Source organism: Prevotella sp. CAG:255, from assembly GCF_000431195.1.
Taxonomy (GTDB): Bacteria; Bacteroidota; Bacteroidia; order Bacteroidales; family Bacteroidaceae; genus Prevotella; species Prevotella rara.
This window is the reverse complement of record NZ_HF986840.1, coordinates 1-57671: the sequence shown is the minus strand read 5'-3', so window position 1 is coordinate 57671 and position 57671 is coordinate 1. Positions and strand designations below refer to the sequence as shown.

The following is a 57671-nucleotide window of genomic DNA, read 5'->3' as shown; positions in this document are numbered from 1 at the left end:
ACGATAGGCAACATAAGGGCTACCGTGCCCGTGTTGCTGACGAATGCCCCAATAACGGATGTAACTGTCATAACAAGAAGAAACAGGCGCAGTTCGCTGTCGCCGGCCAGCTTCATTATGCGTCCGCTTATCATCTTTGCAAGTCCGGTCTGAAATATAGCTCCGCCAACAACAAACAGGCCTACCATCATTATCACCACCGAATTTGAAAAGCCTGAAAGAGCCTCTTCGGGCGTCAGTATGCCCAACGACATAAGCAGTATAAGAGCACACAGGGCAACAATGTCTGAACGTATTTTTCCTATTGCAAAAAAGAAAGCGGAAACAGCAAGTATTATTAATGTCGTTATCATATAAACAAGAATAGTTTTCTGAATCAGTCTATCAAAAAAACATAACATACACCTACGGCCACAAACCTGCCAGCACGACAGACATACAGCTCAGGCAACCATGTTATATGGTTATATGCAAAGATAACCATTTTAAAAGAAAGACTGCTGACGGGCTTCTCTTTTTTACTATCCTTTAACGAAACAAATAAAACCTGCACTCCGTGCTACATAACATTTAACTTTTAAAAATAGGTGCACAGGATTGCATTTTAACCGAAAAGCAGTATTTTTGTAACAAAGTTAATCAATACAGTAAAGATGAATCTATTTGCCAAACGAATATCCGACCTTCTGAACATCAACATAAAATATGTTGACAACACCCTGGAGCTGCTCGACTCGGGATGCACCATCCCCTTCATAAGCCGTTACAGGAAAGAACGTACAGGAGGGCTTGACGAAGTTCAGATAACACAGATTTGTGAACTGAACGAGCGCATGAAGGAAACCGCCAAACGTAAGGAAACCATAATAAAGACAATAAGCGAACAGGGTAAACTTACCCCCGAACTGGAAAAGCGTATTAACGAATGTTGGGAGCCGGAAGTGCTTGAGGACATCTACATGCCCTACAAACCGAAACGGCGCACAAGAGCTCAGGTGGCAAGGGAGAACGGCCTCGAACCGCTGGCAACAATAATAATGCTGCAACGCGACAACGCCCCCGAGACAACAGCACGGAGATTTATAAACGAGAACGTCAAAAGCGAGGAAGACGCCATAAAGGGAGCTTTGGACATTATAGCCGAAAATGTCAGTGAGGACGAACGCTCACGTAGCCAGCTGCGCAATGCCTTCAGACGCGGGGCAATAATAACCTCGAAAGTAATAAAGAGCAAGGCCGACACTGACGAGGCTGCAAAATACTCCGACTACTTTGATTTCTCCGAACCGCTGAAAAGATGCTCGTCACACAGATTGCTGGCAATGAGGCGGGGCGAAAAGGACGGCATACTGCGCGTAAGCATTTCTGCCGACGACGAAGAATGCGTTGAAAAGTTAAAACGTCTTTTTGTAAGAGGCTACGGCAGGTGCTCAACACTCGTAGGCGAAGCTGTGACCGATTCGTTCAAGCGTCTGCTTAAGCCTTCAATAGAAACGGAGTTTGCCACCCTGAGTAAGGAGAATGCCGACGGTGATGCCATAGCCGTATTTGCAGAGAATCTGCGCCAGCTTCTGCTTGCCGCGCCTTTAGGACAGAAGCGCGTGATGGGCATCGACCCAGGCTTCCGTACAGGATGCAAGGTGGTATGCCTCGACGAGCAGGGCAACCTGCTTCATCACGAAGCCATATTCCCCCACCCTCCGCGCAATGAACAGATAGAAGCATCAACACAGATAAAGGAGATGGTGAAAAAGTATGGCGTAGAGGCCATAGCAATAGGCAACGGCACGGCTAGCCGTGAGACCGACAGGTTCGTAAAAACTCTCGGACTTGCAGACAGCATACAGGTCTTCACAGTAAGCGAAGACGGAGCTTCAGTTTATTCTGCCTCAAAGACTGCGCGCGAGGAGTTTCCCGACAAGGACGTAACCGTGCGCGGTGCCGTAAGCATAGGCAGGCGACTTATGGATCCTCTGGCTGAACTTGTAAAGATTGACCCTAAAAGCATCGGCGTAGGACAATATCAGCACGACGTTGACCAGGCCAAGCTGAAAAAGAGCCTTGACCTTACCGTTGAAAGCTGTGTCAACTCGGTTGGTGTAAACCTTAACACCGCCAGCAAACATCTGCTCACCTATGTGAGCGGCCTTGGACCGACGCTTGCACAGAATATAATAGACTACCGCACGGCCAACGGAGCATTCAGCAGCCGTTCTCAACTGCTGAAGGTGCCACGGCTCGGCCCGTCGGCATTTGAACAGAGTGCAGGTTTCCTGAGGATACCGGACGCAAAAAATCCGCTTGACAATACAGCCGTACACCCTGAAAGCTATAAGATTGTAGAGAAAATGGCAAAAGACTGCGGATGCAGCGTGGCAGAACTGATTAAAGATAAAGACAAGCGAAAGAGCATCAGGCTTGACAGATATGTAAGCGAAAAAGTAGGCATGCCAACGTTAACGGATATTATGACCGAACTTGAAAAGCCGGGACGCGATCCGCGCGAACAGCTCGAAGAGTTTGAATTTGATCCTAACGTGAGCACTCCCGACGATCTTGTTGAAGGCATGGTTCTGCCGGGCATTGTAACCAACATTACCAACTTCGGAGCTTTTGTCGACATTGGAGTTCATCAGGACGGACTGGTGCACATATCACAGCTTGCCGACAGATATGTAAGCGACCCCACACAGGTTGTCAAATTACATCAGCACGTAATGGTGAAGGTTATAGAGGTAGACCGCAGACGCAACAGAATATCGCTTTCGATGAAAGCATGCAAATAATGTATTAATGTCGGTTGAAATATATGTCACTTTATTTCAACCGACAAAATATTTATAATCGTTCTGTTTTATACCTTTTATCAAAATAGCTCAAAGCAGCACCAATAGCAGTACAATATTCAGAATATTCAGGGATAATGAGTTTTACACGATATAGTTTCTCAATAGGAGGAAACACCCTACGGCATTGAGGCAGCAAAGTTAGATTGCCAATCATAACATACTCGCGAATATCACTGCCTATCGAAGCCAACACCGCAGACTGCCCAACAGACTGCAAGACAGCCCAAATCAGCCCGATGGCAATATCTTCACGAGAAGCATCACTTTTTGCATTACCAAACAATGAAGCTACTGCAGACATCGGTAATCCAGGCAACGGTTTGGCACTTATGTCACCAATAGTTAAATTTATCTTTGACACGTCACCATTCATCGCAATCTCTGACACAGTACGTATGTCATCTGTCTTCAGCATAAGACGCGCCAAACCCTGCAAAGTTCCGCCTCCAATCCCTATTCCGCCAATGTGCTCTATCTTATCGCCGTCACATTTTACAAGAGATGTTCCGGTGCCCATGCTCACAACAATTATCTTGTCCCTTCCTGACTCATGTCGGGCACCAAGTCCGTCAGCTATAAACTCGTTAGCTTTATCGGTAGGCAAGCCATAAACAGGTTCGTTTATATATGCGCTGCCAACACCTGTAAGCATAACATGCTCCACATCAGAAAGTTGTATCTTATTGTCATACAGATACTTTCCGAATGCGCCATATAAAGAAGTAACAGGGTCTGTTGCCTTGACACGTATAGGCGAAACAACATGGCCGTCACGTATTCCAACTATTTTTGTCGTACTGATTCCGACATCAATACCGATAACTATTCCCATAATATTTAAACTTTTTACAAAGACAATGATTAGCAAGAAAAAAGCCTAAGCAGAGCTCACTCTATAATATAAAGAAAAACCGCAACCTCTCATCAAAGAGATTGCGGTTAATATATAAGATTCGGTTACATCTTATTTTACTTTCTCAACGATAGCCTTGAAAGCCTCAGGATTGTTTACAGCGAGGTCAGCAAGAACCTTACGGTTAATCTCGATACCAGCCTTGTGCAAAGCACCCATAAGTGTTGAGTAGCTCATATTCTCAAGACGAGCTGCAGCATTGATACGCTGTATCCACAAAGAACGGAAGTTACGTTTCTTGTTACGGCGATCACGGTAAGCATAGGTCAAACCTTTCTCCCATGTATTCTTGGCAACTGTCCAGACATTTTTTCTAGCTCCGTAGTATCCACGAGTGAGCTTTAAAATTCTTTTTCTTTTTGCTCTTGAAGCAACGTGATTTACTGATCTTGGCATAATTTTTTTCCTCTAATTTTTGTTCGACATTGATTAACGGAGACACAGCAAGTCGCGTACCTGCTTCATGTTGCTCTGGTCTACGATTGTCTGGTGTACCAGATTACGTTTCTGCTTCTTTGTTTTCTTAGTCAGGATGTGACTGTGGTAAGCATGATGTCTCTTAATCTTACCTGTACCGGTGAAACGGAATCTCTTCTTTGCACCGGAATTTGTCTTCATTTTTGGCATTTTTTCTTAAATTTAAATTAGTTGTTATTTATTAGCTGTGGCAACGTATATACCAGGACGTTACGCACATATTTATTATTTCTCGTTAATTAGTCGTTTCCTTCACTGAGCTTTTTCAGTGCATCAGCTCCGTTCTTGGCGTTATCAAACAGGCCACCGGCTGCAGAAACATTCTTCTCTGCAACGCTGTCAGCAGCTTTTGCTTCAGCCTCACGACGCTCACGGTCCATCTTCTGCTGGCTCTTCTTGGCAATACCAGCCTTTTTCGGACTTAGATAAAGGAACATCTTCTTGCCCTCAAGTGCCGGCATCTGCTCAACTTTACCATATTCTTCCAAATCGTTAGCGAAACGCAACAACAGCACCTCACCTTGCTCTTTAAACAAAATTGAGCGGCCGCGGAAGAATACAAAAGCACGAACCTTATTGCCTTCTTCAAGGAACTCTTTCGCATGCTTCAACTTAAAGTTGTAGTCATGCTCATCGGTCTGAGGTCCGAATCTTATTTCTTTAACCTCTTGCTTAACCTGCTTTGCCTTAAGTTCCTTAGCACGTTTTTTCTGCTGATAGAGGAATTTACTATAGTCGATGAGACGACATACGGGTGGCTGTGCATTAGGAGATATTTCCACAAGGTCAACACCTTCCTCACGCGCCATCTCCAACGCCTGACGTGTTGGTACTACTGTTGATCCGTTATCACCTACGATACGGACTTCCTTTACGCGAATTTGTTCATTCACGCGATAATGATTGTTCTTGTCGTTCTTCATTCAACTATTTCATTCAACTATTTTATGAAAATCGGGTGCAAATTTACTATTTTTCAATCAATCAACAAAAATATTTCTTACCTTTTTTATCTTTATCGTCAAAATCCTTATGAAGGACATGTCTTGTACACCTAAATTATTGACTTACATATACATTTTTGATTTCCAGAATGTACGCATCATGATATCCGCCATGCGAACCGCCGTACCATTTGCTTATTTCAGGATTGAGAAAACACTCAGGCTTGATGTTGTCTTTATAAAGCTTTTCACACTCAAGCGTAAGACGTGCCTGCTTAAACGTAACGCTGCCGCATTCTGTGTCAACCGGCATGAGTCCTGTTGCCTTGACTTTATCACATTCACGGCCGGACTTTGAACCGCAAAGATTGTATATGCTGCGCATATCTGGATCTTTTCCTAGAAAGGACAACGTCACAACGGCATTGTCTTCAATAAAATCATGAGTAAAACGTTCGGGCCTAACAAATATCACGGCTACAGGTTTATTCCATAACCACCCTACACAGCCCCATGAAGCTGTCATGACATTAAAATGGTCTCTGTTGCCTGATGCTATAAGCATCCATTCTTTGCCTATTGCCTCTATAAAATTGTCGTTCAGAGTTTTTATATCTACCTTCTTCATCTTCTGTCATTTATAAATAATAGTTGCAAAGATAATGCAAGATTACAGCAAAGCAAAACTAAGAGCCGAGTTTTTGTATTGCCGGCAAAGATATTGTCATATTTGAAAAGATTTCTTTTTGAACTATGCATAAAAAATTTGAAACCGCCCTGCTTACTGAGGACAGTTTCAAATAAAAACTTAAACATTCAAACTGTTATGGTATTAACACTTTTGACGCAACATCGTTTATGCAAACCACATACATACCAGACTGAAGAGCAACCGACATACTGCCGGAGTCTGATGCAGCAGAATATACTTTCTGCCCGGCCAATGTATAAACAGAAACAGCCGAGCCACCATTCATATTATCTATGTTCAACATTCCAGGCACAACTCTAATCAGCGGCATATGTCCCTCTGAAACAGAAGCAATTGATGTTGTTGTGGTCATGAAGTCTTTCCATTGTTCTGCCTCTTTATACTTATCGATACTTTCTTCTGGAACAAGCAACTTGCACTTGTCTACCGGTGTGAGATTAAAGACATAAGAACCGAGACTTGGCGGCTCAACGGCATAAACGCTGAACTGCTGCAAACCTGATAACCCGGAGAAGCACTCTGTACCTATATGTGAAACGCGACTGCCTAAAGACACACTGAGCAATCCGCTGCAATCCTGAAACACGTAATCGTCTATATATTCAACACTTTCCGGCAACGTGATATCCTCTAAAGATTTACATGAATAAAAAGCACTCCAGTCTATACGGGTAAGCTTGTCATTCCAAGCTATATCCTTAAGTGCCGTACACTCAAAGAATGCTCCATTTCCAATAGTCTCAAGGTTTGCGCCCAAAGTCAGTTTCTCTAAAGCCGTACAGCCCTGGAACATCTTTACGCCTATCTCTTTATAAGAATCAGGAATAGTAACTTCTGTCAGTGAAGTACATCCCTGAAATGCACCCGAAGCAAAAGAAACAACATGGTTGGGAAGCACAAGAACAGACAGTTTTGCACAATCTAAAAACGCCTGGATTTTTACTGTCTGCAAAGCATTCAGGCCAGACATATCCAAGCTGGTTAATCCGCACCCGCTAAATGCCCCTTTACCGATGGTCTCTAAAAAAGTATTGAAACGGATGTCACTAAGCTGAGAACATTCTACAAAAGCATTCGTGCCAATCTCCTTCAATGATACAGGAAACGATATTTCCGTAAGTGACGAACACAACTTAAAAGCCTCCTCGCCTATTGTCTCTACCTTGTCACCAAAGGTAACAGACGACAGACTATAGCAGCTGTTAAACGCTCCGTCAGGCACAGATGTAACCTCTGCCGGAATAATAATTTTATCTATTGCAGCACAGTTATAAAAGACAGAATTGCCCATACTCTTCAGCGAGGTTGGCAAAACCACATTCTTCAGTTCTGTGCAGCTTGAAAAGCCGGCACGTCCTATAGCTTCAAGACCAGCAGGCATCACAACTTTTTCAAGAGAAGTACAATCTAGGAATGCGCCGGCGCCTATAGTCTTTACATTCTCTCCAATCACAATGCTCTTAACGTTCGTATTACCGTCAAAAGCATAGTCTGCAATTTCATTAACACCTTTCAGATTTGCATCAGAATTCATGTCGATGTCTGTCTCATCACCCTTCCAGCTCTCAAGCACAGTCTTGTCATCAGACAGTTTGTAAGATGTTTCGGGGTATCCTTGTGCAAAAACTGAAGATGCAGCACAAAGAAATATTGCCGCAAATGCACATCTACGCAATTTAAATCTCCTGATTCTTTTCTGCTCTAAAAAATAAGTAAATTTTTCCATACACTTTTTTATCTTTAGTTAAACAATTGACTGCAGAGCTTTATCGTAACCATTTTTCGAATTAACCCATATACTAATACCAGACTTGTTTTAAGAGGCATCAACAAAATTCCATTTTATAACAGCCATAAAAATACGGCTACATGACACACATCCGACAAATGTATCAAAAAAGGAAATAAGTTTCCAAATATATGACATTTTCTATATGAAACAAGATAATGTCACCATAAAAGACAATAAATTAACAATTATTTTGTAATTAAGTGGAGAAACGACGCTTCCTGTCAGCAATAAATGTCTTATGGAGACATCTATCTACAACGTTCGCAACCTTTATATAATATAAGGTATGATAAGCTATCTCCCGCCCCATCATTTTATAGACCAGCCAACGATAAAGATCAAAATCCATACATTAAAATAACATGTTATCGCTATCGTTTATATAGGATGCAGCCCAACATTGTAAATTCAAAAAATGTTTTTTTGTTTTGCATTGCTCTCTCCTTTCATTATCTTTGCATAGTCAAAAAACAAGATAAACAAAGAAATTATGAAAGTAACTGGATTTTTAGACCACTGCAACATCAACGTAACGGACATCGAACGCAGCATTAAATTCTACGAAGAGGCTGTAGGACTGCACGTCAATTCACGTATGGAAGCGAAAGACGGCTCGTTTATTATAGTAAAACTTACAGACGACAAAGGCCTGTACGAACTTGAACTCACTTGGCTTAAAGACCATCCGCAGCCATACGAGCTGGGAGACAACGAGAGCCACATCTGTTTCAGAGTTGCAGAAGACTATAATGAGGTGTTTGAGTTCCACAAGTCAAAAGGATGGGTTTGTTATGAAAACCATGACATGCATCTCTACTTCATCAACGACCCTGACGGATATTGGATTGAAATTCTACCGGTAAAGAATAAAAGCGACAAATAACATTTGCGACAGAATAACACAAAAATCTGCCAATGATATTTGCATAGTCTGCCTATACAAAAAAGTATTTTGCACATACTTTCACCAAAAACGCAGCCTTACGCAATGACACATGATATTACTATGTCATACAAAATAAAAGAGGTAAAAGACGGCATATTGTCTTTTACCTCTTTTATATTATAGCATTCGCCAGAAATTACATTTCAGTTGCCTTCAGCTGTTCTGCAACCTCATCATTAATTTTCTTTGCGAAATCTTCCTTAGTCATTGTACCCTGGTCACCCTGTCCCTGCTTTCTTACAGCAACAGTGCCGTCAGCCTGCTCTTTCTCGCCTACAACAAGCATATAAGGAATACGCTTCATCTCGTTGTCGCGTATCTTACGTCCGATTTTCTCGTTGCGGTCATCAACAATTGTGCGCACTCCAACTGAATCGAAATACTTAGAAAGCTGAGCTGCATAGTCGTTGAACTTCTCGCTGATAGGCAGAATTGCCACCTGATCAGGTGTCAGCCACAACGGGAAATGACCTGATGTATGCTCAATAAGCACAGCTGTGAAACGCTCGAGTGAACCAAACGGAGCACGGTGAATCATCACAGGTGTCTTCTTCGTGTTGTCATCGTCTGTATATTCAAGCTTGAATCGCTCCGGCAGGTTATAGTCAACCTGGATTGTTCCGAGCTGCCAACGACGGCCGATGGCGTCCTTAACCATAAAGTCGAGCTTAGGACCATAGAATGCAGCCTCGCCATACTCTATCTTGGCGTTCAGGCCTTTCTCCTTACATGCATCGATAATAGCCTGCTCTGATTCAGCCCAAACCTCGTCCGAGCCTATGTATTTCTCGTGGTCGTTAGGATCACGCAGAGAAATCTGAGCCTCAAAGTCAGTAAAGTTGAATATTGAGAACACCGTGTTAATGATATCCATTACTCGCAAGAACTCGTTCTTTACCTGGTCAGGACGGCAGAAGATGTGGGCATCATCCTGAGTGAACGAGCGTACACGTGTAAGTCCGTGGAGCTCACCGCTCTTTTCATAGCGGTAAACAGTGCCGAACTCAGCAATACGCAAAGGCAGGTCACGATATGAACGCGGCTTCCATGCAAACACCTCGCAGTGGTGAGGGCAGTTCATCGGCTTCAGCATGTATTCCTCATCGTCCTCAGGAGTATGTATCGGCTGGAAAGAGTCCTTGCCGTAATGAGCATAGTGACCTGAAGTTACATAAAGATTCTTGCTTCCGATATGCGGAGTTATAACCTCCTGATAGCCGTAGCGCTTCTGTATACGGCGCAGCATATCCTGAAGGCGCAGGCGCAGCTCTGTTCCTGCAGGCAGCCAGATAGGCATACCCTTGCCCACACGCTCAGAGAACATAAACAGCTCCATCTCCTTACCTATCTTGCGGTGGTCACGTTTCTTGGCCTCCTCAAGCATAACGAGATACTCGTCGAGCATCTTTTTCTTCGGGAAAGAGATTCCGTATATACGCGTCATCTGCTCGCGCTTTGCGTCACCGCGCCAGAATGCTCCTGCAACGCTTGTTATCTTTATCGCCTTAATAGCGCCAGTGCTTACGATGTGCGGACCTTTACAAAGGTCAGTGAACTTACCCTGAGTGTAAGTTGTAATCTCACCGTCGGCAAGATCCTGCTCTATATGCTCGCACTTATAGTCCTGACCGTCGGCCTTAAACTCCTTCAAGGCGTCTGCCTTAGATATTTCTTTTCTTACAACCGGCTCGTCTTTTGAGGCCAGTTCCTTCATTTTCTTTTCTATCTTCTCGAAGTCGCCTTCCTTTATGACATCGCCTTCCTTCGGCATAACGTCATAGAAGAAACCGTTTTCTATAGCAGGACCGAAGCCAAACTGTATGCCCGGATACAACTCCTGAAGAGCCTCTGCCAGCAAATGGGCTGATGTATGCCAAAATGCATGCTTGCCTTCCTCGTCCTCCCATTTGTAAAGCTCTATCTTTGCATCCTCGTTAATAGGGCGATTAAGTTCCACTGTCTCACCGTTTACGCCGCAAGCCAACACGTTGCGCGCCAAAGCCGGCGATATGCTTTCTGCAATCTGAAGCCCCGTTACACCCTGTTCATACTCACGAACAGAACCGTCGGGAAATGTGATTTTTATCATAACAGCTTTTGTTTAAATCTATTTTGGGCACAAATTTAACCATTTATTTCTTGACATGATACATTTTATAGTAAAATTTTGCAAACCAGTGTATTTTTATCACGCATTTATAAATAAAATGTAGATGCATTAATGGTCATGCAATTTTCTTACAGACAAAAGCATAGACATTAATAATATATATATATTCACGCAGAAATGCATATACGGGCAATCTCCGTTATGCCTTGAAATAAAGCGGACGATATAATAATTTTCATAAAAAAGTATTCTTCGATTAAACCAAAAGCTGTTTTATCAGTCTTATTATTGTAAACGGATTAAGACTGCTGCTCTAAACGGCGTAAGGTACCAACCGCACAGAGTCAGTTGTATTCCAATAAATCAGAATAATAAACTTAAAAGTAGAAACTTATGAAAAAAATTATTATGTCTCTGGCCATAGCATTCATGGCAATAATGCCTACAATGGCACAGAACAACAAAGTTGAGAAGAAACAGCTTACACCGGAAGAGAGATTTGAGCGCAAGGCTAATGCTCTGTCTGACAAGATGATGCTTGACGACGCCGCAAAGGCAAAGTTCGTACCGATGTATACAGAATACCTAAAGGAGCTTAAAGATGTATGCCCCAATAAAGAGGTTGCCAAGAAGCCTTGCTCAGAACTTACGGAAAAAGAAATTAGCGAACGTATAGAAAAGCGCTTTGATGCAAAGCAGAAACGCCTTGACGTTGAAAAGAAATATTATAAGAAATTTAAGACAGTGCTGAACGCACGCCAGTTGCAGCAGGTGTTCTGTAAAAACGGAAAAGGCAAACGTGCCTGCGCAAAATTCTCACCCCGTATGAACTGTAAAAACAACAAAGCATTCAAGCGCGGCCCACAAAATATGCGTCAGTGCAAAGGCGTATGCCCGGGCAATCAGGCAAACTGCGCCGGCAAGGAATGTAATAACAAAGAATGTCCCAATAATAAATAACATTGTTGTATAATTCCCCTCATATTTTTATGTCTTAATAATTTATAAGGCTTAAAATATGAGGGATTTCTGTTTCCATAAGTCACATCTGCCTATGCCATAAGATTATGCTGCATCTAAGATGTCTTGCATCATCAGATGCTTCTGTATTATTCCGGCGTATCTAAGCCACAGGCACTCTTACAAATTTGCGTTTAAGCCTTATTGCCTACACTGTCTTTTGATTTATATTCATTATTACAGAAAAAAAGACAAAAAAGAAGGAAAACCAGACTACCGACTGATAATTTTTTATACCTTTGCAGTATAACATAATCGCAGACAACACCTTATGGACTATTCTATATACAGTTTTTCATTATGCATAGCCCTGCCGTTGATGATATTCTTCGGCTTTTATTTTTTATTGGCGCACACGCCCGACAAGGCTATCTTCAGCAATTATATACGTTCACGGCGCATCATGGGCATAGCCATGCTGCTGCTCGCCGCCAACTATTCGGTACATTTCTTTTACGGCATAAGGTTTAAGAATGTCAATGCCGCCATACTGATGAACCTCTCAACCTATTTTCTGTGCTACTGGCTCTTCAGTTCGGCACTCACAACTCTGCTCGACCGCTTCTACATCACACGCCGCCGACTGCTCACCCACATCTGTCTCTGGCTGCTGTTCTCCGTGCTTTCGGCCATTGTTCTGCTTATGCTGTCCGAGGGCATAGCCCAAAAGACCGGACTGCTTATCATGGCCACATGGCTCGTGATCTACGGCTTGACTCTTGCCCGAAGGCTCGTCCTGGCATACCGCAGGGCGGTAAAGATTTTCGACGACACTCATTCCGACAACATCGGGGCCTACATACGCTGGCTCTCCGTCTTCACCTATTGGGCCGTCGTGTTTGGCGTTGGCTGCGGCCTGCTCACGTTCCTGCCCGACAAATACATCTATGTGTGGATACTTTCGTCGATACCTTTCTACATTTACCTGTTCCACTGTTACCATAACTACATGCTCTTCTATGAGAAGGTTGAGAATGTCATGGAGAGCGAGATTGCTTCTGAAGACGACATCCTGTGCGATGCCGACGCCGGTGAAATCTGCAGCGACGACTTGCCTACATGCCATACCGATATTGCAGATAATATAAAGAAATGGATTGAAAATGAAGGCTATCTCATACAGGGACTTACGATAAAGGAACTTGCCGAAACCCTACACACCAACCGCACCTATCTCTCTGTCTATATCAACACATCGCTCAACACAACCTTCCGCGACTGGATAACGCAACTGCGCATAGACTATGCAAAGCAAAGAATGGCCAACCATCCCGACCAAAAGATCACCGAGATAGCCGAAGCCTCAGGCTTCCTCTCGCAGAGCCACTTTATGAAGACTTTTAAAGACAAAGAAGGATGCTCACCAGCAAAATGGAGAAAGACCAAGAATAATTCATAATTCACAATTATTTCCAATCACCACAAGTAGCATATCCGCCAGAGCATTAGCCTTATTGCTTCTCTGAAACAATTCTCCCTACAAGCGGCATATACCAACAAGACTAATGTGCCGGCTGATTTGCACGAGTTGTTGAGCGTAGCGAAAAATCTGCCGGAATTAAGTATAAGGATTTTTCAATCCGCTTGCTTCCTATTTTTTTGATTAATAGGTATGAGTTTCGGATTACAGAAACTTATGGCAGCTATACAAAACAAATCCACCTAATTAGTGGACTATTGCAAATAATTTACTATCTTTGCCACGTGAACAATATGGGAAGAAATGGAGATACATTTTGATAAAGACTATTTGCGCCAGTTGTACGAAAAAGGTAAGACCACCGACAAAAAGCACCGATTTCAACCACATATCATAACACGCTACCAGTTACGCATTAAAGTGCTGGAATTGGCAGAGAGTGTTGAAGAACTTTACGCAATCAACTCGCTTCACTATGAAGTACTGAAAGGCGATAAAGCAGGCATCTCCTCAATTCGTGTGAACGACCAGTACCGTATAGAGTTCACTGTAGAACAAGTATCATCGGAAACGGTGGTTACTATTTGCAATATACTGGAATTGTAGAACCATTATAAATAATATGATTATGGTAAAACACATCTGTCAACGCCCCATACATCCGGGCGAACTCCTTAAGGAAGAAACTGAAGAGCGCAAACTGTCACAGCGCAAGCTGGCAGAACAGATGGGCATTTCATACAAAATGCTGAACGACATACTTAACTGTCGCCGTCCTGTCACGGCCCAGACGGCCATGCTGTTTGAAGCAGCATTGGGCATCAGTGCTTCGCTACTGATGAAAATGCAGATCGACTGCAGTATGAGGCAGGCCGCCGAAACCCCGTCGTTCATGGAGCGGCTCAAGCAGGTGCGCAAACACGCCGCCATGCTTTAGACTGCTTACATGCCTAAATCTTCCCGTCTCGCCATATTCCACAAAATGAATATGCCGGGACGGGAAATTTTATTGTGCCGGCTTATTAGCAATGGAATAGAATATAAGGATTTTTCAATCCGCTTGCTTCCTATTTTTTATTAATAGGTATGAATTTCGGATCACAGATCCTTATACTTTATGCTGTCGGATAGCATATCCGCCAGAACATTAGCCTTGTTGCTTCTCTACAATTCTTATATTTATTGTGCCGACGGATATGTAGCAACAAAGCTAATGTGCCGGCTGATTTGCAATCTGCCGGAATTAAGTATAAGGATTTTTCAATCCGCTTGCTTCCTATTTTTTTGATTAAATAGGTATGAGTCTCGGATCGCAAATTAGCTTCGCTGACCGTTGGTTCTGATATTTAATGCTGTCGGATGGCATATCCGCCAGAACATTAGCTTTGTTGTTTCTCTACAATTTTGCCCACACAATTTTTTATAGCTTGTCCGACGGATAAGCCACGCCCCATTCTTTGCGCAGGCTGTCAAGCAGCTCCATAATGCGTAAGGTTTCTGCGTGCGGCATGTCTTCAGGCTCAATCACGCCTTTGCGTATGGCTTCCATGGCGGCATGCACTTCATATTCATAGCCTGTGATTTGTGGCGGGCAGGTGTATATGCCTGTCTGCTTGTGGTTAGTGTCGTAGACAGTTACCGTGTGCGGATTGTTGATGTTGTCGATAACCATATAGCCTTTATCGCCCGACACCACTCCCATGCGGTCGTTGGCACAGCGTGCCGTGGTCTGCATCACGGCCATCTCTCCTTCGGGATAGATAAAGGTCATGCTGTTCTGCAGGTCAACTCCCAGCTCGTTTTTGCTGCAGCATGACATTATGCGCTCAGGCGAATTTCCAAACAGCATGAAGGCAAGGTTGATGGGGTAGACGCCCAGGTCGAGCAGGGCGCCGCCGCACAGTTCCGGTTTCTTTATGCGTTCTTTGTGCTCTATCGGATAGCCAAGGTTGGCTGTCAGCATATACGGACGGCCTATCAGCTCGCCGCTGTGCGCCATCTTTACTATTTCTTTAGAGAACGGCATGTAGCGTGTCCAGATGGCTTCAGCGAGGAACACTTTGCGCTCACGGGCCAGCGCCACCAGTTCTTCAGCCTGCGCCTTGTTGGCTGTAAATGTCTTTTCGCACAGCACGGCCTTGCCATTCAGCAGGCACTGGCGCGCCTGCTCATAATGATGCGAATGTGGTGTGGCAATATAAATCAGGTCAACCTGCTCATCCTGTATCAGTTCGTCGTAAGAGCCATAAGCCTTTTCTGCGCCCCATTTGTCTTGAAACTCCCTGGCCTTTTCAATGCTGCGCGATGCTATGGCATAAAGATGTGCTTCCGGCATGCGCCCTACAGTTTCGGCCATTGATGCCGCAATGCTGCCGGCGCCGATAATGCCTACACGAAATATTTGTTCCATATATATACTTGTCTTAAAGTGATGTTGATTAATCGTAAATGCTTGTAATTTAGATGATTGTCGAAAATTTGCCGTGTCCTTATAATGATAAAGAATAAAGAACTGCGAACAACAGTCGCTCTGATTACCGAAAGCAAAGTTATACAATTATTTTGTATTACAGATAGTTTGACTGTTCCGATTTTTCAATTCCGCAATTTTTTGATGCAGATGCCGGCGTAAATTTTACGCCTAAAGAACATTAGCCTTGTTGCTTCTTACAATTCTCGGTATGTATCAACAAGACTAATGTGCCGGCTGATTTGCACGAGTTGTTGAGCGTAGCGAAAAATCTGCCGGAATTGAATATAAGGATTTTTCAATCCGCTTGCTTCCTATTTTTTTGATTAATAGGTATGAGTCTCGGATCACAAATTAGCTTCGCTGACCGTTGGTTCTGATACTTTATGCTGTCGGATGGCATATCCGCCAGAACATTAGTCTTGTTGCTTCTCTACAAAGAATTTCCAACCACAAAGAACATTAGCCTTGTTGCTTTTATGCTACGTGATAAAAAGTAAAAAGTCAGGACAAAAATTTTTTTCAATCTGGAAAACTAATTCGTAACGGATGTTAATTTTAGACGCTTGTAGACCATATGATATTAACATTCGTTTGCTTTTATACGCTGTTTCATTCAGAATAACGCCTGTTTTTATGCTCTAAAGCGTTGCTTTTTGTCGTGCAAATGGCACGTTTCCGAATCGTAAACGGCCCACTTTTGGATGAAAAGTGGCCGAGTAATATTTTTTAACCATTGCCATTTTGTTCTGTAATCTTGGTAAAAGCCGATATATCAATACTTTACCAAAAATGTCGATTTTGTGCAATTTTTCGCACCAAACCGCGGTTTCGTGATGAGCATGGCAATTCTGGAGAGGTTAAGTTTTAGGAGTTAAAGTAGTTAGAGTAGTTAAAGTAGTTAAAGTCAAATGCATTGTAGCCTAAAAAACGGATATGTACCAACAAAGCTAATGTGCCGGCTGATTTGTAATTGTCGTGCAAGCGAGAGCAGAAGCAAATTATATTTGGTTATGCCGAGCGCAGCCGACAATCAATAAAATTAATCTGCCGGAATTAAGTATAAGGATTTTCAATCCGCTTGCTTCCTATTTATGATTTATAGGTATGTTTTTCGGATCGCAGATCCTGATATTTTTTGCTGTCGGATAGCATATCCGCCAGAACAATAGCCTTGCTGTTTCTTTACAATTCTGCAGCAACAAGACTATTGTGCCGGCTGATTTGTAATTGTCGTGCAAGCGAGAGCAGAAGCAAATTATATTTGGTTATGCCGAGCGCAGCCGACAATCAATAAAATTAATCTGCCGGAATTGAATATAAGGATTTTCAATCCGCTTGCTTCCTATTGCTGATTTATATGTATGTTTTTCGGATCGCAGATCCTGATACTTTTTGCTGTCGGATAGCATATCCGACAGAACAATAGCTTTGTTGCTTCCTACAAGCGGCATAATACCAACAAGACTAATGTGCCGGCTGATTTGTAATCCCCCGTGCCGACGGATATGTAGCAACGACGCTATTGTGCCTTCTCCCGTGCCGACGGATATGTACCAACAAGACTAATGTACCGGCTGATTTGCAATCTGCCGGAATTGAGTATAAGGATTTTCAATCCGATTACTTCCTATTTTTTGATTTATAGGTGTGTTTTTCGGATTGCAGATCCTTATATTTTTTGCTGTCGGATTGCAAATCCGACAGAACAATAGCCTTGCTGTTTCTTTACAATTCTGTACCAACAAGACTAATGTGCCGGCTGATTTGCAATTGTCGTGCAGCGAGAGCAGAAGCAAATTATATTTTGGTTATGCCGAGCGCAGCCGACAATCAATAAAATTAATCTGCCGGAATATAATATAAGGATTTTTTCAATCCGCTATGCTGCCGGCGCTTTATTGTAAAAAAAGCATTTGGCTTTAACTCCTTTAACTACTCTAACTTCTTTAACTCCTTAATAAATAACTCCTAATAAATATCCTTTTGCCATTTCGTCAGAAAATCTTATCTTTGCAACAGACAACACGGTGCGGGTATGGATTGTTGTTGCAGAGACGCTGGCGCCGTGTTATTAGGATAAAGTATAAACAAGTATCAGATTATGAAGATTTTTGCCGTAGGAATGAACTATATCCAGCACAATAAAGAGCTGGATGGAACGTTATATAAACCGGAAGAGCCTGTGATATTTACAAAGGCCGACTCAGCTCTGCTAAAAGACAGCAAGCCGTTTTTCCTGCCCGACGAGCTCGGACGCATCGACTATGAGACAGAGCTGGTGGTGCGCATCTGCCGCCTGGGCAAGAGCATACCGCAGCGCTTCGCCCACAGATACTACGACGCCGTAACCGTGGGCATCGATTTCACCGCCCGCGACCTGCAGAACAAGCTGCGCGCCGAAGGCAAGCCGTGGGATTTGTGCAAGGGCTTCGACGGCTCGGCTGCAATAGGCGAATGGGTGAGCATAGAGAAGTTTCGCGACATACAGGCAATACATTTCCGCCTCGACATCAACGGCAACACCGTTCAGGAAGGCTGCTCGAGCGACATGCTCTTCAAGGTAGACGAGATTATAGCCTACATAAGTCAATGGTTCACGCTGAAGACCGGCGACATCCTTTATACGGGCACTCCGGCCGGAGTGGGCCCCGTTCATATTGATGACCACCTTACGGGCTGGCTTGAAGACCGCAAGGTATTGGAGTTTAACGTTAAATGACAAAGAGAAAAATATTATTGTCGGTTATCGCGCTGCTCTGCTGCTGCAACATCATGGGCAGCAGTGTGCAGAAGTTTTTTAACCTCACTGCCGACGAGGTTAAGATAGACAGCGTGCTGCCGCGCTTTGCCTGTTCGCTGCCGCTCGGCGGCGCATGGGCCGACTCTGTATATACGGTAAAGATTGAATATCCCGAATTTTACGACATGAGCGACGGCGACGTAGAGCGCTGCCTGAAGATTGCCGGCGACAACATGCCCGAAATGCCGGAGCTGGAGGTCAACGTGGTTACGGAGCGCAAGCGCGGACGCATCGAGGTGTCGTTTGTGCCGGTGGTAAAGCGCGGGGGCAAGTGGCAGAAGCTGGTGAGCTTTATGATAGACGTTGAGGCTAAGCCTAAGAACGCTGCCCTCAGGACAGCCTCGAGAGCCGAAGCCGTAAGTCCTGCCGGCCGCTATGCCGCCAAGTCGGTGCTGGCCGAAGGCCGCTGGGCAAAGATACGCGTGCCCTCTACGGGCATATATCAGATAACCGACGCGCTGATACGCCGCGCCGGATTCAGCGACATGAGCCGCGTAAAGGTGTATGGCTACGGCGGCGCGCTGCAGAACGAAAGTCTCGAAGCCGACGACCTGATAAAGTATGACGACCTGAAGGAGGTGCCCACATGCTATGTTGACGGCCGCAGGCTGTTCCATGCGCAGGGACCGGTGTCGTGGAGCAGCAACACAACAACCACGCGCACCCGCAATCCTTACTCCGACTACGGCTACTACTTCCTTACCGAGAGCGACGGCGAGCCGCTCACCGTTGACAGCACAGCCTTTGTAGACTCGTTCTATCCCTCTGCCGACGACTATCACTTCCTGCACGAGATAGACAATTATGCATGGTATCAGGGCGGACGCAACCTTTATGAGAACACGCCGATAAGCGCAGGAACGTCGAAGACATATATCCTGGAGAACTCTTCGCCGTGTCAGGGCATACGTAAGGTCTATGCCAGCGTCACCGCAGGACAGGCCACCACGGTGCAGATAAAGATTAACGGGTCAGACACGCGCACGTTCAGCATGACATTCGGCGAATATGACCACGGCAAGTCGGTCAACATGACCTACAGCAACGCCTACGCGTCGCCGTCGGACACGGTTACGATAACCACCGTATCGGGCGGTCCGGCAAGGCTCGACTATATCAGCGTAACGCAGGACGAGCCGCGCCCGTGCCCCACGTTGAGCGGACGTGAGTTCAGCGTGCCCGAATATGTGTATAACATAACCAACCAGAACCATCATGCCGACGAGGCTGCCGACATGATAATCATAGTGCCCACCTCTGCCGCTCTTACGGCTCAGGCGCAGCGCATAAAGGAACTGCACGAGGAGAAAGACGGCATGAGAGTGCGCATAGTGCCGGCCGACGAACTGTATAACGAATTTTCGAGCGGTACGCCCGACGCCAACGCATACCGCCGCTATCTGAAGATGCTCTACGACCGCGCCGAGACAGAGGCCGACATGCCGTCGCACCTGCTGCTGTTTGGCGACTGCGTGTGGGACAACCGCATGAACACGCAAGAGTGTTCGAGTCTCAGTCAGGACGATTTCCTGCTGTGTCATGAGAGCGAAAACTCATTCAGCGCCACCGACTGCTACGTTGACGACGGATTCTTCTGCCTGTTAGACGACGGCGAGGGCGGCAATCCGAAGACCGACAAGCTCGACATGGCTGTGGGACGCTTCCCCGTGCGCACCGCAGAAGAAGCGAAGATAATGGTTGACAAGACCATAAGCTACGCCGAAAACAAAAATGCCGGCAGCTGGCAGAACGTGATGATGTTTATGGGCGACGACGGCAACAACAACCAGCACATGAGCGATGCCGACGAAATGGCAAAGGTGGTTGAGGGCATCAATCCCGCCATTCAGGTAAAGCGCGTCATGTGGGACGCATACACCTGCGTAACAACGTCTACCGGAAACACATATCCCGACGTGACCAAGATAATAAAGCAGCAGCAAAGCGCCGGCGCGCTGATAATGAACTACAGCGGACACGGACGTGCCGACCAGATATCGCACGAGCGTGTGCTCACGCTGACCGACTTTTCCGGCTTCAGCAACGCCAACCTGCCGCTGTGGATAACGGCGTCGTGCGACATCATGCCCTTCGACTCGCAGCAGCAGAACATCGGCGAGACGGCGGTGCTCAACAGCAACGGTGGTGCGGTGGCATTCTACGGAACAACGAGAACGGTGTGGGTAGACCGCAACAGGGCTATCAACCGTGCCTACCTTAAGGCCCTGCTCACCCCGCAGAACGGCACCTATGTCACTATAGGCGAGGCGCAGCGCCTGGCCAAGAACGACCTTATAGAGTCGGGCGCCGACAAGACGGAGAACAAGCTGCAATATTCGCTGCTGGGCGACCCCGCCCTGAAGCTCAACCTGCCGCAGATGAGAGTGGTGGTAGACAGCATCAACGGCGTGCCCCTGGCTTCTGCCGAGACTCTGCCTCAGCTCAAGGCAGGCTCCGTGGCCACAGTGAAAGGACACATAGAGGGAGCGTCGGGCAGCATTGACGAGGCCTTCAGAGGCGTGGCCACGCTGACCGTGAGAGACGCCGAGAAGCTCGTTGTGTGCAAGCTTAACAACACGTCGAGCGAGGGAGCAAGCACTCCGTTTGAATATTACGACCGCTCAAACACCCTGTTCAACGGCACCGACAGCGTGAGGGCAGGCAAGTTCAGCATGTTGTTTGCCGTGGGCAAGGACATCGACTACAGCGACGAGAGCGGACTGATAAACGTGTTTGCAATAAACGGCGACACGGGCGATGCCGTGAACGGCTACAGCGAAGACTTCATCGTGGGCGGAACAGGCTCGCTCGACAACGACGGCATAGGCCCGTCTGTCTACTGCTATCTTAACTCTCCGACCTTTGTCAACGGCGGCAACGTAAATCCAACGCCTTATTTCGTGGCCGAGATAACCGACAAAGACGGAATAAACACCACTGGCAGCGGCATAGGCCACGACCTTATGCTGACCATAGACGGCGATGCCGACAAGACATACGTGCTGAACGACAACTTCAGCTACGACTTCGGCAGCTACACCAGCGGCTCTACATACTACAGCATACCGGAGCTTGAGCCGGGCATGCACACGCTCAGGTTTAAGGCATGGGACATAATGAACAACCTGACCACCACCGAACTTACGTTCAACGTGGTGAGCGGTCTGCGCCCCGGTCTGATAGACATCAACTGCACGGCCAACCCCGCCAGAACGTCGACAACGTTTATCATCAACCACGACCGCGCCGGAAGCAACCTTGACGTGGAGATTGAGGTGTTCGACATGAGCGGCCGTCCTCTGTGGAAACACAAGGAGAGCGGTGTGTCGGCAAACAACAACTATACCGTAGACTGGGACCTGACAGGCAGCAACGGCGGTAAGCTGCAGACAGGCGTCTATATCTACCGCGTGAAGATTGGCGGCAGCGGCAGCGACATGGTGTCGAAGGCAAAGAAGCTGATTATCATATCGCGCTGACACGGCAGCCGCACCGGTGACGCGCCATGTCTGACGCTGCATGGCGGCAGCCGGAACAATAAGGCATGGCGGCGCTAAATGTGGCATTAATGACCGCACTACACAATAAAATGAGAGAAAAGCGGTTATTATATCAAGGCGCATGTCGCTTCTGCGCATGACAAAAGTTTTTTAGTTGCATAATCATTACAGAAAAAGAAATAAAGACAAAGAATGAAGAATAGTCAAAGAATATTGTTGACATTGATGCTTGCTGTGGCCTCGGCCGGAGCCTTTGCTCAGGACAAGCTGGACATGTTTAATCCGGTTAACACCTCAGTAACTTCACAGATGATAGCCCCCGACGCACGTGCCGCCGGTATGGGTGATGTCGGTGTGGCTACCGACCCTGATGTCAACTCGCAATATTGGAACCCTGCCAAGTATCCTTTCTGTATAAGCCGTGCAGGAGTGTCGCTCAACTATACGCCGTGGCTGCGTCAGCTCGTAAGCGACATGGACCTTGCTTATCTGTCAGGATATTACCGCATTGGCGACTACAGTGCCGTGTCGGCATCGTTGAGATATTTCTCGCTGGGTGAGGTTATGACCAACTATGACAGCACGACAGGCGAGAGCAACGGCATGACGATTAACCCTTATGAAATGTCGTTCGACGTGGCTTACTCGCTTATGCTGAGCGAGAAGTTCTCTTTGGCTGCTGCCGTAAGATGGATCTACTCAGACCTTACATACGACTACACGGACGATACGTCGCCTGGTAGTGCGTTTGCAGCCGACATTGCCTGCTACTATAACGACTATATAAACATTGGCGCGCGCGAGTGTCAGCTCGGCATCGGACTCAACATAAGCAATATCGGTAGCAAAATTACGTTCGGAGGTGATGACAACAGCGAGTTTATACCGACGAACATGCGTCTTGGTCTTGCCCTGATGGTGCCCATCGACGAGTTTAACAGATTCACCATAGCTGCAGATGCCAACAAGCTCCTTGTGCCTACATATCCTAAGCAGGAGGAAGGCGAGTCGACAGAAGACTATCAGCAGCGCGTTCAGAAAGAATATTACGACGTGTCGAGCATATCAGGTATATTCAAGAGCTTCGGCGATGCTCCCGGCGGATTCAAGGAAGAGCTGCAGGAGATAAACTGGAGTGTAGGTGCTGAGTATGTGTATAACGACAAGTTTACGCTGAGAGCCGGTTATCACCATGAGTCGGAGAACAAGGGTAACCGTAAATACTTCACCGTAGGTGCCGGTTTCCGCATGAGCGCCTTTTCGCTCGACTGCGGTTATGTAATCGCAACGGCAAAGAGCAACCCGCTCGACCAGACACTGCGTTTCACTCTCGGATTCGACATGGACGGCATAAAGGACCTGTTCCGCAGATAAACCGAAGGGAGCCGGAAAAACAAGAAGTCGCATGAGCCAGAAATACCGCGCCCATGCGACTTCTTGTTTTACATTATCATATTGAATAGCAAAACAGAATTAAAATAAACGATTATGAAGATTAGAACCGGATTTGGATTTGACGTTCACAGACTTGTTGAGGGCCGTGACCTATGGCTCGGAGGAATAAAGATAGAGCACAGCATGGGACTGCTGGGACACAGCGATGCCGACGTGCTTATACACGCTATATGCGACGCGCTGCTCGGTGCTGCCAATATGCGTGATATAGGCTATCATTTTCCTGATACATCGGCCGACACGCTCAACATAGACAGCAAGGTGCTGCTGCGCAAGACCGTTGAACTTATTGCCGGCAAAGGATATGTGGTAGGCAACATAGACGCCACAGTGTGTGCCGAGCGCCCTAAGATCAATCCGCATGTGCCGGCCATAAAGGCATGCCTTGCAGAAGTTATAGGCACCGATGAGGACAACATATCCATAAAGGCTACTACAACCGAGAAACTTGGATTTACGGGTCGTGAAGAGGGCATAAGCGCTTATGCCGTGGTGCTGATAGAACGCAAGGACGACTGATCATAGCAAATCTGTTATTGGAATTCGGTCAGTAGTTCGGCAGCATTGAATATAATAATTGCGGAGAAACAGCAAGGCTAATGTTCTGTCGGATCTGCACGTATTGTTGAGCGCAGCGAAAAATTCGACAGCATTGAATATAAGGATCTTTGATCCGAGATTAATACCTATAAATTATACATAGGAAGCCATCGGATTGAAATTTCGGCAGCATCGAATATCAGGATCTGCGATCCGCACTCCTACCTATAATAAATTATACATAGGAAGCATTTGGATTGAAATTTCGGCAGCATTGAATATAAGAATTGTAGAGAAACAGCAAGACTAATGTTCTGTCGGATCTGCGATCCGACAGTATCGAATATCAGGATCTTTGATCCGCAACTTCTACCTATAAATTATACATAGGAAGCAAGCAGATTGAAATTAGCTTCGCTGATTGTTGATTCCTTATACTTATATTATGGCAGATTAATTCCATTGATTGTCGTGCAAGCGAAAGCATAACCAAATATAATTTGCTTCTGCTCTCGTTTGCACGATAATTGTAAATCAACCGGCACATCTGGTAAGAGATGCCCGAAGGGCTATATTTCAGTAACCGTGGGTGGCACACCCACGGATGCATAAACATGGGAAATCACCCGAAGTGGTGATACTTGTTATAAAAAACACTCACTTAGAAAACATGTTTTAAAGTAGCACCTCTTCGGGTGCATGCTTATCTTAGCAGAACAACCGGGCGTGGCTTCGCTGAGCTTCGCCACACCCGGTTACAAAAGTGTAGCCCTACGGGCTGTCTGAATTTGTGCGCTATTGTTTATGTCGTAGTCTCTTTTTGCTGCACATCACGTAGCACAAAAAAACGCCTATATAAAGCAAGAATACGGACTGAAGGCATGAATGTACGGAATAGACAAAAACGGTCTAATGACTGACTGAAGCTATGTCTGTTTGGAACTTTTGTGAGTATAAAAAACACGCTGCAACTTTCAGCAAGCTGCAGCGTATTAAAAATATGTTTAACTAAAAAACCTTTTTCGATTCGAAAGGGAACCTCACGGCCTCCTTTGTCATCCTAAATAATCATGAAAACTTTACCTTAAACTAATACTATTTACTAACCTAAACAATTTATTAACCTTTTGATGCTGCAAAGATACGGCGAAAAACGTTATCTGTCAATACTTGCACGTGTCTTTTTGCAATCAAAGACGCTTTTCTTGACGCAAATCAATAAATTGTGTGCGATAACAGCATATAAACAGCCGTTAAATTTGGTAGAATAAGTATTTTATTTTAATTTTGTGTTTGCAATAAAAAACATAAACATTTTGAACAATGCGGGTGCTAATCGTAAATACAAGCGAGAAGACCGGAGGCGCCGCCGTGGCTGCCAACCGGCTAATGGAGGCTCTTAACAATAATGGCGTTAAGGCTAAGATGCTGGTGCGCGACAAGGAGACTTCGGACATCACGGTGGTGGAGCTGCCTAAAGGTATATGGCAGCGGTGGAACTTCCTGTGGGAGCGATGGTGCATTTTCTGTCATATGCACTTTTCACGGAAGCATCTCTTTGAGGTTGACATAGCAAATGCCGGCACTGACATAACTCGCATGCGCGAGTTTAAGGAGGCCGACGTGATACATCTGAGCTGGATAAACCAGGGCATGCTCTCTATAAAGGATATACGCAAGATTATCGACAGCGGAAAGCCTGTAGTGTGGACAATGCACGACTTCTGGCCGGCTACGGGTATATGTCACTACACCCGCAAATGTAACTATTATAAGACCACGGGATGTCATAACTGTCAGTATCTGCCCGGCGGAGGCTCGGCCAACGACCTCTCGGCAAAGATATGGAGGCGCAAGGCCAAGGTGTGGTCGTCGCGCAACATATTCTTCGTTACGTGCAGCAAATGGCTGTGTTCAGCCGTGCGCGGCAGCAGGCTGCTGACGGGAAAGCAGGTGGTCAGCATACCTAACCCAATAGATACGCGCGAATATAAGCCGGCTGACAAGCGCGAGGCACGCATGCGTCTGTCGCTGCCTATTGACAGACGTCTTATTCTGGTCGTATCACAGCGCATAACAGACAAGCGCAAGGGTATGGACTATATGGTGCGTGCCTGCGAGATTATGGCAGAGCGTTGCCCTGAGATGAAGGAAAACACGAACATAGTTATCCTTGGAGGCCACTCGGAAGACTATGCCGACAAGCTGGCTTTTCCGGTGTGTCCGCTCGGCTATGTCAGCGACCAACGGAAGATTATAGATGTGTATAACGCGGCCGACTTGTTTGTGCTGCCTTCGCTTGAAGATAATCTGCCTAACACTATAATGGAGGCTATGGCCTGCGGCGTGCCGTGCGTAGGATTTAAGTCGGGCGGCATCCCGGAGATGATAGATCACCGCAAGAATGGGTATGTGGCTGAATACAAGAGTGCCGAAGATCTGGCTGAAGGCATGCGCTGGGTGCTCTCTGAAGCCGACTATGACGAGCTGAGCGACAATGCGGTGAAAAAGGTTTCAATAAGCTATTCGCAGCAGAGCGTGGCGATGAAGTATATCGAGGTTTATAACCAGGCCAGGGCTTACAGGCATTACAGATTATGATAAAGTTTACGATTGTAACAATTACGTATAATGCGGCCGATGTATTTATGCGCACGGCTGACAGCGTTGCGAGGCAGACTTATGCGGCAGTGGAGCATCTTATTATAGACGGGGCTTCGTCTGACGGCACGCAGAATATGGCAGAAGAATATAAAAAGGCTTCAAATGCAGCCTGCAACGGCCATGAGGTGAGGATCGTTTCCGAACCTGACAAGGGACTGTATGACGCCATGAACAAGGGGCGCCGGCTGGCTACGGGCGATTATGTGTGTTTCCTCAATGCCGGAGACTTCTTCCCGTCGGCCGATACGTTGGATGTTATTGCTGCCAACGCACGTCTTGAAGAGTGCAGCAGCGAAGGAAAACCGCTGCCGGGAGTGCTGTATGGTGATACCGACTGGGTGGATAATGACGGCAACTATATGAGTCGGCGCAGGCTTACACCGCCAGAAAAACTCACGTGGCGCTCTTTCCGTCATGGCATGCTTGTGTGCCATCAGGCTTTTTATGCGCGCACTGATTTGGCGCAGAAGGTTCCTTACGACTTGCGTTATCGTTTTTCGGCAGATGTTGACTGGTGTATAAGAATTATGAAAGAAGCAGAGAAAGAGTCGCTGCCACTGGTGAACGTTCATGCCACCATTGCCGACTATCAGCGTGAGGGGCAGTCGACAAAGAACCACAGGGCCTCGCTTCTTGAACGTTTTGATGTTATGAGCCGTCATTACGGACTTTTTACCACTATCGTTATGCATGCCTGGTTTGTCATACGTGCGGTGATAAAAAAATAAGAATCAGAAATATCAGTTATAAATTACGCCCAAATCGGTCATGCTGATTTGGGCGTATTGTTTTATATAGAAAGTATTGCTGTCTTATATCGGAAGTGCTGCCGTCTGCTTTTTCGCAGGCATGGCGGCTGTATCAGGAAAATGCAGATTCAGACAGGCGGCAGAAACAGGTATGTCTGGCAGAAAACATAACCCTCAGTCGGTCATTAGACCGCACATAGCTTTATCAATTTTGTGTATTCATGCTTTCAGCCCGCCTGATGACCGATTGGAATAAAAAAGCGGTTGCCAGCATAATGCTGACAGCCGCTTGACATTTATAGACATTAACAATTATGAGTATCTTAAGATCTGTCCGGGACGTATGCGCATCTTCTTTGTTATGTGGTTAAGCTTGCAGAGCTCCTCGATAGTTGTGTTGCGCTTCTTTGCGATGCTCGACAGAGTCTCTCCGCGTTTAACCTTATGATAGCGTATGTCGCCGCTGTCGTTGTTTCTGCTTCTCTTGTCAGACGATGAACTGTTCTCTGCTGATGCATATTCGTTGTCGTCTTTTCCTCTTTCCTTGTTTGCAAGTCTTGAGTCGTTGTTATAAGTGTCGCGGCGGAACATATATGTATCGCCTGTTACGTCCTGGTTCTTGAAGTCGAACATGAGTGCCGGGTTGAGGGCTACGCCGCAGAGACGTGTCTCAAAGTGGAGGTGAGAACCTGTGCTTCGTCCGGTGTTTCCGCCAAGTCCGATGGGCTCTCCGGCTTTTACAGTCTGGTTTTCTTCAACCAGGTGCTTAGACATGTGTCCGTATATAGTCTCAAGTCCGTTATAGTGGCGTATAACCACATAGTTGCCATATCCGTTGGCTTCGTATCTTACTATTCTTACTTTTCCGCTGAATGCGGCACGTATTGTGTCGCCGATATAAACCTTCACGTCGATACCTTTGTGCATGCGGCCCCAGCGACGTCCGAAGTTAGACGTTATGACTTTGCTTGTCGTAGGCATGCAGAAGTGCTTGAGGTTAATAAGAAAAGAATCGGGAAGGGTTGTGGCGCGGTGAGCATATTTGTTGCTCCATTCCTTGTAAAGCTGTGCTGAAGGGGAGCCGGTCTGTTCTCTCTGTATTATGTTTTTAAGGGCTAAAGTGTCAACCGCCTTCATCTTTCTGTCGATAGGTGCCTGGCGGGCCAGCAGATCCTGGGCTGATGCCGTTACTGCCGTAAGGGTAAATAATGCCGTAAATGCTAATGTCTTTATTGTTCTTTTTATTAAATACATAATTTATTGTTCTTGGTTAAGATAAAAGTGCGGAGGCTGCCGCGGGCGATAGTCAGAAAAAATCAACAGATAAAAATTTTCCGGCCTATCATAAAAACCTTTGCAAAGATAATAAAAAAGTGTGATAGTTGTTTTCCGGTTTAACAACTTTATGGACACTTTAACAAACTGGCATGCAAGGTGTCCCTAATTTAACTAATACTAACTGGTTGATATTCATATTGTTAGCATTTTAGTTAAAATACCTATGAAATGGCAGACCAGTTTATGTTTGTTTTGCGCAGTGAGTCAAGCCTTTTCCATAGCATGGCATATTCCTGCTTCTGACACATGGGGTCTTTGTCAATTATTTTCTGTGCCTCGTCGCGTGCCAGCTGCACCAGCTGACCGTCGCGCGCAATGTCGGCTATCTTGAGGTCGAAGGCCATTCCGCTTTGCTGTGTGCCTTCAAGGTCTCCGGGGCCACGCAGCTTCAGGTCGGCTTCTGCAATCCTGAACCCGTCGTTGGTGTCGCACATTATGTCTATTCGCTTGCGTGTCTCTTCGCTTAACTTGCGCTTGCTTACAAGTATGCAGTATGACTGGTCGGCTCCTCGTCCTACACGGCCGCGCAGCTGATGCAACTGTGACAGGCCGAAGCGTTCGGCGTTGAGTATTACCATCACTGATGCATTCGGCACATTTACGCCTACCTCAATTACGGTGGTGGCCACGAGTATCTGGGTCTCGCCGGACACGAAGTGCTTCATCTCCTCTTCTTTTTCAGCCGGCTTCATCTTGCCGTGAACCTTGCTCAGCCTGAATTCGGGAAACGCTTCTTTGAGTCCTTCAAATCCGTCTTCAAGATTCTTGAGGTCTATCTTCTCGCTTTCTTTTATCAGCGGGAACACGATATATACCTGACGCCCTTCGTTGATCTGTTTCCTTATTCCGTTATACAGACTTGTTGTCTGGTCGTCATATTTATGTATTGTCACTACAGGCTTGCGTCCCGGCGGCAGTTCGTCTATGACGCTCACGTCCAGGTCGCCGTATATGGTCATTGCCAGCGTTCGCGGAATAGGCGTGGCTGTCATGACCAGCACGTGCGGCGGGTTGTCGCTCTTGTTCCATAGCCGTGCCCTCTGTGCCACTCCGAATCTGTGCTGTTCGTCTACGACTACAAAGCCAAGGCGTGCAAACTGCACGGTGTCTTCGATGACGGCATGGGTGCCCACCAGTATGTTTACGCTTCCGTTGGCCAGTCCTTCCAGCACGGCCTTGCGCCTCTTGCCTTTCACCATGCCGGTCAGCAGTTCTACGTTTACGTCCATTCCGCCGAGCATTCCCTGTATTGTGGCAAGGTGCTGTTCCGCCAGAATTTCTGTCGGGGCCATTATGCAGGCTTGAAAGCCGTTGTCTATGGCGATGAGCATGGACATCAGTGCCACGAGCGTTTTGCCGCTGCCCACGTCGCCCTGCAGCAGACGGTTCATCTGCTGTCCCGAGCCCATGTCTTTCCTTATTTCCTTAATGACACGTTTCTGTGCGCCTGTGAGCGGAAAAGGAAGGTTGTTGAAGTAAAAGTCGTTGAACGTCTTGCCTACACGGCTGAATATATAGCCGCGATATTTGCGCCTGTGGTCGCTTGCGTATCGCAGAATGTTGAGCTGAACATAGAAAAGCTCTTCGAACTTCAGACGGTAGCGGGCCTTGCTCATGTCGTCGGGCGTTTTGGGGTTGTGTATTTTTCTGAACGCCTCGTCCCTTGATATCATGTTCAGCGGCTTGGTTATGAAGTCGGGCAGGGTTTCCCTGAGCGGTTCTTTCATGTTGTCGAGCATGCTTTTTATGAGCTTTTCGATGGCTCTCGACGTCATGCCCGTCTTCTTCATGTTTTCCGTAGTTACATAATACGGCTGCAGTCCCATCTGTGATAGCTGCATTTCTGATGCCGGATCAATGTCGGGATGTGCAAACTGGTAGCGCCCGTTGAACACGGTAGGTCTGCCGAATATTATGTAGTCGGTAGAAAGTTTATAGTGGCTGATGATGTATTTTGCTCCCGAAAACCACACGATGTCTGCCACTCCGGTTCCGTCTGACACATGTGCCACTACCCTTGTGCGGTGGAACCCCATCTCGAAAGTCTCAAAACTCAGTATTCTTGCATGTATCTGAACGAAGGGCATGTCGCCCGAAAGCTCGTTTATGCGGTATATGCGGCTGCGGTCGACATATTTGTAGGGGTAATATTCAAGCAGTTCCTTATAGGTGCTGATGCCCAGTTCCTTACTGAGCAGAGTCTTGCGCCTTGGGCCTACGCCCGGAAGATACTGTATGTCCTGGTCTAATATGTCGAGCATTGTCGCGTTTTGAGAGATGTTTCAGATTAGATGAAAATATTATGTCAGCAAATTATCTACGCCAGCACCCTTGCTATAAGCAGGTCGAACGGAGTGGTTATCTTTATGTTCTCGCGGTTGCCCTCTATGAGCGTCGGACTTTGCCCGATGCTTTCTGCCACAGAGGCGTCGTCGGTAAAGTCTTCACGGTAGGGTTGCTTGTATGCCTCCTTCAGCAGCTGTATGTCAAAGGTCTGCGGCGTCTGGACAAGGCGATACTCCTGTCTTGGCACGGTGGTGCTCTTGTTTTCGGCGTTGAGATGTATCAGGGTTTCTACTACGGGCGTAACCGGCACCACGGCCTTGCGTGTTCTTGCTGTTTCATAGCAGTTGGATATCACCTCAATCGACGGGAACGGGCGCACACCATCGTGTATGCCTACCACTCCGGTTTCGTCGTCGGGTATACATGCCAGTCCGTTTCTGACAGAGTGGAAGCGTGTCTCACCTCCGTCTGCTATCTGATATTCAGCAGCGAAGTGATATTTCTTGCACAGTTCGTGCCAATATTCCTGTTGTTCCTTAGGCAGCACAAGTATTATTTTCAGCGTGGTGCTGTATTCTTTGAATCTTTTTATTGTGTGCATAAGGACAGGAAATCCGTTGACAGGCAAGAATTGCTTTGGTATGTCAGAGCCCATCCTCAATCCTTTGCCTCCGGCAACGATTACAACATAGTCCATAATATTCTTCTTGTGATTCTTCTTGTTTTGTCTTATTGTCAGTAAGTTTTCTATGTGTGTATGGGCGTGCAGCTGTGCCCATGCAGGCTATATCTTCAGATGCAGGCCAGATGTATGTGTTCCGCATCATGCATACACGCCGCCACGGGGGCTAATCCGTGCTTATATATTCATCAGCCCGAATACAAGTCTTGCTGCCGTATCCGGGCTGATGAGCCGGTTGTTGTTATTTCATCATGAGATGCTTGAACATCATGCCTTCGGCCACGCTGTCGGCTGTCTTATGGTCGGTAAGAGCCTCGAGCAGTGTGTAGGCATAGGGCAGGGTGGCTGCCGGACCTTCTCCGGTAGTGATGTTGCCGTCTACGGTGCACAGTTCATGTGTGTATTCTGCTTCATCAAGATATTTCTCGAATCCGGGATAACATGTGGCACGCTTGCCCCTCAGCAGACCAATTCCGCCAAGCACCATAGGTGCGGCACATATTGCACCGATCATCTTGCCCTTGCGGTTCTGCTCTATGAGAGACTTCTTTACTCCAACATGCTCGTTGAGGTTGGTTGCTCCCGGCAGTCCGCCCGGCAGCATGAGCAGGTCGGCGTCGCTGAGGTCAGCCTCTTCAAACAGCAGGTCGGCAGTGATTTTCACTCCGTGTGCCGATTCAACTTCCTTTGCGCCTGTAACGCTCACGGTTTTAAACTCAACGCCTGCGCGGCGCATAATATCTAATGGTATGAGGGCTTCAATCTCTTCGAAGCCTGTAGCCAGGAATTCATAAACTTTAGCCATGTGGTTTTCTGAATTTTAAGGTTTAAACGTTTATTTGTATAATGATGGCATAGCCTTATTTCAGGCAAGCCAGATATCTCTTTATCGTGTCTTCAAGACCGAAATACAGCGCATCGCATATCAGTGCGTGACCTATGCTGACTTCGTCGAGCCATGGAATGTTCTGATGGAAATAGGTCAGGTTCTGCAGACTGAGGTCGTGTCCTGCGTTGAGGCCAAGCCCCACTTCTCTTGCCACTTCTGCCGCCTCTATGAACGGCTTTATCGCCTCTTCGCGGTTGGCCTCATAGCCTGCTGCGTATGGCTCAGTGTAAAGCTCTATTCTGTCGGTGCCGCACATACGTGCCGCTTCAACCATCTTAGGCTCGGCATCGACGAATATCGACGTCCTGATGCCTGCCTCCTTAAACTGTCCTATCACGTCGGTCAGAAAGCCCTTGTTGGCCACTGTGTCCCATCCGTGGTTGCTCGTTATCTGGTTGTCAGCATCGGGCACAAGTGTTACCTGGGTGGGCTTCACCTCGAGCACCAGCTTAATATATTTGTCAATTGGGTTGCCCTCTATGTTAAACTCTGTGGTTATCAGTGGTTTGATGTCTCTTACGTCCTGGTATCTGATGTGTCTTTCGTCAGGACGTGGATGCACGGTGATGCCTTGCGCGCCAAACTTTTCACAATCAACGGCCACTTTCAGCACGTCGGGATTGTTGCCTCCGCGTGCGTTGCGTATTGTAGCCACCTTGTTGATGTTTACGCTTAATTTCGTCATTTTTTACAAATTTATTTAGTTAGCAGTATCTGTTATTCCGCAAAATGATGTAATTTTGCATATGACAAGCCTTGTGCAGGCGGCTTTCTGGCTGTTGTCATACGGGGCTTGTGACATCTTTGCAGATAAGTTTATTCATTGGCAAAGTTACTAAATGTTTGTCATTTTTCTGCATCCTGTACTAAAAAAGAAATTTAAAAGCTTAAAATTATGGGGTCGCGCAAGTTTAAATTCGCACTATTTGGAAATATCTATCAGGCAAAGAAGTCGGCTAACATCCGGGATATAATGTCGTATCTCACGCGCCGCGGCGCTGAAGTGTGCGTTGAAAAACTTTTTTACGACTTTCTTGTAAGCACCGGACGACTGTCGCCAGGCTCCGTTGAAGTGTTTGAGGGAGGCAACTTCATGGCTGATTTCGTCATATCTATGGGCGGCGACGGCACGCTGTTGCGTGCGGCGGGGCTCGTAGGCAGCAAGAATATACCAATACTTGGAGTCAATATGGGCCGGCTCGGATTCCTGGCAGACATCGTGCCTACCGAAGCCGAGAGCGCGCTCGACTCGCTCTATCGCGGCGACTATACGCTGGAGAACCATTCGGTAATATGCGTTGAGGCCGACGGCAAGCCTCTGCCGGGTGTGAGCCATGCGCTCAACGACATAGCCGTGCTGAAGCGCGACAATGCCTCGATGATATCAATACGCACAAGCATCAACGGTGAGTATCTCGTTACATATCAGGCCGACGGACTCATTGTCAGCACTCCTACAGGCTCAACGGCCTATTCGCTGTCGAATGGCGGACCTATCATCGTGCCGCAGACGGGCATCCTGTGCCTTACGCCGGTGGCTCCGCACAGCCTGAACATCAGGCCGATGGTGATTTCAGACGACTCTGAAATAACTCTCACCGTGGAGAGCCGTAACCATAACTTCCTCATTGCCGTCGACGGACAGTCGGCAAAGTGCAGCGAGAAGACACGGCTCACCATACGCAAGGCACCATACAACATAAAAATCGTGAAGCGCAGCAGTCAGAAATACTTCTCCACTTTGCGCCAGAAGATGATGTGGGGAGCCGATACGCGCGGCTGACAACATCTCCGCACCAGTATGCTGACATCTGCCTTGCTTTCCGGCGTGGTGTCTGCGACATACCCGGAAGCACCTTTAGCAGAAGCTTATGAAGATAAAGAACCTGTTGAGAATACCCCAAAGCAAATATCCCGTCAAGGCTATTTTGCGCTGGTTGTGGCACGCTTGGCGCGGCAACCGGCTTCAGGCCGTGCTCAACGCCGCGCTCGGACTGCTCGGCGTGGCTGCCAGCTTGATGTCGGTGTGGGCTGTTCAGAATGCCATCGACGTGGCATCTCATGTCCGCAGCGGCTCGCTCTATGCGGCAGTGGCGCTTATGGGCGTGTTTGTGCTTTGCGACTTTGGCGTCAGCATAGCTTCGGTATGGGTGAGAAACATTCTCGGCATAAAGGCGCAGAACCGCATGCAGCAGCACATGCTCGACCGCATACTGCGCTCAGAGTGGCGCGGACGCGACAGCATGCACAGCGGCGACGTGCTCAACAGGCTTGAGCTTGACGTAAGGACTGTAGTGGAGTTTCTTACCGAAACCATGCCCAACACGCTTTCGGTGGTGGCTCTTTTTCTCGGCTCGTTTTTCTATCTGTTCTCGATGGACGCCATGCTGGCCGTTGTCATCGTGATAATGCTGCCGTTGTTTATGCTTGTCAGCAGGCTATATGTGGGGCGCATGCGCAGTCTTACGCGCAACGTTCGCAACTGCGACAGCCGCGTGCAGAGCGTGCTGCAGGAAACCATACAGAACCGCATGCTCATAAAGACCCTTGAAAAGGATGACGCCATGGTGGAGCGGCTTGAGGCAACGCAGAGCGAACTGCGGCATAATGTGGTAAGGCGCACGGCCTTCTCGCTGTTTTCGAGCTTTGTCCTCAACTTCGGCTTTGCGGCAGGCTATCTTATCGCCTTTCTGTGGGGAGCCATAAGGATGTACGGCCACACGCTGTCTTTCGGCGGCATGACGGCCTTTCTGCAGCTCGTGGCGCGCATACAAGGGCCGGCACGCAATCTGACAAAGCTTGTTCCTCAGTTTGTGTCGGTGCTCACGGCGGCAGAACGGCTCATGGAACTTGAGGAAAATCCGCTTGAGGAACAGGGCGCTCCGCTGCATGTAGCTGCCGACGGTGGGGTGGGCGTGCGCTTCGAGAATGTAGCTTATGCCTATGCCGACGGCGAACGCGAGATAATGAATAACTTTTCGTTCGACTTCACTCCGGGCAGCTGTACTGCCGTGCTCGGCGAGACCGGCACCGGCAAGACCACTCTTGTGCGCATGATTCTTGCCCTGATACGCCCTGACTCGGGGCGTGCCGTGATATACAACGGACGAGGCGAAAGCTACCAGTTGTCGTCGCTCACGCGCTGCAACTTTGTATATGTGCCGCAGGGCAACACGCTGCTGAGCGGCACCATTCGCGACAATCTGAGGCTTGGAAACCTTTCGGCCACTGACGATGATATGCTCAACGCCCTTCATCGTGCCTGTGCCGACTTTGTCAGCGAGCTGCCCGACGGGCTCGACACCGTATGCTCTGAGTCGGGCGGGGGACTGAGCGAAGGTCAGGCGCAGCGCATAGCCATAGCCCGGGCGCTGCTGCGCGACGGCAGCGTGATGCTCTTCGACGAGGCTACAAGCTCGCTCGACCCTGACACAGAGCGCCGCCTGCTTGCCAATCTGCTGGCAGACAGACAGCGCACCATCATCTTTGTAACCCACCGCATGGCCGTGGTAGACTATTGCGACCGTGTGCTGCGCATGGAGCGCCTCTGACTCTTCGTGTCGTGCCTGCACATATGCTGTCGTTCAGGCATGATGTTTGTAGTGAATTTTATTAACCAAAATAAATTTTAGCGTTATGAAAAAACTTATCTTTATGGCGGCTTTCGCCATCATGACTGTCCTTGGCGCTGCGGCTCAGGATGCCGACTCGCGCTATGCCACCGAACTGCTGAAGCCTGGAACTGAGGCTCCCGACTTCACGCTGAAGGACATCAACGGCACAGAACACACGCTCAGCCAGTTGCGCGGAAACTATGTCGTGCTCGACTTCTGGGCTTCGTGGTGTCCCGACTGCCGAAAGGATGTGCCCATGCTGAAGGAACTTTATGCCAAATACGGCGAGCGCATCAAGTTTGTAAGCGTGTCGTTCGACGACAAAAAAGAAAATTGGAAAAACTATGTTGAGGCCAACGGCATGAATTGGCTGAATGTCAGCGAACTGAAGAAATGGAAGGAAACCCAAATTTCGCAGATGTATAAAATCAAGTGGATTCCTGCCATGTATCTTATCGACCGCCAGGGCAAGATCATCCTGTCAACGGTTATGATAGAGAAAATGGCTGACAAGCTGAAAGAACTTCACGAACTTTAAGCTGAACCGTTCATCATAATCCTGTTGGATTATCGTTTTATACAGAGCGTCTTGCCGTCTGCTTTTTCGCATGAATAGAGCTTATGCCATGGAAAGGCCGACGGCAAGACAAATAAATAATAAATCATAAATATTGCTGGAAAATTCATGGGATTTCGTATATTTGTTCCATGTCTAATATTTCGCATTTTAATATGAATAAGTCAGACGAATTTTTCATACCCGACAACGAGGTTAAATTTTCAGAGGAACTTGATTATAGCCGAGTGGATGAATGCATCCGTTCGGTCGAGGCATTTTCGCGAATATCTTATCAGAGTGTCTATATCATCGATTATTTCAAGCAGAATTTTTTGTATGTGTCACCCAATCCTATGTTTCTGTGTGGACAATCACAGGAGCGTGTGAGAGAGTTAGGCTACCGATTTTATCTCGATTATGTTCCGGAAAATGAGCTGTCATTGTTGTTGAGTATAAATAGAACAGGTTTTGCTTTCTACAATGATATCCCAGTTGAGGAACGCAAGGATTGGTATATCTCATACGACTTTCATATTCTCAACAAAGGACGAAAAATCCTTGTCAATCATAAGCTGACACCACTTAGACTCACTTCCGACGGTCGTGTATGGCTTGCATTATGCGTAGTGTCGGCGGCAACACATACCGATGCTGGACATATAGAGATGCACCATATAGGTACATCTGATTTCTTTGAGTATAATACCGTTTCTCGCAAATGGAAAAGAAAACAGATTCCTACGCTTACAGATGGAGAAAAATCTGTACTTACACTTTCCATGCAGGGATATACTATGGTGGAGATTGCAGATAAACTATGCTTGTCTCCCGACACGATAAAGAAATATCGACAACGCATATTTGAGAAACTTGATGTACGTAATATCTCTGAAGCCATAGCCGCGGCCACGAACAACAAACTAATCTAAGTTCCTGCAAAGGTAGAATTTTGGAAAATATTTTACTTTGCGATTAACGGCGATGTTGACAGCTATCCGTGCACAGACGTGCGCCGCTGTTTTCAGAGCAGCCTCACTTGTTTTGCCTTCTCTTATTGCCGAAAGGGCAGAATATAACCACTCGCATCCTTCTATATTCCAGAAAGCACAATAACCGGCCATATATTCAGCAACCCAAAAGCGCATATCACTTTTGTGATGTAATTCATTCTTGTCGTCAGGTTTTATTACAATTGCTCCTGCACCATATACAAAATCAAAAGGATATATTATAGGTATTGAAATGTTGTCCTTTAAACCGGAAATACAATCACCCACATACTCTATAATCATATCAACAGAGACAGTATCTGGATACCAGTCTGTTGATGAAATAATGGTAATTGACTTGAAACCGGATTTATACAATTCGGTCTTAATGTTGTTTGTAAAATCGGTAGATCCAGCAATCACAATCCTATAGTCTGAAATAAGGCGTATTTCTTCATTTGTCATATTCTTTATTATTTTTGAGGTGCAAAATTATGTCTATCTTCGACGATATGCCATACCTAAAAGTGTATTTTTTTACCAATAAACACATTTGTATACTTTTGGGTATTGCAAAGAGTTTACGACGGCTGTAATTTTGTATCAAAAACCAATAATCAATTTAATATGAAAACAATATTCACATTAATTGTTATGGCTGTTACTTCGGTTACAGCAATGGCCCAAAGTATAACTGGCAAGGTTATGGACGAAAACAATTCTCCTCTTGGCTTTGTTAACGTGGTTCTACTAAGAGCCGATTCTACCTATATAATAGGTACAGTTACTGACGAAAATGGGATTTTCCTTTTCAGTGAAGAACAGAGTAATGCCGAATTGTTAAAATTGTCTTCAATTGGCTATGCAGACAAACTTGTTGTCATTCCATCTTCTGGGAATCTGGGCATAATTACGCTTAATACGGAGAATGTAATGCTGGGAGAGGTGGTTGTAAAAGCAAACCGCCCTGTAACAACGATGAAAGGAGATGTCCTTGTCACTAATGTGGCAGGCTCTCAACTTGAGCATGCAGGTACGGCAAATGATGTTCTTACACAAGTCCCTATGGTTCTTGGACGTGATGGTAATTTCGAAGTATTTGGTAAGGGCTCTCCTGCTATTTATATAAATGGTCGTGAAGTCATGGATCTTACGCAACTATCTCAGTTGAGTTCTGCAGATATTAAAAATATTGAAGTAATAACAAATCCTGGAGCAAAATATGATGCCTCGGTAAAATCAGTTATTCGTATTCAAACAAAACGACCTCAAGGTGACGGCTTTGGCATGACTATTCGGACACAGGGTGTTATGCAAAAATATTTTCGTACCGTTGACCAAGCAAACTTCAAATTCCGTACAGGCGGACTTGAATTATTTGGCAATTTCGGCTATATGTGGGGTAAATTCCAAAGTAGCAACGAAGTTGATATGCTCACACAGTCTTCCGTAATATGGAATCAGACGTTGGCTCAAGATGGAAATATGTGTACAAATGAGTTTTTTGGAAAAGCAGGCTTTTCATATATGTTCAGTGAAAATCATTCCATAGGAGCTTATTATTCTAATGGTTTTACGAAACAAAAGACAGAACATATTGGTATCAGTCAAATATTTACTGATGATATGCTTTATGATAATCTGGTAATGCTTGGCCGCACTAGAAATAACATACTCCCCAAACACCATGCAAATCTCTATTACAATGGTGAAATAGGCAAACTTGGAATAGACTTCAATATGGATTATATGTGGCGCAAAAGCAGGACGAATATGTGGAACGATGAGACAAGCGAGAATCAGGATAACTCTATTGTCAACTCCATCGGGGCAAATAGAAGCCACCTGTTTGCCGAAAGACTTGTTTTCAGTTATCCGCTATGGAAAGGAGGAATAGAAATAGGAGAGGAATATACATCTTCACGCTTCTCGTCTGATTACATTACAGATGCATCAATAATTGGTAGCTCAGCTTCTAACGTGGAAGAAAACAATATTGCCGGATTTTTTGAAATAGGCCAGTCTTTCAGAAATTTTAATGTCAACGTGGGTTTACGATATGAACATGTGAATTTTGATTATTTTGATAATGGCCAGAAAAAAGACGATCAAAGTAGAAGTTATAACAATCTTTTTCCATCGTTATCGCTGTCAACTAAGATTAAGAATGTACAGCTCTCCATAAGTTATACCCACAAGACACAACGTCCGGAATATGCAGATCTTGACGGTACTGTGGACTATATTAACCGGTTTACTCTTGAAAGTGGCAATCCATTTCTTAAACAGGAGAAAATACATTCTTTGGAGCTAATGGGAGCATGGCATCAGTTCTTCGGTCAGATTACCTATACCTATAAGAAAGACCCGATAATGAACACCACTTGTCCGTATGGTGATGATGGCGAGATAAAACTTATAACAATGGATAATTTCTCTAAAATTCAAGGCTTACAGGCTTTTTTAGGTGGGCAGTTTAATGTTGGTATATGGCAACCGAGAGTCAACATGGGAATTATGAAACAATGGCTGGCCATAGAATATTCAAATGGTCGTAAGAGGTTGGAAAACCCCATCGGTCTTGTGCAATTTCAAAATGCAGTTCATCTGCCTTTTGATATTTGGATGAATGTGGATATGCAATGGATGAGTGCAGGAAACAGCGACAATACGTATCAGAAATCATCATCTTATCTCAATGCAAAACTGTATAAAGCTTTTTTCAATAATCGTTTCAGCATAACAATTGAGGCCAATGATATATTCAACAAAAGCAATCGTGATGTAACACTCATGAGCAAAGATGTTTCTATTTATAAGCTCAATACAACCAATAACCGTACTTTTATGCTTACTCTGAAATACACCTTTAACTCGACACGAGACAGGTACCGTGGACAAGGAGCAGGAGTAAATGAAATGAACCGTTTTTAAATTATATTTATATGAAAACATTTATAATTATATTTTTGTGGGTTGTCATAGCTTTGGCTGCCAAAGCAAAGCCTCATTGTCAAGGATTCAACAACTACGATGATAAGGTGACAATCGTTTTTACGGACAATCAAGTAGGAGAGCGATATTTGGTCTCAGATGTAAAACTCAGGTCGTCATCATGGAATGGAGAAGAATATTCTGCTACTTCTGTAAAAATAGCAGAAAAGAATGGCATAGTTACTGTAACACTTGTATTTCCTCATATTACCAAATTTTCAAATCCAAAAGTAACGCTTCGGGTTAATGGGAAAAAAGCCAAATTTAATGTATGCCAATAAAGGTGAATATTTATGGCATTTCTGCTGTTATTATATCACAATCATAATCTGTTTGGATTGTCATTCTATTATTATATAGCGTCTTGCCGTCTGTCTTTGTGTTGTTATAGAGGGCTATGCCATGGAAAGGCCGACGGCAAGACAAATAAATAATAAATCATAAATACTGCTGGAAAATTCATGGGATTTTGTATATTTATTTCATGTTTAATACAAAATCTACAAGCAGTATGCAAATTATAAATAGACTTTCATTTTTTCTTGTTGCCTTTTTGTTGGGGTATAGCTCTGTTTATTCACAAACACAGGCTGATGTGAAAATGGGTGAAATCCTGAATGGCGGTGATCTGTTTCAGTTAAGAAAAGAATATCCGAATCTAAAAGGCTCCGTGAGTGTGAAGATGCTTAATCTGGTGGCAGACGCTCAGTTAGGCATCGGATTTAATAAATTGGAAAATGCTGCCGTTGCCCTTGACAGCTTGTTGGCGCATCACCAAAACGAGCTTGGGGCACAAACGTCAATAGGTATGGCTGCTTTGCAAGGCATGAACCTCTTGAATTTGGGCATGTATGAGCAAGCCGGAAAAGTTGGAGAAAGTCTGGTGAATGCACTAAAGGAATCTGTTCCGTTTGAATCTCTTTACAGTTTTGTATTTATCGAAAAAGTTGGCAAAGCACTTGCCAATGTTCCAAAACCTTATCTTGAACGTCCTGATAGAGATGTTGCTGTGCCGTTAAGTGTTGAAACTGTGGGAAGAGGCAAACATATCTATATACCTGTAGAGGTAAACGGCATAACGAGAAACTATATTTTCGATACAGGTTGCTCTTTTGGCAATTTCGTTTCAGAAAAGTATGCAGAAGAAGTTGGTCTGAAAATTGTAGCTGATTCTATTCCGGTATCAGGTATGGAGATTGGTCTTGTAAAACTTGCTGTGGCAGATTCAATGAAAATAGGAGAAATGGTATATCATAATCCTGTTTTTATGGTTGCGCCTCCAGATCATGAGGTCGATTCGGTATTTGCTTTTGATGGAGTGATAGGTTACCACTTTATCAGGGACGCCAAAGAAATAATCATAGACAATGAGGCCGGAAAGTTTGTCTTTCCGCAAAAAGTGTCTGAGGAAGAGCCAAATATGTATCTGGCATCAAATACGCCTCAAGTAAGAATCGGCTATAACGGAAAGCCTTTTGACCTGATTTTTGATACAGGAAATGTAAAGTCAGACTTGGGGAATAAATTTGCTAAAACATTTCCTGATGCCATTGACGGATTGGCAGAACAGGTTACTTCCCGTGGAGGCTTTGGCGGAATATCGCAGATAAAAGCAGTAACATTGCCAAATTTCTGTTTCGAGGCGGCAGGTACTAAGGTGACATTGCATAATACAGAAGTGATTACGAACACAGGAATAAACAGTCGGTTGTTTGCAGGTTCGTTAGGAGCAGATTTTGTGTTGTCATTCAAACGGCTTACAATCAACTATCAGAATATGTTTATACGTGGAGAATAATCGTGCTTTAATTAAAGCAACACATTAGTGTCCCATTTTAACGGGACACTAATGTGTTTTTATAATAAACTCGTCACTCGTCACATTCTTATGTAAATTATTGAATAACAGTGTGTTATAGTGTGACGAGTTTGTCGTTCAACTCGTCACATTGTTTTTGAGAAACCGGTTAATTGGATGTTTAGATGGGGCGATGACCTGTATGTGATGAGTTGAAAATGTAACTCGTCACGCTGTAAAATGTTGATATGCAGCGGTTTATGTGCCTTTGTGATGAGTGACGAGTTTCTCCGAAAACTTTTTTATGATTATATCGCATTGTCATTCCTGATATAGGTTTACTTCTGGCTGGCTTATTACCGGTTTTAGTTGTCTCATTCCTTTATCTCCAAAAGGTATGCTTCTACCTTGCGAAAGACCGCCTTTCAGCGTGTAAAAGCATGCCTTTTGCAATGCTGTCAGCCGTGTCTTATCCTGATAAAAGGGCAAAAAGAAAGGCTCCCTTACCTTTGCCTTGTGCGGCAAGTAAGGGAGCCTTTTGTATGGTTAATAACTGTATGTGTTATTTCTTCATTGTGTCAGGCAGCATGATAACCTTGATGCTGTTGCCGCCACCGATGATGACGTTCTTCATGAACTTAGCCATCTTCTCAGGAGTCATTTCGCTTACAATCTTCTTGTAGTCGGTGTTTGTGTCAACTCCGTACTCGTCGAAGCTCTGGATAACGCCCAGCCAGTAGTTGTTCTTCTTAACGTTTTCGTCAGCACGTTTCAGCATGAGTTCCTTAACCTTGCTGAGCATTTCAGCGTCAACTGTCTTGGTCATCTTAGTAACCTCGTCGTTCATGATGCCGATAGCCATGTCGCTCTTCTCAGGTTTCATCGGGCAAACACCGATGATGCATGTGAACGGAACGTCGCCTCCGAGTGATGAGTATCCGGCAGCTCCTGCAGAGTAGGCAGCGCTGGCTTCCTCACGAATCTTCTCCAGGTAGATCATGCTCAGGATCTGTCCTGCTGCGTCAGCGTAGATGCTGTTCTCGAGAGTGTAAGGAGTCTTGTTGTTATACCAGTACATGTAAGCGTTAGCCTTCGGAGTCTCCATCTTGCGGTAGAACTGGTTAACGGTGTTGCCCTTGTTGTAGGTAGTAACAGGCTTCCAGTTTTCCTTAGCGCCCTTTGCAGGCAGAGAAGCTATATACTGCTCGATGAGCGGACGGATGGCAGCCTCGTCAAAGTTACCGATGATTGTGAATGTGAAGTCGGCAGCGTTGGCTGTGCGCTCTTTTGCAATCTGCAGAATGCGGTCGTAGTTAGCGTTCTCAACATCCTTCATCTCGATAGAGGCGAAGCGCGGGTTGTGCATGTAGAGAGTGTTCTTTACAGAGTCTGACAGTGCCATCTCAGGTGAAAGCTCCTTGTTCTTCAGAGAGGTCTTTATCAGTCCCACCATTGAGTTGTAGCTCTTCTCGTCCTTGTTGATGTTTGTGAAGTAGAGATATGTCATCTGGAAGAGAGTCTCAAGGTCCTTAGGAGTTGATCTTCCGCTTACAGTCTCGTGCAGGTTCTGCATTGTGAGGTCAACGTTAACCTGTTTGCCTGCCAGTACCTTCTGCAGTTCAGTGCTGCTGAAGTTGCCCAGTCCGCTGTAGCCGATGGCCATGTCGAACATCTTGATGTTAGCGTAGTCTTCCTTGCCGAGCAGAGAAGCACCACCCTTAGATGTAGCGCTGAGGATAACCTCGTCGTCCTTATAGTCAGTCTTCTTCAGCAATACTCTTGCACCGTTAGACAGTGTGAGCTCTTTGTAGCCGAACTTAGCGTTCTCTTTCTCGCTCTTGATGCTGCCTTTCTTGGGCAGAACGCTTATCAGCGGCTCGTTCTTAACGTTGTCAACCCATGCTGTGAGCTGCTCAGCGTGAACGCCGTCGATGGCCTTCTTGATAGATTCAGCTGTAGGATATTTAGCACCTTCCTTCTCTGTGTAGAATGCCACTACAACTGTGTTGGTGTCAGTCTCGCTTATCAGCTCCTTGGTAATCTCGTTGACAGCTTCAACAGGGATAACCGGAGAAATCTGCTGCATTATCTGATACTCGTCTTCGATTGAAGGCATAGGCTCGTTGCCGAGGAAGTTGTCGCGGTAGATGTCACCGTATATAGCGTTGTCGCGCTTGTTGCGGTTGGTGTAAACCTTCTCGAGTGAGCTCATATAGTCGGCCTTGGCGCGCTCAAACTCTGTGGCTGTGAAGCCGAACTTAACGGCACGCATAACCTCGCGTGTGGCTGTGCTGATGGCCTGCTCGCTCATGCCCGGTTTCGGCAGGATAACCAGGGTGAATGCCTTGGTTGTAGAAGCCAGGATGAAGTCGCTGTCGTAAGCGTAAGCCTGAACGAACGGACAGTCAGGATTCTGCTGTATTTCCTGCAGACGTGCGTTGAGCATCTGTGTTGAGAGGCTTACTGCATAGTTCTGAACGAGATATGCAAGGCTGCCTTTCAGGCTGTCTGGCACTTCGGGGTGCTTGTACATCAGCTGTATGATGTCAGTCTGCTGCTCTTTGTCCTTGTCTACGATGATAATAGCCTCGTTGTTGTCGGGCACGGGCTCGTTGACAACCTTCGGAGCGTTAGGATCAAGCTTGATGCCGCTGAACAGCTCCTTGATCTTAGCCTCAGTGCGGTCAACGTCGATGTCGCCGACTACGATGATTGCCTGGTTGTCGGGACGATACCACTTGTGGTAGTACTGACGGAGAACTTCAGGTTTGAAGTTGTTGATGATCTCCATCTTACCGATAGGCATGCGCTGTCCGTATTTGCTGCCCGGATAGATCTTCTCGAGGTTGCGGTCGAACATTCTTGTCTGTGCGTCAGTGCGCAGGCGCCACTCCTCGTTGATCACACCACGCTCCTTGTCGATCTCCTTGGGGTCGAGTGTAAGGCCGTTAGACCAGTCTTTCAGGATGAGAAGACAAGAGTCGAGAGCCTCAATGCGTGTAGAAGGAACGTTGCATATTCTGTATACGGTCTGGTCTACGCCTGTGTATGCGTTGAGGTCAGAACCGAACTCTACGCCGATAGAGCGCAGGTATTCAATGAGGTTGTTGCCCTTAAAGTTGTCTGAGCCGTTGAAGGCCATGTGCTCAAGGAAGTGAGCCAGACCGCGCTGGTCGTCGTTCTCCTGGATAGAACCCACGCGCTGGGCAATGTAGAAGTTAACACGATTTTCCGGATAACCGTTGTTGCGGATGTAATAGGTCAGTCCGTTGGCCAGCTTGCCAGTCCTCACTGCCGGGTCAACCGGGATGGGAGGCATCTGCATGCCCTGAGCCATGATGCCCACTGTGCTTGCCAAGAACAGTGCGGCCGTGATGATTAGATGTTTTATTTTCATAAAAAAGAGTTTAAAATAGTTCAACAAAGATAGTTTTTTTATCTCTCGAATGTTGTTACTGGTTGTTATATTTAATAAATTTTATACGTTTTGTATGCAAAATTGTTACTTTCGTGTAAATACCATGCTGTAAGCCGGTTTATGTTTCCTCCCGGTATTCCAGAATGTCTCCTGGCTGGCACCCCAGCTCGCGGCATATTGCTTCGAGCGTGGTGAAGCGTATGGCCTTGGCCTTGCCGGTCTTCAGGATCGACAGATTAGCCTGCGTAAGCTCCACTCTTTCGGCCAGCTCGCCTAGCGAAATCTTACGCTTGGCCATCTCCACGTCGAGATTTACTATTATTTTACCCATACTTGTTGCTTTAGAGTTGTTTACGTAGGTTATTATATCGTGAGTTCCTGTTCCTCTTTCATCTTCAGTCCGATGGAGAACGACTCTGCCATTACAAGAGAGAATAGTCCGAAGAGTATCGTTCCCGTGTACACGGCGTCTGAATATCCGATGGTGTAGCCCGTCAGGCTGAACGTCTGTGTGGCGGCATATACGTCGTTACAGTATTTTATCGTTGCCAGCAGACCTATTATCACCATGCACCAGCCTATGCGTTTAAGGTATTTCGTGTTCTTCCGTGTGAAGATGTTGTTGCGGTTGATGTTCAGCACGAAGCGTATGAACGACACCAGCGTGATGATGCCTGCCACCATTATTGCTATGCCTATGATTACTGACAGAATGCTGCCTGCTGTGCCTGAAGAATCCTCTATCGGCAGGTTTATCTGTGTTGGCCATGCCTTATACGACTTGTTCGTTGCGCTGTCGGTTATGGTTATTGCGTTGCGCCATGTGATTTCGTTCGGTATGAGCGAAACAACGCGATAGCCGTCCACGCTTTCAGTGTTTGTCTCTTGGATGTGCTTGGCTGACTTATATCCGCTGACCATGCCGCTGAACATAAGGTCGGTGGCCATCAATATGTCTACGATGATAACGGCGAAGATAAGCAGGCAGAATATGTTGAGCTTTGTTTTCATCTTGTTGCGTATTTTTCATAAAAATGCCCGCCGCCCTGTTTTCTCGGCCGGCGGGCAGGCCTTTATTTATTTAGTTAGAGAGAGTCGTTGTTGCTGTCATTTCATGTCGGCCAGCAGGTTGGCGGTGTAGTCGCTTAGCAGTACGTAGTTGTCGTTAAGCTCATACATGTTGCTGCTCTTGTTCCATGTGTAGCAGTCAACTCCCGTGGCGTTTCCGCTGATGCTGCTGTATGTCATGCGCTGGCTCTGCACGTAGGCGCTGTCGCTGTTCTTCCATACCTTCATGTCGAGCACAGTGTTGCCGGCGTTGTAGGTGTAGTCCATGCAGAGGTAGTTTTCCCATTCCTGCTTGTCGCTGTTCCACTTCATCACCTCTTTTCTTATCACGCGGTCCTGGTCGTCGTATGTATATTGCTTGCGTGTCTTGGCTGTAAGATATTTGCCGCTGTTGTCGTAAGTAACTATTGCGCTTACTTTACCGTCCTGCATCTCTGCGTTGTATGCGAAGCGGTTGTCAGAGTTGGATGTTCCTGCGATGCTTGTGAACAAACTCATAATTGTTGCGGCGGTAATTGTAATCAGTTCCATAATGCTATATTTTTTATTTCGTTATTATTCTTGTTTATTTAATTCTTTAATCTGTTTTGTCGTTAGACGTTCTTTGTTCTGAAAAACTACGTCGTGATATTGTCTTTTTAATATCCTGCGGGAAGCGGTGTTATCTAAATTCAATAATCATTTATCGTTTTTCGATATGCAAATGTATGAACTATATTTGAATGCTCCAAATATTTTCAATAAAAATTTATCGAAAAACGATAATTTAACACATTAAAACAATAAATCTTCGGCTTTTAACGGTCTTTTAACCGATACGGAGCCTTGTTTTATTGTTTTCAGATGTATATGAAGGTTAGTTTTTATGTGGCTGACAGCTTGATTTTTTTGCTGTCGGCATATCAGAATATTTTATAGTGCCATCTGGTAGATTTTCCTGTGTTCCGACCTGCCGGGGTCCGGCTGGCTTTCATAGCCCGGCATCTGCCTTTTTTATCCTCCTTTTTTCTCTCTCCGCAATAAAGCAAAAAAGGATGTAAATCAAGCATTTGAAAGATTTACACCCTTTTTCCCACCCAATAATATAAAGTTTGAGTATAAAAAGTATGTCAAGTGACTTTATATTTTCCAATAAGCCGCTATCTCTTTTATAATGACATTAAACTTGCAAAAAAGATCAATAGAATTATAATATGTTTAATTTTGTCATTTATGTTCTATATAATTTGTATTCTCAAGATAATATATTGCCTCCCCTCTATCTCCATTTTCCAAATCAGTTAATTCGATCTTAAATATTTTATAGGGCAGTGTTGTCGTTTTTTTAGGTTCACTTACTGTTATATAGTAAGCTATTCCGTATTCAGTTTCTTTATAATATTCTTTTATTTGCTGTTTCATCAAAACATCCACGCTTTCTCCATCAATCCATACTTTTATGCCTACCTTATCAATTGTCGGAGCTATGTTATCACATTTGGCCGTATCAGCAGATGGCTTTTGAGTAATATTTGACAAATCCTCTTTATGTTGAGCGTTTTGTATGCCTTTATTTGTAAGAAATCTTGTTAAGCTCATAGGACGGACATAGATCTGATAGGCTGGTACAGCTCCGGGGATTTGAAAAACGTGCATTCCGTATGCTTCCATTCGGTTATATTGTATATTTAAAGTTGTATCTCTGTCTGCAATAAAATTCCAACCCCAAAACTCCAGTCTCAGATTCTCATTATTTGTTCCCACTTTCATTGTATGAGGATAAGTATCCATATTTATAGCACCTATGTTGCTGTATTTGCCTTTTGGTATATTTATTTGATATTTCCCTTTTTCGTCAGTTTTAGTCTCAAAGAGAATATCAAAATTTGAATTTTGGAACATAACAGAACAATTATCAATAGGATTGCCGTTATAGTCAGAAACTTTTCCTGTTATTGTTACCAGGTCTTTTTGCTTTTGTGCACTAATTGTTGAATTTAAACAAAAAAGCAGAAGTAAAATACTTAATAATTTCATTGCGTTTATTATTATAACGTGAGTTCGACGAATTGTAAATGCGTGTAAATTTGGTGATTAGCGAAAATTGTTGTAACTTTATAGTGCTGAAGAACAAAGTATTACAAACAATAATCGCTATGATCATCGAGAGCAAAGTTATAGAATTATTTTGTATGGCAGACGATTTAGCTTCGCTGATTTATCGTTTTTCGATATGCAAATGTAGAAACTATATTTGAATGTTCCAAATATTTTCAATAAAAATTTATCGAAAAACGATAATTTAACACATTAAAACAATAAAACGCCGGCTTTTAACGGTCTTTTAACCCAAACAGACCTTTATTATTAGGGCAGATTGCTGCTTTTCATTGAGCGGATGAAGGCATAAATAAACAAGACAGATAGAACTTATATGCTGTATGATGATTCGGGGTAAGCTTATGGTAATATGCTTTGATGAAAGCTGTTCATCGGGCAGGCCTGAATAAAAATATGGGCTTTACCAAGCCACAAAGGTACGGTAAAGCCCATTATCCCAGAAATAGTAATTGTTATAAGCCTGCTTTTTCGTAGGGTATATACTTAAAGTATTCGTCAAATTGATCAGTACGCTTTATATAATAAGTTTCGCCACAGCCGTTTAGCTGGATTTGGTCTGGTGTAAACGAGATGAATGACCAGTAAATTCCGCCATCAGGACTAAATACGCAAGCGTTGGGATTAAACTTGCTATTGTCGATATTCAAATCGTTTGCGGCGATATTATAATTGTCAGGTTCAATATATGATGTCATTTCTCCGGTATTATCGTTGCGCATCATACGAATGTTCTGAAAAAACAGTGTGCCATTATTGTTGTTGGCTGTTGCAGCTGCCCTGATATATATCATACGGTCATTTACCAAATAGACAAACATATGGCGGTTTGTATTGACCTCACACATAAAAACGTCGCCATCTTTTCCATACTTAGCACCAAGTCTCCATTCCTGTAGACACTTACCGATGTCTAACTTGCTTTTGGCAATGGATTTTTCATAAGGCTTGCAGGTTGTTATCTCCTCTACCTTAGACATAACTTTATCTCCAATACGAAGAGTCTTAGCGGCAGTTCCGTTAACCGTCTTGACCTCGTCAGTGAGTGTAAGAGGCGTAGTGGTTTCAACGACAAATGCCGAATCTTTGTAAGTGGTACAGCTATATATGTCTTGTGTAGGGATATTGAGAAATGCTCTCAGACCTGTTGGAGTTTTCTCAAAGAACATACAAATGCTGTCTGTTATAACCGCTTCTGCATCATTTGAAGCCCAGACTCCACGATATTTTGAAAAATCACTTGCATAAGATGTGCTGTGGATTACGAGGGCAAGTAAAAAAGCAAAAAGTAATTTTTTCATAATCTGTAAATATTAAGATAAAATAATTTATTTCAAAAGTTTACGGTCGGTATCACTACTTTCCAATATGCTCATTTGATGGATTGCTATTTGGTTTAGCTTAATCAGACGTTCACTTTGTGCTATATTTTGTTCGATAAAAATGGCATTTAGATTTTCCATATTCGACAAACAGATAAGTTCGTTGATAGTAGCATAATCACGGATGTTTCCTTTCAGTTCAGGATTTGCTTCTCTCCATTGTTTTGCTGTCATACCAAACATCGCCACGTTCAGCACGTCGGCTTCATTAGCATAAATCATGTTTGCTTGCATTGGTGTTACTTCCATAGGAATAAGATTCTTCTTTATGGCATCAGTATGTATGCGATAATTGATTTTTGACAATTCACGTTTCGCTGACCAACCGAGCAGCCTTTGTTCTTCTGTCTTTAACCGCTGATACTCCTTAACAAGAAGTAATTGGAATTTAGGAGAAATCCACATGCCAAAATGATATGCTATATCCCGATGTGCATACGTGCCGCCATAGCGGCCTGCCTTCGAACGAATGCCGATTGCGCTGGTTCTTTCTATCCATGTTTTTACTGAAAGAACGAAATTGTTGCTTCCTGCCGCATTTTTAATTGTACCGAATTCGGTACAATTAAAATCGGGATTGTATAACATTTCCCATTCGCCAAGATACTCAATAGTACTTTTAAGACTAAGCCAACGGAAGATAATATGCTCTTGCAGTTGGCTTCGTGCCATGTCTGTAAGGCTGATATAGTCTTCTTCATTGTACTTTACAATGCTAATATCTGTATTTTGAACGGTAATTTTTGCCATTGTTAATGATGAGTTGTGGTTTACGCAAAGTTAAGCAAATATTCTGAATTCCGCATATGTGTTTAATGCAATATATCGGATTTTAACAAATAGCACAAAATATACGTTTTATTACTGCTAAAATAGAGATTATTGTTTTATTTCATTATGAAAAACATTTATTGCGAGCATAGGTGCCGGAATGCTTGTCCCACGCCTTTGCCGGCTTATTCTTCCACCTTATTATCCTTTGCTGTTATGTTTCTTGGATGATGGTTCAGAATTTCCTCGCGCAGCGTGTGCGTGTCTATGTGGGTGTATATCTCGGTTGTACCTATGCTTTCGTGCCCCAGCATGCTCTGTATGGCGCGCAGGTCGGCTCCGCCTTCAAGCAGGGCTGTGGCAAAGCTGTGGCGCAGTGTGTGCGGACTTATCGTCTTCTGTATGCCTGCCTCGGCACCCAGCCGCTTTATCATTATAAGAATCATGGTGCGGGTGAGGTGTGCGCCTCGGCGGTTCAGAAAAACGTAGTCTTCTTCGCCCGGCTTTATGTTCATGTGGCTGCGGTCTATAAACCAGTATTTCAGCTGCTTTATGGCATTTTCAGATATAGGCACGAGCCGCTCCTTGTTGCCTTTGCCCATTATTCTTACGAACTGTTCGTCGAGATAAAGCGCAGACATCTTCAGGTTTACAAGTTCGCTGACGCGCAGTCCGCAGCTGAACAGCACCTCTATTATGGCCTTGTTGCGCTGTCCTTCCCATTTGCTCAGGTCTATTGCCTGCTCCAGTCTGTCCACCTCTTCCGTGGTGAGCACCTCGGGCAGATGGTCGCCGAGTTTTGGCGATTCGAGCAGTTCTGTAGGGTCGTCCTTGATGTATCCGTCAAGATACAGATATTTGTAGAATGCTCTCACGCCGCTTAGAATCCTGCATTGTGAGCGAGGTGATATCCCTATGTCGTGCAGTGAGGCGGCAAAGCATTGTATGTCGCTTAGTTTTGCCGTTTCCGGACTGATGCCGTTGTCCTTCAGAAATTTTAATAGCTTGTTGATATCAAGGATGTATGCTTCGAGCGTATTGCCTGAATAATTACGCTGAAGTTTCATGTAGCGGATGTATTTGTGTATAATGTTGTCTTGTTCTTTCTGAATCATCTTTGCTTTATTCTGTATTTTCCCGGCTTTAGCGTCATGGCCATGTCTGCACGGCAGGATTTATTCTACAATCGGTTCTTAGACAGCATATAGTTTTATCTGTCTTGCTTATCTGTGCTTTCAGCCGTCTTTTGTTTTCTGTTGTCGCCTTTTCGTCCGTCTTTCTGGCCATAGTCTGCCATGCTTGCGAAAGTCAGACGGAAATCAGCTCAATATAAGGCTGAAATACAGGCTGAACTCTAACGCCCGGTTTTAGCTTAAAAAAATCCGGGGACCGACATGCCCCGGATTTTTATTTCTCAGCCAAGTTGAGCGTGTGGTGTCGCCTTGGCCGTATTTTCTTGAGTGTTATTTGATTACTCCGAGTTCCTTGCCTACCTTTATGAAGGCGTTGACAGCCTTGTCGAGATGCTCTCTCTCGTGGCCTGCCGACAGCTGTACGCGTATGCGGGCCTGGCCTTTAGGCACTACGGGATAGTAGAATCCTGTTACATATATGCCTTCGTCCTGCATGCGGGCTGCAAAGTCCTGCGACAGTTTTGCGTCATACAGCATAACTGCGCATATAGCGCTCTGCGTAGGCTTGATGTCGAATCCGGCAGCGGTCATCTTGTCGCGGAAATATTCAACGTTCTCCATCAGCTTGGCGTGCAGGGCGTTGCTTTCCTTCAGCATCTTGAACATTTCGATGCTGGCTCCTACGATGGCTGGTGCCAGAGAGTTAGAGAACAGATATGGTCTTGAGCGCTGGCGCAGCATGTCGATAATTTCCTTTCGGCCTGTGGTGAATCCTCCCATTGCGCCGCCAAACGACTTGCCTAATGTACCGGTGAATATGTCTATGCGTCCGTAAGCGTTGAACTTTTCAGCCACGCCGTGTCCTGTCGGGCCTACAACGCCGGCAGAGTGCGACTCGTCTACCATTACCAGTGCGTCGTATTTCTCGGCAAGTTCGCATATCTTGTCCATCGGGGCAACGTTTCCGTCCATAGAGAACACGCCGTCCGTTGCTATTATGCGGTGGCGCTGTGCCTGTGCTTCCTGCAGGCATCTTTCAAGGTCTGCCATGTCGGCGTTGGCGTAGCGGTATCTCTTAGCCTTGCAGAGACGGACGCCGTCTATTATTGATGCATGGTTGAGTGCGTCAGATATGATGGCGTCCTCTTCGGTGAACAAAGGCTCGAACAGACCTCCGTTGGCATCGAAGCATGCAGCATACAGGATGGTGTCTTCGGTCTTGAAATAATCGGAAATTGCGGCTTCAAGCTCTTTGTGCATGTCTTGTGTTCCGCAAATGAATCTTACTGACGACATTCCGTAGCCTCTTTCCTTCATGGCTTTCTCCGCAGCCTCGGCAAGGCGTGTGTTGTCAGAAAGTCCAAGATAGTTGTTGGCGCAAAAGTTGAGCACTTCCTGTCCGTCGCCAACTTTTATTCCGGCTCTCTGCGGAGTTGTTATTATACGCTCGTTCTTGTATAAGCCGGCGGCCTTTATGCCGTCCAGTTCCTTCGTGAGGAACTCTTTCATTTTTCCGTACATAATTCTTAGATTAAGTTTAACATCAATGTTTTCATTTTACAAAGTTCTTGTTTTTTTTTGAAATTAGAGTAAATAATCCGATAAATTTTGTTATAATATAATCTTTTCTTCATATCTTTGCATTATATGTATGCGCCGTTTTGTGTACGGCTGCTGCTTATTGCTGTCTCGGCATGCCGTCCATGTCTGTTGTCTTGGTGTGGCGGCGGTTCGGCAGGTTAACCTTAATTTGATGTTGTGCATGGCCATTTCCGGTGTGGCGTTGCCTTTAGGCAGCCGTTGTTGTGGCTGCCGGTGCGTGGTTGCCGTTGTTGTGGCGTGTCCATTGAAGATATTGTGCATGTATCAAGATTAATTGTAAATCTAATATTTATAGTATGAAAAATGTTTTAGTTATTGGCTCTACCGGCCAGATTGGGTCGGAGTTGACAATGAAGTTACGTGGACTTTACAATGGAAATATCGTTGCCGGTTATATTCCCGGAGCAGAGCCTAAGGGCGAACTTCTGGAGTCGGGACCGTCGGCGGTCGTTGATGTTACTAAGCCTGAACAGATAGGCGAGGTGGTGTCTAAATACAAGATTGATACAATATACAATCTTGCTGCCATCCTTTCTGCCGTTGCTGAGGTGAAGCCCCAGCTTGCCTGGACGATAGGCATGGGCGGACTTTTCAACGTGCTCGAGGTGGCGCGCGAGAAACAATGCGCTGTGTTCACTCCCAGTTCGATTGGCTCGTTTGGCGACAACACGCCCAAGGACAAGACTCCGCAGGACACCGTGCGCGACCCAAAGACCATGTACGGCGTTACGAAGGTTTCGGGCGAGCTGCTCAGCAATTATTATAATGTGCGCTTCGGCGTTGACACACGCTCTGTGCGCTTCCCCGGACTTATATCTTACGTTACACCTCCCGGAGGCGGCACAACCGACTATGCAGTTGACATCTATTACTCAGCCGTAAAGGGTGAGGAGTTTGAGTGCCCGATAGCTGCCGGCACATATATGGATATGATGTATATGCCCGACGGACTGCGTGCCGCAATAGAGATTATGGAGGCCGACCCGTCAAAACTGAAGCACCGCAATTCGTTCAACATTGCGTCTATGAGCTTTGAGCCGGAGATTATCTACAACAAGATAAAAGAATATATACCTGACTTCAAGATGGTGTATAAGGTAGACCCGCTGCGCCAGGCTATTGCCGAGTCATGGCCTAATTCTCTTGACGATACATGTGCGCGTGAGGAGTGGGGATGGAAACCCGAGTATGACCTCGACGCCATGACACGCGACATGATCGAGAAGCTCAGAAAGCGTTTCGGCAAGTAAATTTTCTTAGGAAGACATATATTATTATAGAAAGGCGCTACAGGCATTTTGCGATATGCCTGTAGCGCCGTTTTTTTATTTATGATTCGTGCGTTTATATGATTTTTATTAATTTTGCATCATAAATAAATGATGTTGTTTATGGCGGCACGCATGCTGCCGCTTGACATATAAATCCGCGATATTATGAAGATAATGATTATTAACGGTCCTAACCTGAACCTGTTGGGACGCAGAGAGCCCGAGATTTACGGCAGCAACTCTTTTGAGGCTTATCTTGACGAACTGAGAAAAAAGATGCCTGATGTAAACATCGACTATTATCAGAGCAACATAGAAGGCGAACTTATCAACAAGATGCAGGAAGTGGGATTCACCTACGACGGCATAGTGCTCAACGCAGGAGCCTACACACACACGAGCATAGCCCTGCAGGACTGCATACGTTCGCTGAAAGCTCCCGTTGTTGAGGTTCACATCTCTAACGTACACAAGCGCGAGGAGTTTCGCCATAAGTCAATGATTTCGTGCGCCTGCCTTGGCGTCATCTGCGGTTTCGGTCTCGACTCCTACAGACTTGCGATAGAAGGAATAATATTTAATTCATAATTCACAATTCATAATTCATAATTGGGAGGAAAGGAGGAAAATTAAAAATTAAGAATTAAAAATTAAGAAAGCGTCCCAATTATGAATTATGAATTGTGAATTATGAATTAGAAAAGTGAATTGTGAATTATGAATTATGAATTAGAAAACGTGAATTATGAATTAGAAAACTACGTTCTGTCCCATATCGACCCTGAGGGCGACTATCTTTACAGACTGTGGCGTGCCACTAACGTTCACTTGCTGCGCGGACGCATGGCGAGCGGACACCTGCAGGGCAGGCTGCTGAAGATGCTGGTGAGGATGATACGGCCGAAGAATATCCTTGAGGTGGGAACGTTCAGCGGATACAGCGCTATATGCATGGCGGAAGGACTGGAAGAGGGCGGAATGGTGTACACATACGAGATTAACGACGAGCAGGAAGACTTCACACGTCCGTGGATTGAAAACTCGCCCGTGGCCGACAAGATACGCTTTATCATTGGTGACGCAATAAAGGAGGCGCCCAAACTGGGCATTGAGTTCGACATGGCTTTCATCGACGGCGACAAGCGCACATATATCGAGTCTTACGAAATGGCGCTGTCCGTACTCCGTCCCGGCGGCTTCATCCTTGCCGACAACACGCTGTGGGACGGCCATGTGCTCGAAGTGCCCAAGAGCAGCGACCGCCAGACTGCCGGCATAGAACACTTCAACGACTACGTGATGAACGACACCCGCGTAGAAAAGGTCCTCTTGCCGTTGCGCGACGGACTGACGCTGATACGCAAGAATCCGTGAAGAGGCTGTAACGTGTGAGAAAATATTTCCTTGTCTTTCATATAATTTGTATTAACTTTTACTTTGTTGTAATTATAAAAGAAAAACAGAATAGTTAGTCGCCATCAATTTACTGATGGCGATTTTATTATTTCTTTACATTACCACGTAATGATCTTGTCTACAATAGATTGTTGTTCGTTTGCTGTACGACGTAAATAGATACGTGTAGTTTCTATACTTTCGTGTCCCATCAAGTCTGCTAATAGAGAAATATCATTAAATTTTTCAAGGAAGTTTTTTGCATATCTATGTCTAAATGAATGTGGATAGACAATTTTGGGATTTAATCCATATTTAATTGCAAAATTCTTTAATTGTTGTGCAATACCACGTGTCGTTATTCGTTCTCCAAACCGATTGAGGAAAAGATAACCACTATCTCTACTGTTTATTTTAAGCCATTCCCTCGCTTCATCTCTCAATTTCTTAGGGATAAATAGACGTCGTATTTTACCACCTTTAGTATAAATGTCATAAAAGCCAATATGTACATGTTCTACCTTCAATTGAATTAATTCACTAACTCTTGCACCTGTAGCTGCAAGAAAACGTACAACAAAGTACCATTCTAAATTATTTTCCTTTTTCAATTTATTTTTCAGAAAAATGTAGTCGGCATTGCTGATGACATTCTCTAAATATGTACGTTGCTGCACTTTTACTGATTTAAGACGTAAACGAGGTTTATGTAGATACTCAAGATACTTGTTCAACGCTTGAATTCGTAAATTTACGGTTTTGGGCTTAAACGTCTCTATAAGATACATTTTGTAAAGTAACAGATTTTTCTTCGTCAATTCCTTATATTGGGAATTGAAATCATTTACAGCATAAATGTATGCTGCAACAGTGTTTCTTGCCATGTTTGAATGGATTAGATAATCTTTGAATTTTTCTACCATGATAATTTATTTTATTATGTTTATTGTGGAATATACATTATTAACGTCGTAGATTAGTTGTTTTAGTTCCTATTATGAGAAGATTATTGCCACAGGGG

The 57671-nt window shown here is 45.3% G+C and carries 47 protein-coding genes (1 of these 47 running past the window's edge); 22 read left to right on the top strand and 25 right to left on the bottom strand.

All coding sequences use genetic code 11. The annotated features are described in order from the left end of the window. Positions 1-353: the 5' portion of an SLC13 family permease gene (locus QVO66_RS11025; protein WP_021855555.1), read on the bottom strand. The gene continues 1507 nt to the left of window position 1, outside the view; the window shows 353 of its 1860 coding nt (coding positions 1-353); it begins with the start codon at positions 351-353; its stop codon lies off the left edge, out of view. A 300-nt stretch (positions 354-653) separates the two neighbouring features. Here QVO66_RS11025 and QVO66_RS11020 point away from each other — a divergent pair, with 300 nt between their 5' ends. After that, positions 654-2786, top strand: coding sequence for a Tex family protein (locus QVO66_RS11020; protein WP_021855554.1), 2133 nt, complete (start codon positions 654-656; stop codon positions 2784-2786). Positions 2787-2838: 52 nt separating this feature from the next. Here QVO66_RS11020 and coaW read toward each other — a convergent pair whose 3' ends face one another. The 6 genes from coaW to QVO66_RS10990 all read right to left on the bottom strand — a co-directional run bounded on the left by coaW (position 2839) and on the right by QVO66_RS10990 (position 7621). Further along, a complete protein-coding gene (gene coaW / locus QVO66_RS11015) occupies positions 2839-3681 on the bottom strand; it encodes a type II pantothenate kinase (protein WP_021855553.1) in 843 nt (280 codons plus the stop codon). A gap of 132 nt (positions 3682-3813) precedes the next feature. Continuing rightward, a complete protein-coding gene (gene rplT / locus QVO66_RS11010; RefSeq protein ID WP_021852324.1) occupies positions 3814-4158 on the bottom strand; it encodes a 50S ribosomal protein L20 in 345 nt (114 codons plus the stop codon). 33 nt (positions 4159-4191) lie between these two features. Then, positions 4192-4389: a 50S ribosomal protein L35 gene (gene rpmI / locus QVO66_RS11005; protein WP_021855552.1), complete on the bottom strand. Its 198-nt coding sequence runs from the start codon at positions 4387-4389 to the stop codon at positions 4192-4194. A gap of 89 nt (positions 4390-4478) precedes the next feature. Further along, positions 4479-5162: a translation initiation factor IF-3 gene (gene infC / locus QVO66_RS11000; RefSeq protein ID WP_021855551.1), complete on the bottom strand. Its 684-nt coding sequence runs from the start codon at positions 5160-5162 to the stop codon at positions 4479-4481. 136 nt (positions 5163-5298) lie between these two features. After that, positions 5299-5811, bottom strand: a complete 513-nt coding sequence (locus QVO66_RS10995) for a flavin reductase (RefSeq protein WP_021855550.1) — start codon at positions 5809-5811, stop codon at positions 5299-5301. Between the two features lie 196 nt (positions 5812-6007). Beyond that, a complete protein-coding gene (locus QVO66_RS10990; RefSeq protein ID WP_021855549.1) occupies positions 6008-7621 on the bottom strand; it encodes a leucine-rich repeat protein in 1614 nt (537 codons plus the stop codon). A gap of 556 nt (positions 7622-8177) precedes the next feature. Here QVO66_RS10990 and QVO66_RS10985 point away from each other — a divergent pair. Further along, positions 8178-8570 (top strand): VOC family protein, encoded by a 393-nt coding sequence (locus tag QVO66_RS10985; RefSeq protein ID WP_021855548.1) that lies wholly within the window; start codon positions 8178-8180, stop codon positions 8568-8570. Between the two features lie 199 nt (positions 8571-8769). On the opposite strand, the gene thrS is transcribed toward QVO66_RS10985, so the two are convergent. Beyond that, the gene (gene thrS / locus QVO66_RS10980) at positions 8770-10722 is read right to left on the bottom strand and encodes a threonine--tRNA ligase (RefSeq protein WP_021855547.1); all 1953 of its coding nucleotides are present in this window, start codon (positions 10720-10722) and stop codon (positions 8770-8772) included. Positions 10723-11136: 414 nt separating this feature from the next. Between thrS and QVO66_RS10975 the strand changes: the two genes are divergently transcribed. The 4 genes from QVO66_RS10975 (at position 11137) to QVO66_RS10960 (ending at position 14120) form a co-directional block, all read left to right on the top strand. Then, the gene (locus QVO66_RS10975; protein WP_021855546.1) at positions 11137-11703 is read left to right on the top strand and encodes a hypothetical protein; all 567 of its coding nucleotides are present in this window, start codon (positions 11137-11139) and stop codon (positions 11701-11703) included. A gap of 331 nt (positions 11704-12034) precedes the next feature. Continuing rightward, positions 12035-13162, top strand: a complete 1128-nt coding sequence (locus tag QVO66_RS10970) for a helix-turn-helix domain-containing protein (RefSeq protein WP_021855545.1) — start codon at positions 12035-12037, stop codon at positions 13160-13162. Positions 13163-13486: 324 nt separating this feature from the next. Next, on the top strand, positions 13487-13789 hold the full coding sequence (locus QVO66_RS10965) for a type II toxin-antitoxin system RelE/ParE family toxin (protein ID WP_021855544.1): 303 nt from the start codon (positions 13487-13489) through the stop codon (positions 13787-13789). A gap of 22 nt (positions 13790-13811) precedes the next feature. Beyond that, on the top strand, positions 13812-14120 hold the full coding sequence (locus QVO66_RS10960) for a HigA family addiction module antitoxin (protein WP_021855543.1): 309 nt from the start codon (positions 13812-13814) through the stop codon (positions 14118-14120). Positions 14121-14603: 483 nt separating this feature from the next. Here QVO66_RS10960 and QVO66_RS10955 read toward each other — a convergent pair whose 3' ends face one another. Further along, on the bottom strand, positions 14604-15593 hold the full coding sequence (locus QVO66_RS10955; protein WP_021855542.1) for a Gfo/Idh/MocA family protein: 990 nt from the start codon (positions 15591-15593) through the stop codon (positions 14604-14606). A 2164-nt stretch (positions 15594-17757) separates the two neighbouring features. Here QVO66_RS10955 and QVO66_RS10950 point away from each other — a divergent pair. The 6 genes from QVO66_RS10950 (at position 17758) to QVO66_RS10925 (ending at position 27343) form a co-directional block, all read left to right on the top strand. Then, complete coding sequence (locus tag QVO66_RS10950) at positions 17758-18375, top strand: fumarylacetoacetate hydrolase family protein (protein WP_021855541.1); 618 nt, start codon at positions 17758-17760, stop codon at positions 18373-18375. After that, positions 18372-21935, top strand: coding sequence for a type IX secretion system sortase PorU (gene porU, locus QVO66_RS10945; protein ID WP_021855540.1), 3564 nt, complete (start codon positions 18372-18374; stop codon positions 21933-21935). Before QVO66_RS10950 ends, porU begins: the two co-directional genes overlap by 4 nt. Positions 21936-22148: 213 nt before the next feature. Next, the gene (porV, locus tag QVO66_RS10940) at positions 22149-23330 is read left to right on the top strand and encodes a type IX secretion system outer membrane channel protein PorV (RefSeq protein WP_021855539.1); all 1182 of its coding nucleotides are present in this window, start codon (positions 22149-22151) and stop codon (positions 23328-23330) included. 114 nt (positions 23331-23444) lie between these two features. Continuing rightward, positions 23445-23930 carry a 2-C-methyl-D-erythritol 2,4-cyclodiphosphate synthase gene (gene ispF / locus QVO66_RS10935; protein WP_021855538.1) on the top strand — a complete coding sequence of 162 codons (486 nt, stop codon included), beginning with the start codon at positions 23445-23447 and terminating at the stop codon, positions 23928-23930. Between the two features lie 1344 nt (positions 23931-25274). Then, positions 25275-26552 carry a glycosyltransferase family 4 protein gene (locus QVO66_RS10930; protein WP_021855536.1) on the top strand — a complete coding sequence of 426 codons (1278 nt, stop codon included), beginning with the start codon at positions 25275-25277 and terminating at the stop codon, positions 26550-26552. Then, entirely contained in the window at positions 26549-27343 is a 795-nt protein-coding gene (locus QVO66_RS10925) for a glycosyltransferase family 2 protein (protein ID WP_021855535.1), read from the top strand. The genes QVO66_RS10930 and QVO66_RS10925 overlap by 4 nt, the downstream gene beginning before the upstream one ends. Before the next feature lie 333 nt (positions 27344-27676). Here the strand turns inward: QVO66_RS10925 and QVO66_RS10920 are convergent, their stop codons facing one another. The 5 genes from QVO66_RS10920 to QVO66_RS10900 all read right to left on the bottom strand — a co-directional run bounded on the left by QVO66_RS10920 (position 27677) and on the right by QVO66_RS10900 (position 33244). Continuing rightward, positions 27677-28618, bottom strand: a complete 942-nt coding sequence (locus tag QVO66_RS10920) for a peptidoglycan DD-metalloendopeptidase family protein (protein WP_021855534.1) — start codon at positions 28616-28618, stop codon at positions 27677-27679. A gap of 245 nt (positions 28619-28863) precedes the next feature. Further along, on the bottom strand, positions 28864-30963 hold the full coding sequence (gene recG, locus QVO66_RS10915; RefSeq protein WP_021855533.1) for an ATP-dependent DNA helicase RecG: 2100 nt from the start codon (positions 30961-30963) through the stop codon (positions 28864-28866). 56 nt (positions 30964-31019) lie between these two features. Beyond that, positions 31020-31685: a 2-C-methyl-D-erythritol 4-phosphate cytidylyltransferase gene (locus QVO66_RS10910; protein WP_021855532.1), complete on the bottom strand. Its 666-nt coding sequence runs from the start codon at positions 31683-31685 to the stop codon at positions 31020-31022. Positions 31686-31911: 226 nt separating this feature from the next. Continuing rightward, positions 31912-32475, bottom strand: a complete 564-nt coding sequence (locus tag QVO66_RS10905; RefSeq protein ID WP_021855531.1) for a DJ-1 family glyoxalase III — start codon at positions 32473-32475, stop codon at positions 31912-31914. Between the two features lie 55 nt (positions 32476-32530). Next, positions 32531-33244, bottom strand: a complete 714-nt coding sequence (locus QVO66_RS10900; protein ID WP_021855530.1) for a pyridoxine 5'-phosphate synthase — start codon at positions 33242-33244, stop codon at positions 32531-32533. A 210-nt stretch (positions 33245-33454) separates the two neighbouring features. Here QVO66_RS10900 and QVO66_RS10895 point away from each other — a divergent pair, with 210 nt between their 5' ends. From QVO66_RS10895 to QVO66_RS10880, 4 genes are all read left to right on the top strand, one after another. Continuing rightward, positions 33455-34342 (top strand): NAD kinase, encoded by an 888-nt coding sequence (locus QVO66_RS10895; protein ID WP_021855529.1) that lies wholly within the window; start codon positions 33455-33457, stop codon positions 34340-34342. An 88-nt stretch (positions 34343-34430) separates the two neighbouring features. Beyond that, a complete protein-coding gene (locus QVO66_RS10890; RefSeq protein WP_021855528.1) occupies positions 34431-36110 on the top strand; it encodes an ABC transporter ATP-binding protein in 1680 nt (559 codons plus the stop codon). 85 nt (positions 36111-36195) lie between these two features. Further along, complete coding sequence (locus tag QVO66_RS10885) at positions 36196-36711, top strand: TlpA family protein disulfide reductase (protein ID WP_021855527.1); 516 nt, start codon at positions 36196-36198, stop codon at positions 36709-36711. Between the two features lie 194 nt (positions 36712-36905). Beyond that, entirely contained in the window at positions 36906-37661 is a 756-nt protein-coding gene (locus QVO66_RS10880; protein ID WP_021855526.1) for a helix-turn-helix transcriptional regulator, read from the top strand. Here QVO66_RS10880 and QVO66_RS10875 read toward each other — a convergent pair. After that, positions 37653-38186, bottom strand: coding sequence for a hypothetical protein (locus tag QVO66_RS10875; protein WP_021855525.1), 534 nt, complete (start codon positions 38184-38186; stop codon positions 37653-37655). The two genes, QVO66_RS10880 and QVO66_RS10875, sit on opposite strands and share 9 nt — an antisense overlap. A gap of 162 nt (positions 38187-38348) precedes the next feature. Here QVO66_RS10875 and QVO66_RS10870 point away from each other — a divergent pair, with 162 nt between their 5' ends. From QVO66_RS10870 to QVO66_RS10860, 3 genes are all read left to right on the top strand, one after another. Next, positions 38349-40655, top strand: a complete 2307-nt coding sequence (locus QVO66_RS10870; protein ID WP_021855524.1) for an outer membrane beta-barrel family protein — start codon at positions 38349-38351, stop codon at positions 40653-40655. 11 nt (positions 40656-40666) lie between these two features. Then, entirely contained in the window at positions 40667-40996 is a 330-nt protein-coding gene (locus QVO66_RS10865) for a hypothetical protein (RefSeq protein ID WP_021855523.1), read from the top strand. A 230-nt stretch (positions 40997-41226) separates the two neighbouring features. Continuing rightward, entirely contained in the window at positions 41227-42513 is a 1287-nt protein-coding gene (locus QVO66_RS10860; RefSeq protein ID WP_021855521.1) for a retropepsin-like aspartic protease, read from the top strand. A gap of 562 nt (positions 42514-43075) precedes the next feature. On the opposite strand, the gene QVO66_RS10855 is transcribed toward QVO66_RS10860, so the two are convergent. The 9 genes from QVO66_RS10855 to kbl form a co-directional block, all read right to left on the bottom strand. Further along, positions 43076-45910, bottom strand: a complete 2835-nt coding sequence (locus QVO66_RS10855; protein WP_021855520.1) for a M16 family metallopeptidase — start codon at positions 45908-45910, stop codon at positions 43076-43078. A 139-nt stretch (positions 45911-46049) separates the two neighbouring features. Then, entirely contained in the window at positions 46050-46262 is a 213-nt protein-coding gene (locus QVO66_RS10850) for a helix-turn-helix domain-containing protein (protein WP_021855519.1), read from the bottom strand. A 32-nt stretch (positions 46263-46294) separates the two neighbouring features. Further along, the gene (locus QVO66_RS10845; RefSeq protein WP_021855518.1) at positions 46295-46942 is read right to left on the bottom strand and encodes a DUF2975 domain-containing protein; all 648 of its coding nucleotides are present in this window, start codon (positions 46940-46942) and stop codon (positions 46295-46297) included. Between the two features lie 96 nt (positions 46943-47038). Next, positions 47039-47533 carry a DUF3836 domain-containing protein gene (locus tag QVO66_RS10840; protein WP_262503072.1) on the bottom strand — a complete coding sequence of 165 codons (495 nt, stop codon included), beginning with the start codon at positions 47531-47533 and terminating at the stop codon, positions 47039-47041. A 672-nt stretch (positions 47534-48205) separates the two neighbouring features. Next, positions 48206-49015 carry a carboxypeptidase-like regulatory domain-containing protein gene (locus QVO66_RS10835; RefSeq protein ID WP_021855516.1) on the bottom strand — a complete coding sequence of 270 codons (810 nt, stop codon included), beginning with the start codon at positions 49013-49015 and terminating at the stop codon, positions 48206-48208. Positions 49016-49551: 536 nt separating this feature from the next. Beyond that, a complete protein-coding gene (locus QVO66_RS10830; protein WP_021855514.1) occupies positions 49552-50397 on the bottom strand; it encodes a hypothetical protein in 846 nt (281 codons plus the stop codon). Positions 50398-50424: 27 nt separating this feature from the next. Then, positions 50425-51228, bottom strand: coding sequence for a KilA-N domain-containing protein (locus QVO66_RS10825; RefSeq protein WP_021855513.1), 804 nt, complete (start codon positions 51226-51228; stop codon positions 50425-50427). 206 nt (positions 51229-51434) lie between these two features. Further along, positions 51435-52364 carry a site-specific tyrosine recombinase/integron integrase gene (gene xerA, locus QVO66_RS10820; RefSeq protein ID WP_021855512.1) on the bottom strand — a complete coding sequence of 310 codons (930 nt, stop codon included), beginning with the start codon at positions 52362-52364 and terminating at the stop codon, positions 51435-51437. Positions 52365-52712: 348 nt separating this feature from the next. Beyond that, on the bottom strand, positions 52713-53903 hold the full coding sequence (gene kbl, locus QVO66_RS10815) for a glycine C-acetyltransferase (protein ID WP_021855511.1): 1191 nt from the start codon (positions 53901-53903) through the stop codon (positions 52713-52715). A 377-nt stretch (positions 53904-54280) separates the two neighbouring features. Between kbl and QVO66_RS10810 the strand changes: the two genes are divergently transcribed. From QVO66_RS10810 to QVO66_RS10800, 3 genes are all read left to right on the top strand, one after another. After that, positions 54281-55234, top strand: coding sequence for an NAD-dependent epimerase/dehydratase family protein (locus tag QVO66_RS10810; RefSeq protein WP_021855509.1), 954 nt, complete (start codon positions 54281-54283; stop codon positions 55232-55234). A gap of 186 nt (positions 55235-55420) precedes the next feature. Further along, positions 55421-55843, top strand: coding sequence for a type II 3-dehydroquinate dehydratase (aroQ, locus tag QVO66_RS10805; RefSeq protein ID WP_021855508.1), 423 nt, complete (start codon positions 55421-55423; stop codon positions 55841-55843). Between the two features lie 129 nt (positions 55844-55972). Next, positions 55973-56629, top strand: a complete 657-nt coding sequence (locus QVO66_RS10800) for an O-methyltransferase (protein WP_021855507.1) — start codon at positions 55973-55975, stop codon at positions 56627-56629. 140 nt (positions 56630-56769) lie between these two features. On the opposite strand, the gene QVO66_RS10795 is transcribed toward QVO66_RS10800, so the two are convergent. Further along, complete coding sequence (locus QVO66_RS10795; protein ID WP_021855506.1) at positions 56770-57573, bottom strand: tyrosine-type recombinase/integrase; 804 nt, start codon at positions 57571-57573, stop codon at positions 56770-56772. Positions 57574-57671 lie beyond the last annotated feature (98 nt).

Excerpts from the sequence above, each read along its gene's own strand:
- QVO66_RS11020 (WP_021855554.1), top strand. The coding sequence starts at position 654 with ATGAATCTATTTGCCAAACGAATATCCGACCTTCTGAACATCAACATA.
- coaW (WP_021855553.1), bottom strand. The coding sequence starts at position 3,681 with ATGGGAATAGTTATCGGTATTGATGTCGGAATCAGTACGACAAAAATA.
- rplT (WP_021852324.1), bottom strand. The coding sequence starts at position 4,158 with ATGCCAAGATCAGTAAATCACGTTGCTTCAAGAGCAAAAAGAAAAAGA.
- rpmI (WP_021855552.1), bottom strand. The coding sequence starts at position 4,389 with ATGCCAAAAATGAAGACAAATTCCGGTGCAAAGAAGAGATTCCGTTTC.
- infC (WP_021855551.1), bottom strand. The coding sequence starts at position 5,162 with ATGAAGAACGACAAGAACAATCATTATCGCGTGAATGAACAAATTCGC.
- QVO66_RS10995 (WP_021855550.1), bottom strand. The coding sequence starts at position 5,811 with ATGAAGAAGGTAGATATAAAAACTCTGAACGACAATTTTATAGAGGCA.
- QVO66_RS10990 (WP_021855549.1), bottom strand. The coding sequence starts at position 7,621 with ATGGAAAAATTTACTTATTTTTTAGAGCAGAAAAGAATCAGGAGATTT.
- QVO66_RS10985 (WP_021855548.1), top strand. The coding sequence starts at position 8,178 with ATGAAAGTAACTGGATTTTTAGACCACTGCAACATCAACGTAACGGAC.
- thrS (WP_021855547.1), bottom strand. The coding sequence starts at position 10,722 with ATGATAAAAATCACATTTCCCGACGGTTCTGTTCGTGAGTATGAACAG.
- QVO66_RS10975 (WP_021855546.1), top strand. The coding sequence starts at position 11,137 with ATGAAAAAAATTATTATGTCTCTGGCCATAGCATTCATGGCAATAATG.
- QVO66_RS10970 (WP_021855545.1), top strand. The coding sequence starts at position 12,035 with ATGGACTATTCTATATACAGTTTTTCATTATGCATAGCCCTGCCGTTG.
- QVO66_RS10965 (WP_021855544.1), top strand. The coding sequence starts at position 13,487 with ATGGAGATACATTTTGATAAAGACTATTTGCGCCAGTTGTACGAAAAA.
- QVO66_RS10960 (WP_021855543.1), top strand. The coding sequence starts at position 13,812 with ATGGTAAAACACATCTGTCAACGCCCCATACATCCGGGCGAACTCCTT.
- QVO66_RS10955 (WP_021855542.1), bottom strand. The coding sequence starts at position 15,593 with ATGGAACAAATATTTCGTGTAGGCATTATCGGCGCCGGCAGCATTGCG.
- QVO66_RS10950 (WP_021855541.1), top strand. The coding sequence starts at position 17,758 with ATGAAGATTTTTGCCGTAGGAATGAACTATATCCAGCACAATAAAGAG.
- porU (WP_021855540.1), top strand. The coding sequence starts at position 18,372 with ATGACAAAGAGAAAAATATTATTGTCGGTTATCGCGCTGCTCTGCTGC.
- porV (WP_021855539.1), top strand. The coding sequence starts at position 22,149 with ATGAAGAATAGTCAAAGAATATTGTTGACATTGATGCTTGCTGTGGCC.
- ispF (WP_021855538.1), top strand. The coding sequence starts at position 23,445 with ATGAAGATTAGAACCGGATTTGGATTTGACGTTCACAGACTTGTTGAG.
- QVO66_RS10930 (WP_021855536.1), top strand. The coding sequence starts at position 25,275 with ATGCGGGTGCTAATCGTAAATACAAGCGAGAAGACCGGAGGCGCCGCC.
- QVO66_RS10925 (WP_021855535.1), top strand. The coding sequence starts at position 26,549 with ATGATAAAGTTTACGATTGTAACAATTACGTATAATGCGGCCGATGTA.
- QVO66_RS10920 (WP_021855534.1), bottom strand. The coding sequence starts at position 28,618 with ATGTATTTAATAAAAAGAACAATAAAGACATTAGCATTTACGGCATTA.
- recG (WP_021855533.1), bottom strand. The coding sequence starts at position 30,963 with ATGCTCGACATATTAGACCAGGACATACAGTATCTTCCGGGCGTAGGC.
- QVO66_RS10910 (WP_021855532.1), bottom strand. The coding sequence starts at position 31,685 with ATGGACTATGTTGTAATCGTTGCCGGAGGCAAAGGATTGAGGATGGGC.
- QVO66_RS10905 (WP_021855531.1), bottom strand. The coding sequence starts at position 32,475 with ATGGCTAAAGTTTATGAATTCCTGGCTACAGGCTTCGAAGAGATTGAA.
- QVO66_RS10900 (WP_021855530.1), bottom strand. The coding sequence starts at position 33,244 with ATGACGAAATTAAGCGTAAACATCAACAAGGTGGCTACAATACGCAAC.
- QVO66_RS10895 (WP_021855529.1), top strand. The coding sequence starts at position 33,455 with ATGGGGTCGCGCAAGTTTAAATTCGCACTATTTGGAAATATCTATCAG.
- QVO66_RS10890 (WP_021855528.1), top strand. The coding sequence starts at position 34,431 with ATGAAGATAAAGAACCTGTTGAGAATACCCCAAAGCAAATATCCCGTC.
- QVO66_RS10885 (WP_021855527.1), top strand. The coding sequence starts at position 36,196 with ATGAAAAAACTTATCTTTATGGCGGCTTTCGCCATCATGACTGTCCTT.
- QVO66_RS10880 (WP_021855526.1), top strand. The coding sequence starts at position 36,906 with ATGAATAAGTCAGACGAATTTTTCATACCCGACAACGAGGTTAAATTT.
- QVO66_RS10875 (WP_021855525.1), bottom strand. The coding sequence starts at position 38,186 with ATGACAAATGAAGAAATACGCCTTATTTCAGACTATAGGATTGTGATT.
- QVO66_RS10870 (WP_021855524.1), top strand. The coding sequence starts at position 38,349 with ATGAAAACAATATTCACATTAATTGTTATGGCTGTTACTTCGGTTACA.
- QVO66_RS10865 (WP_021855523.1), top strand. The coding sequence starts at position 40,667 with ATGAAAACATTTATAATTATATTTTTGTGGGTTGTCATAGCTTTGGCT.
- QVO66_RS10860 (WP_021855521.1), top strand. The coding sequence starts at position 41,227 with ATGCAAATTATAAATAGACTTTCATTTTTTCTTGTTGCCTTTTTGTTG.
- QVO66_RS10855 (WP_021855520.1), bottom strand. The coding sequence starts at position 45,910 with ATGAAAATAAAACATCTAATCATCACGGCCGCACTGTTCTTGGCAAGC.
- QVO66_RS10850 (WP_021855519.1), bottom strand. The coding sequence starts at position 46,262 with ATGGGTAAAATAATAGTAAATCTCGACGTGGAGATGGCCAAGCGTAAG.
- QVO66_RS10845 (WP_021855518.1), bottom strand. The coding sequence starts at position 46,942 with ATGAAAACAAAGCTCAACATATTCTGCCTGCTTATCTTCGCCGTTATC.
- QVO66_RS10835 (WP_021855516.1), bottom strand. The coding sequence starts at position 49,015 with ATGAAATTATTAAGTATTTTACTTCTGCTTTTTTGTTTAAATTCAACA.
- QVO66_RS10830 (WP_021855514.1), bottom strand. The coding sequence starts at position 50,397 with ATGAAAAAATTACTTTTTGCTTTTTTACTTGCCCTCGTAATCCACAGC.
- QVO66_RS10825 (WP_021855513.1), bottom strand. The coding sequence starts at position 51,228 with ATGGCAAAAATTACCGTTCAAAATACAGATATTAGCATTGTAAAGTAC.
- xerA (WP_021855512.1), bottom strand. The coding sequence starts at position 52,364 with ATGATTCAGAAAGAACAAGACAACATTATACACAAATACATCCGCTAC.
- kbl (WP_021855511.1), bottom strand. The coding sequence starts at position 53,903 with ATGTACGGAAAAATGAAAGAGTTCCTCACGAAGGAACTGGACGGCATA.
- QVO66_RS10810 (WP_021855509.1), top strand. The coding sequence starts at position 54,281 with ATGAAAAATGTTTTAGTTATTGGCTCTACCGGCCAGATTGGGTCGGAG.
- aroQ (WP_021855508.1), top strand. The coding sequence starts at position 55,421 with ATGAAGATAATGATTATTAACGGTCCTAACCTGAACCTGTTGGGACGC.
- QVO66_RS10800 (WP_021855507.1), top strand. The coding sequence starts at position 55,973 with ATGAATTATGAATTAGAAAACGTGAATTATGAATTAGAAAACTACGTT.
- QVO66_RS10795 (WP_021855506.1), bottom strand. The coding sequence starts at position 57,573 with ATGGTAGAAAAATTCAAAGATTATCTAATCCATTCAAACATGGCAAGA.